Origin of the sequence: Solidesulfovibrio aerotolerans, from assembly GCF_009856865.1 — a bacterium.
GTDB classification, from domain to species: domain Bacteria; phylum Desulfobacterota; class Desulfovibrionia; order Desulfovibrionales; family Desulfovibrionaceae; genus Solidesulfovibrio; species Solidesulfovibrio aerotolerans.
The window spans coordinates 224,989-282,044 of record NZ_WVUD01000001.1 but is presented as its reverse complement, the minus strand read 5'-3'; the positions used below and the strand labels follow the sequence as shown (position 1 = coordinate 282,044).

49 protein-coding genes (2 of these 49 only partly in view) are annotated in these 57,056 nt (G+C 64.1%); 25 read left to right on the top strand and 24 right to left on the bottom strand.

The features are described from left to right. From GTA51_RS01285 to GTA51_RS20545, 8 genes are all read left to right on the top strand, one after another. Nucleotides 1–62, top strand: partial view of a B12-binding domain-containing radical SAM protein gene (locus tag GTA51_RS01285; RefSeq protein ID WP_160958000.1) — the final stretch only. Its footprint begins 1,450 nt before the window's first position; the window shows 62 of its 1,512 coding nt (coding positions 1,451–1,512); the start codon falls outside the window, past its left edge; the stop codon is at nt 60–62. Then, nucleotides 59–1,351, top strand: coding sequence for a B12-binding domain-containing radical SAM protein (locus tag GTA51_RS01280; protein WP_160957998.1), 1,293 nt, complete (start codon nt 59–61; stop codon nt 1,349–1,351). The genes GTA51_RS01285 and GTA51_RS01280 overlap by 4 nt, the downstream gene beginning before the upstream one ends. A gap of 1 nt (nt 1,352) precedes the next feature. Beyond that, the gene (locus tag GTA51_RS01275) at nt 1,353–2,300 is read left to right on the top strand and encodes an LpxL/LpxP family acyltransferase (protein WP_160957996.1); all 948 of its coding nucleotides are present in this window, start codon (nt 1,353–1,355) and stop codon (nt 2,298–2,300) included. Between the two features lie 187 nt (nt 2,301–2,487). Then, a complete protein-coding gene (locus tag GTA51_RS01270) occupies nt 2,488–3,960 on the top strand; it encodes a B12-binding domain-containing radical SAM protein (RefSeq protein ID WP_160957994.1) in 1,473 nt (490 codons plus the stop codon). A gap of 52 nt (nt 3,961–4,012) precedes the next feature. After that, a complete protein-coding gene (locus GTA51_RS01265) occupies nt 4,013–4,213 on the top strand; it encodes a type II toxin-antitoxin system HicA family toxin (RefSeq protein WP_160957992.1) in 201 nt (66 codons plus the stop codon). Nucleotides 4,214–4,228: 15 nt separating this feature from the next. Then, nucleotides 4,229–4,699: a type II toxin-antitoxin system HicB family antitoxin gene (locus GTA51_RS01260; protein ID WP_211922376.1), complete on the top strand. Its 471-nt coding sequence runs from the start codon at nt 4,229–4,231 to the stop codon at nt 4,697–4,699. After that, nucleotides 4,687–5,676, top strand: coding sequence for a glycosyltransferase family 2 protein (locus tag GTA51_RS20550; RefSeq protein ID WP_170300318.1), 990 nt, complete (start codon nt 4,687–4,689; stop codon nt 5,674–5,676). The genes GTA51_RS01260 and GTA51_RS20550 overlap by 13 nt, the downstream gene beginning before the upstream one ends. Then, nucleotides 5,667–6,854: a glycosyltransferase family 4 protein gene (locus GTA51_RS20545; protein WP_170300317.1), complete on the top strand. Its 1,188-nt coding sequence runs from the start codon at nt 5,667–5,669 to the stop codon at nt 6,852–6,854. Before GTA51_RS20550 ends, GTA51_RS20545 begins: the two co-directional genes overlap by 10 nt. A gap of 208 nt (nt 6,855–7,062) precedes the next feature. On the opposite strand, the gene GTA51_RS01250 is transcribed toward GTA51_RS20545, so the two are convergent. Further along, nucleotides 7,063–8,697 carry a PAS domain-containing hybrid sensor histidine kinase/response regulator gene (locus tag GTA51_RS01250; RefSeq protein WP_160957991.1) on the bottom strand — a complete coding sequence of 545 codons (1,635 nt, stop codon included), beginning with the start codon at nt 8,695–8,697 and terminating at the stop codon, nt 7,063–7,065. A 176-nt stretch (nt 8,698–8,873) separates the two neighbouring features. Here GTA51_RS01250 and GTA51_RS01245 point away from each other — a divergent pair, with 176 nt between their 5' ends. Continuing rightward, the gene (locus GTA51_RS01245) at nt 8,874–11,021 is read left to right on the top strand and encodes an ABC transporter substrate binding protein (RefSeq protein ID WP_160957989.1); all 2,148 of its coding nucleotides are present in this window, start codon (nt 8,874–8,876) and stop codon (nt 11,019–11,021) included. Nucleotides 11,022–11,250: 229 nt separating this feature from the next. Here GTA51_RS01245 and GTA51_RS01240 read toward each other — a convergent pair whose 3' ends face one another. The 3 genes from GTA51_RS01240 to GTA51_RS01230 form a co-directional block, all read right to left on the bottom strand. Further along, complete coding sequence (locus GTA51_RS01240; protein ID WP_343039426.1) at nt 11,251–13,983, bottom strand: glycosyltransferase family 39 protein; 2,733 nt, start codon at nt 13,981–13,983, stop codon at nt 11,251–11,253. A gap of 267 nt (nt 13,984–14,250) precedes the next feature. Beyond that, a complete protein-coding gene (locus GTA51_RS01235; protein ID WP_160957987.1) occupies nt 14,251–16,500 on the bottom strand; it encodes a GumC family protein in 2,250 nt (749 codons plus the stop codon). A gap of 1 nt (nt 16,501) precedes the next feature. After that, complete coding sequence (locus tag GTA51_RS01230; RefSeq protein WP_160957986.1) at nt 16,502–17,359, bottom strand: polysaccharide biosynthesis/export family protein; 858 nt, start codon at nt 17,357–17,359, stop codon at nt 16,502–16,504. 189 nt (nt 17,360–17,548) lie between these two features. Here GTA51_RS01230 and GTA51_RS01225 point away from each other — a divergent pair, with 189 nt between their 5' ends. The 7 genes from GTA51_RS01225 to GTA51_RS01195 all read left to right on the top strand — a co-directional run bounded on the left by GTA51_RS01225 (nt 17,549) and on the right by GTA51_RS01195 (nt 25,062). After that, a complete protein-coding gene (locus tag GTA51_RS01225) occupies nt 17,549–18,556 on the top strand; it encodes an efflux RND transporter periplasmic adaptor subunit (RefSeq protein WP_160957984.1) in 1,008 nt (335 codons plus the stop codon). A 23-nt stretch (nt 18,557–18,579) separates the two neighbouring features. After that, nucleotides 18,580–18,852 (top strand): hypothetical protein, encoded by a 273-nt coding sequence (locus GTA51_RS01220; protein ID WP_160957982.1) that lies wholly within the window; start codon nt 18,580–18,582, stop codon nt 18,850–18,852. After that, nucleotides 18,849–19,730, top strand: a complete 882-nt coding sequence (locus tag GTA51_RS01215; protein ID WP_160957981.1) for an NAD-dependent epimerase/dehydratase family protein — start codon at nt 18,849–18,851, stop codon at nt 19,728–19,730. The genes GTA51_RS01220 and GTA51_RS01215 overlap by 4 nt, the downstream gene beginning before the upstream one ends. Before the next feature lie 35 nt (nt 19,731–19,765). Further along, nucleotides 19,766–21,265, top strand: a complete 1,500-nt coding sequence (locus tag GTA51_RS01210; protein ID WP_160957979.1) for an oligosaccharide flippase family protein — start codon at nt 19,766–19,768, stop codon at nt 21,263–21,265. Further along, complete coding sequence (locus tag GTA51_RS01205; protein WP_160957977.1) at nt 21,256–22,884, top strand: alkaline phosphatase family protein; 1,629 nt, start codon at nt 21,256–21,258, stop codon at nt 22,882–22,884. Before GTA51_RS01210 ends, GTA51_RS01205 begins: the two co-directional genes overlap by 10 nt. Before the next feature lie 66 nt (nt 22,885–22,950). Continuing rightward, nucleotides 22,951–24,642, top strand: coding sequence for an adenylyl-sulfate kinase (gene cysC, locus GTA51_RS01200; protein ID WP_160957976.1), 1,692 nt, complete (start codon nt 22,951–22,953; stop codon nt 24,640–24,642). 132 nt (nt 24,643–24,774) lie between these two features. Then, on the top strand, nt 24,775–25,062 hold the full coding sequence (locus GTA51_RS01195) for an exonuclease V subunit alpha (RefSeq protein WP_160957974.1): 288 nt from the start codon (nt 24,775–24,777) through the stop codon (nt 25,060–25,062). 196 nt (nt 25,063–25,258) lie between these two features. On the opposite strand, the gene GTA51_RS01190 is transcribed toward GTA51_RS01195, so the two are convergent. The 4 genes from GTA51_RS01190 to GTA51_RS01175 all read right to left on the bottom strand — a co-directional run bounded on the left by GTA51_RS01190 (nt 25,259) and on the right by GTA51_RS01175 (nt 28,811). Continuing rightward, nucleotides 25,259–25,765: a hypothetical protein gene (locus GTA51_RS01190; RefSeq protein WP_160957973.1), complete on the bottom strand. Its 507-nt coding sequence runs from the start codon at nt 25,763–25,765 to the stop codon at nt 25,259–25,261. A 403-nt stretch (nt 25,766–26,168) separates the two neighbouring features. Further along, on the bottom strand, nt 26,169–26,672 hold the full coding sequence (locus GTA51_RS01185; RefSeq protein ID WP_160957971.1) for a chemotaxis protein CheD: 504 nt from the start codon (nt 26,670–26,672) through the stop codon (nt 26,169–26,171). Beyond that, complete coding sequence (locus GTA51_RS01180) at nt 26,657–27,118, bottom strand: response regulator (RefSeq protein ID WP_160957969.1); 462 nt, start codon at nt 27,116–27,118, stop codon at nt 26,657–26,659. Before GTA51_RS01180 ends, GTA51_RS01185 begins: the two co-directional genes overlap by 16 nt. Then, a complete protein-coding gene (locus GTA51_RS01175) occupies nt 27,096–28,811 on the bottom strand; it encodes a chemotaxis protein CheA (RefSeq protein WP_160957968.1) in 1,716 nt (571 codons plus the stop codon). The genes GTA51_RS01180 and GTA51_RS01175 overlap by 23 nt, the downstream gene beginning before the upstream one ends. Nucleotides 28,812–29,118: 307 nt before the next feature. Here GTA51_RS01175 and GTA51_RS01170 point away from each other — a divergent pair, with 307 nt between their 5' ends. Continuing rightward, nucleotides 29,119–31,269, top strand: a complete 2,151-nt coding sequence (locus tag GTA51_RS01170; RefSeq protein ID WP_160957966.1) for an EAL domain-containing protein — start codon at nt 29,119–29,121, stop codon at nt 31,267–31,269. Nucleotides 31,270–31,469: 200 nt separating this feature from the next. Here the strand turns inward: GTA51_RS01170 and GTA51_RS01165 are convergent, their stop codons facing one another. The 3 genes from GTA51_RS01165 to GTA51_RS01155 all read right to left on the bottom strand — a co-directional run bounded on the left by GTA51_RS01165 (nt 31,470) and on the right by GTA51_RS01155 (nt 34,836). Beyond that, the gene (locus tag GTA51_RS01165) at nt 31,470–33,068 is read right to left on the bottom strand and encodes a B12-binding domain-containing radical SAM protein (protein ID WP_160957965.1); all 1,599 of its coding nucleotides are present in this window, start codon (nt 33,066–33,068) and stop codon (nt 31,470–31,472) included. 2 nt (nt 33,069–33,070) lie between these two features. After that, a complete protein-coding gene (locus tag GTA51_RS01160; RefSeq protein ID WP_343039425.1) occupies nt 33,071–33,676 on the bottom strand; it encodes a chemotaxis protein CheC in 606 nt (201 codons plus the stop codon). A gap of 269 nt (nt 33,677–33,945) precedes the next feature. Further along, nucleotides 33,946–34,836: a LysR substrate-binding domain-containing protein gene (locus GTA51_RS01155; protein WP_160957962.1), complete on the bottom strand. Its 891-nt coding sequence runs from the start codon at nt 34,834–34,836 to the stop codon at nt 33,946–33,948. A 230-nt stretch (nt 34,837–35,066) separates the two neighbouring features. Here GTA51_RS01155 and GTA51_RS01150 point away from each other — a divergent pair, with 230 nt between their 5' ends. From GTA51_RS01150 to GTA51_RS01140, 3 genes are all read left to right on the top strand, one after another. Beyond that, nucleotides 35,067–35,288, top strand: a complete 222-nt coding sequence (locus GTA51_RS01150; RefSeq protein WP_160957960.1) for a hypothetical protein — start codon at nt 35,067–35,069, stop codon at nt 35,286–35,288. Nucleotides 35,289–35,479: 191 nt separating this feature from the next. Further along, nucleotides 35,480–35,779, top strand: coding sequence for an EF-hand domain-containing protein (locus GTA51_RS01145; protein WP_160957959.1), 300 nt, complete (start codon nt 35,480–35,482; stop codon nt 35,777–35,779). Nucleotides 35,780–36,061: 282 nt separating this feature from the next. Beyond that, on the top strand, nt 36,062–37,711 hold the full coding sequence (locus GTA51_RS01140; RefSeq protein WP_160957957.1) for a class I SAM-dependent methyltransferase: 1,650 nt from the start codon (nt 36,062–36,064) through the stop codon (nt 37,709–37,711). 133 nt (nt 37,712–37,844) lie between these two features. Here the strand turns inward: GTA51_RS01140 and GTA51_RS01135 are convergent, their stop codons facing one another. Genes GTA51_RS01135 through GTA51_RS01120 form a run of 4 tightly spaced genes read right to left on the bottom strand, consistent with a single transcriptional unit; the run spans nt 37,845 to nt 42,141 of the window. Next, the gene (locus GTA51_RS01135; RefSeq protein WP_160957956.1) at nt 37,845–39,863 is read right to left on the bottom strand and encodes an ATP-binding protein; all 2,019 of its coding nucleotides are present in this window, start codon (nt 39,861–39,863) and stop codon (nt 37,845–37,847) included. Nucleotides 39,864–39,907: 44 nt separating this feature from the next. Then, the gene (locus GTA51_RS01130) at nt 39,908–40,270 is read right to left on the bottom strand and encodes a response regulator (RefSeq protein ID WP_160957954.1); all 363 of its coding nucleotides are present in this window, start codon (nt 40,268–40,270) and stop codon (nt 39,908–39,910) included. 13 nt (nt 40,271–40,283) lie between these two features. Beyond that, nucleotides 40,284–41,186: a hypothetical protein gene (locus tag GTA51_RS01125; protein ID WP_160957953.1), complete on the bottom strand. Its 903-nt coding sequence runs from the start codon at nt 41,184–41,186 to the stop codon at nt 40,284–40,286. 46 nt (nt 41,187–41,232) lie between these two features. Next, the gene (locus GTA51_RS01120) at nt 41,233–42,141 is read right to left on the bottom strand and encodes a PilZ domain-containing protein (RefSeq protein WP_160957952.1); all 909 of its coding nucleotides are present in this window, start codon (nt 42,139–42,141) and stop codon (nt 41,233–41,235) included. Nucleotides 42,142–42,674: 533 nt separating this feature from the next. On the opposite strand from GTA51_RS01120, the gene GTA51_RS01115 reads away from it, so the two are divergent. From GTA51_RS01115 to GTA51_RS01095, 5 genes are all read left to right on the top strand, one after another. Next, a complete protein-coding gene (locus tag GTA51_RS01115) occupies nt 42,675–43,940 on the top strand; it encodes a [FeFe] hydrogenase, group A (RefSeq protein ID WP_160957951.1) in 1,266 nt (421 codons plus the stop codon). A gap of 11 nt (nt 43,941–43,951) precedes the next feature. Further along, complete coding sequence (locus tag GTA51_RS01110) at nt 43,952–44,326, top strand: iron hydrogenase small subunit (RefSeq protein ID WP_160957950.1); 375 nt, start codon at nt 43,952–43,954, stop codon at nt 44,324–44,326. A 271-nt stretch (nt 44,327–44,597) separates the two neighbouring features. Next, the gene (locus tag GTA51_RS01105; protein WP_160957949.1) at nt 44,598–46,367 is read left to right on the top strand and encodes an ABC transporter ATP-binding protein/permease; all 1,770 of its coding nucleotides are present in this window, start codon (nt 44,598–44,600) and stop codon (nt 46,365–46,367) included. Next, nucleotides 46,364–47,515 carry a permease gene (locus GTA51_RS01100; RefSeq protein WP_160957947.1) on the top strand — a complete coding sequence of 384 codons (1,152 nt, stop codon included), beginning with the start codon at nt 46,364–46,366 and terminating at the stop codon, nt 47,513–47,515. Before GTA51_RS01105 ends, GTA51_RS01100 begins: the two co-directional genes overlap by 4 nt. Next, complete coding sequence (locus GTA51_RS01095; RefSeq protein WP_160957946.1) at nt 47,512–48,312, top strand: TIGR03943 family putative permease subunit; 801 nt, start codon at nt 47,512–47,514, stop codon at nt 48,310–48,312. Before GTA51_RS01100 ends, GTA51_RS01095 begins: the two co-directional genes overlap by 4 nt. Before the next feature lie 118 nt (nt 48,313–48,430). Here GTA51_RS01095 and GTA51_RS01090 read toward each other — a convergent pair whose 3' ends face one another. From GTA51_RS01090 to hmcA, 9 genes are all read right to left on the bottom strand, one after another. Next, nucleotides 48,431–50,338, bottom strand: coding sequence for a hybrid sensor histidine kinase/response regulator (locus GTA51_RS01090; protein WP_160957944.1), 1,908 nt, complete (start codon nt 50,336–50,338; stop codon nt 48,431–48,433). 203 nt (nt 50,339–50,541) lie between these two features. Further along, nucleotides 50,542–50,898 carry a response regulator gene (locus GTA51_RS01085; RefSeq protein ID WP_043633237.1) on the bottom strand — a complete coding sequence of 119 codons (357 nt, stop codon included), beginning with the start codon at nt 50,896–50,898 and terminating at the stop codon, nt 50,542–50,544. Nucleotides 50,899–50,939: 41 nt separating this feature from the next. Further along, entirely contained in the window at nt 50,940–51,869 is a 930-nt protein-coding gene (locus tag GTA51_RS01080) for a universal stress protein (RefSeq protein ID WP_160957943.1), read from the bottom strand. A gap of 56 nt (nt 51,870–51,925) precedes the next feature. Further along, nucleotides 51,926–53,332 (bottom strand): sulfate respiration complex iron-sulfur protein HmcF, encoded by a 1,407-nt coding sequence (hmcF, locus tag GTA51_RS01075; protein WP_160957941.1) that lies wholly within the window; start codon nt 53,330–53,332, stop codon nt 51,926–51,928. Nucleotides 53,333–53,368: 36 nt separating this feature from the next. Next, a complete protein-coding gene (gene hmcE, locus GTA51_RS01070) occupies nt 53,369–54,046 on the bottom strand; it encodes a sulfate respiration complex protein HmcE (protein ID WP_160957940.1) in 678 nt (225 codons plus the stop codon). 33 nt (nt 54,047–54,079) lie between these two features. After that, complete coding sequence (hmcD, locus tag GTA51_RS21175; RefSeq protein WP_006921815.1) at nt 54,080–54,214, bottom strand: sulfate respiration complex protein HmcD; 135 nt, start codon at nt 54,212–54,214, stop codon at nt 54,080–54,082. A gap of 17 nt (nt 54,215–54,231) precedes the next feature. Next, on the bottom strand, nt 54,232–55,407 hold the full coding sequence (hmcC, locus tag GTA51_RS01065; RefSeq protein WP_160957939.1) for a sulfate respiration complex protein HmcC: 1,176 nt from the start codon (nt 55,405–55,407) through the stop codon (nt 54,232–54,234). Continuing rightward, nucleotides 55,407–56,462 carry a sulfate respiration complex iron-sulfur protein HmcB gene (gene hmcB / locus GTA51_RS01060; RefSeq protein WP_160957937.1) on the bottom strand — a complete coding sequence of 352 codons (1,056 nt, stop codon included), beginning with the start codon at nt 56,460–56,462 and terminating at the stop codon, nt 55,407–55,409. Before hmcB ends, hmcC begins: the two co-directional genes overlap by 1 nt. 28 nt (nt 56,463–56,490) lie before the next feature. Further along, nucleotides 56,491–57,056 carry the end of a sulfate respiration complex hexadecaheme cytochrome HmcA gene (gene hmcA / locus GTA51_RS01055; RefSeq protein ID WP_160957936.1) on the bottom strand. It continues 1,201 nt past the right edge of the window, so only the last 566 of its 1,767 coding nucleotides appear in the window; the start codon falls outside the window, past its right edge — the gene reads right to left on this strand; the stop codon is at nt 56,491–56,493.

Genomic DNA, 57,056 nt, shown 5'->3' with positions numbered 1-57,056 from the left:
GGCTTTTTGCCCTCATGGGACCGGCCAAACGGCTGCTGCGCCGGGTGTCGGGCCGGGCATGAGAATCGCGCTGGTCCAATCCTGGCTCGGCCAGGGAGCCGGAGAGCCGGTCTTTCCCATTGGTTTGGCCTCCCTGGCCGCCAGCCTGCCGGGGCACGAGGTCCGGGCCTTTGATCCCAACGTGGCCGGGGCTGATCCCATGGCCGGGCTGGCGCGCTTTCTGCGCGATTTTTCGCCAGAACTGACCGGCATTTCCCTGCGAAACATTGATTCCACCAACACCCGGGTCAACGTCTCCTATCTGCCGCCCTTTGCCGCCACCCTGGAGGCCGTGCGCCGGGAGACGGCCGGCCCCGTGGCTGTGGGCGGAGCCGGCTTTTCCATGTTCGCCCCGGCCATCATGGCTGCCTATCCGGCCATCGACTTTGGCGTTGCCCTGGAAGGGGAAATCGTTTTTGCCGGGCTGGCCGACGCCCTGGCCCGGGGGGTGTCGCCGGCGGCCGTGCCGTCGCTCTATGGCCGGGACGCCACCGGGGCGGCGTTTTATACCGGCGAAGCGGGAAAGATTGATTTGTCGGCGCTGCCGTCCCCGGATTTCGCCCTCCTGCCCCTGGCCCCCTATCTGGCCGTGCCGTGGGGCATTGGCGTCGAGACCAAACGCGGCTGCGCCCTTTCCTGCGTCTATTGCCCGTACGGGTTTTTAAACGGCCGGCGGTATCGCGCCAAGGCCCCGGAGCAGGTGGCGGCCGAGATCATCGCCTTGCGCGACGTCCACGGCGCCAAGCGGTTCACCTTTCTCGATTCGGTCTTTAATTTCCCGTCGGATCACGCCACGGCCGTCATGAAAGCCATGATCGCGGCCGAGGCCACCCTGCCCTGGTCGGCCTGGTTTGCCGAACGGGGACTGACCCGCGAGTTTTTGCAACTGGCCCGCCGGGCCGGCTGCGACACGGTCATTTTCTCCCCGGACGCCTTTGGCGACACAGCCTTAAAGCGCCTGGGCAAAGCCTCAAGCGTGGCCGAAATCAAGGCCGCCTACGCCCTGGTCCGTGATATGGGCTGCTTTGACGTCAGCTACAATTTTTTTAAAAACCCGCCCGGCCAGACGCTGGCAGCGGCCCTGTCTATGCTGCGGTTCATTTTCAAAGCCCGGCGCGAAATGGGAAAAAGAGCGCATTTCGAGCTTAACGCCATCCGGGTCGAACCGCACACCGCCCTGGCCGAAATCGCCCTGGAACAAGGCCTGATCACCCCGGACACCGATCTCCTGGAGCCGATCCTGTACAGCCAGACAAAGACCGCCTACATCGACAAATGCCTTGACCTGCTCCTGCGGGCGGCGGGGAAATAACGTGCGCGTCGGGGAGAATCCCGGGCGCGATCTGCTGCGCCTGCTCGTCTGGTATCCCCTGCGTCTGGTGGCCGAACGCCTGCCCTTTGGCGCGGCCCTGGCCCTCTATCGCGCCATGGGCCGGCTGCACCAACGCCTTTCCCGGGGCCGGACCGGGCGCATCGCCCAGGCCGTTCGCCGGGTGGCACCTGGGCTGACCCCGCCGGCCCAGGCCCAAGCCGTGGCCGACGCCTTTGCCACCCACTACGTCAACCAGCTGCTCGTCTTCAATTTACCCAGACTGACATGTGAAAACATAAATCAACTCATTGAAATAACCGGTCTCAGCCGCCTGGAAGCCGCCCGGGGCCACGGGCGCGGCGTGGTCCTGCCCCTGGGGCACTTCGGCCCCACCCAGCTTCCCCTGGCTGCCCTGGGAGCGCTGGGCTTTCCCATGCTCCAGATCGGCCATTTGTCCGACGCCGGACTTTCCTTTATAGGCAAACATGTCGCCTTCCGCCTGCGGGCGCGCTACGAAGGGCGTATCCCGGCCCGCATCGTGCCGCCCGGCCCCGGCACGCGGCAAGCTTTGGCCCATCTGCGGGCCGGCGGCATCGTCATGACCACTGCCGACGACGGGCCGGGGCAGCCACCCTTTGGCCGCCACGCCGTGGTTGATTTCCCGGGCGGCCCGTTGTCGGTGCCCCTGGGACCGGCCCGGCTGGCCCTGGCCACAGGGGCTGTCCTGCTGCCGGTCTTTCTGGAGGCCGGCACCGTTTCGCCCTACCGCCTCGTGATCGAGGGACCGATCAGCCCGCCCCCGTCCTCCGTTGGTGCCGGCGCAGCAGCCGAGCGCGGGCGCGATGCCGCCGCCCTGGCCATGACCGAAGCCTGGGCGGCCGCCTACGCCGCCCGGGTCGTGGCCGCGCCGGGCTGGTGGCACGGCCTGGAGGCCCATGTTTTTCCTTGAATCCGGGCCTCGTCTCGGCCACAATCCGTTTCCCAGACCCCAAGAAGCGTTGCCGGACGCAGGGTCGGGCTGGCTTTGTGCCAACCGCTCTGCTAACGCGTCCGGGCACCCTGAAACGTCGGCTGGCCGACCTGGAAGCCACGGCTTCCTGGGCCTTTCGCCCCTCTACCCTGCCCAAAGGAAGCCCATGGCCGCTATATTCGTTCTCAACGCGCCCTTTTTGCCCAAATTCTCCCGGCCCCAGCGTTCTCCGGCCGTGACCAAGAGCGGAACACTCTATTTCCCGCTGTTTCTGGCCCAGTTGACCGCCGTTTTGGAGGCCGACAACTACGACGTGACCTTCCTGGATGCCCCGGCCGCCGGCCTCGATCTGGCCGCCGTTGTGCAACGCGCCGTGGCCGAAAAGCCTTTCCTGGCCGTCCTTGACACCTCCACCCCCAGCATCGACGCGGACATACAGGCCGCCCTGGCCCTGACCCGGGCCGTGCCGGGCCTTTTTACCGTGCTGGTCGGTCCCCATGCCACGGCCCGGGCCGAAGAGGTCCTGACCGCCAAACCGGGAGCCGTTACTGCCGTGGCCCGGCGCGAATACGAGGCGACCGTCCTTGAACTGGCCCGGCTGCTGGAGTCGGGACCGGCCACGCCAGAGCGGCTGGCCACGGTTGCCGGCCTGTCCTTTGTGGACGCGGCCGGCACGGTCACCCACAACGCCGACCGGCCGTATATCGAAAACCTCGACGCCCTGCCGCCGGTGGCTCCGGTCTATAAGCGCCATCTGGACATCCGCCACTATTTCAACCCCAACGCCAAGCCGCCCATGGTGACCCTGGCCACCTCGCGCGGCTGTCCCTACCGCTGTTCGTTTTGCCTGCACCCGCAAACCCTCACCGGCCGGGCGGCGCGCTGCCGCTCCGTAGACCTCGTCCTCGATGAAGTGGCCTGGTGCCTGGACAACTTCCCGGGCCTGCGCACCATCTTTTTCGAGGATGACACACTCACAGCCGACAAGGCCCGATTGCGGGAATTTTGCGCCGCTATCGTGCGCCGGGGGCTGGTCTTTGAATGGTCGGCCAATGCCCGGGCCGATCTCGACGCCGACGCCCTGGCCAATATGCGCCGGGCCGGCTGCCGGCAAGTCTGCGTGGGGTTTGAGTCTGCCGATCCGGCTGCCCTGGCCAACATGAAGAAAGGCCTGGGTGCCGAGCGCATGGGCCGGTTTCGGGCCGATGCGGCCAAAGCCGGCATCAAGGTCCACGGCTGCTTTATTTTCGGCTTCCCGGACGATACCCGGGAATCGATCCTGGCCACCATCGACTTTGCGCTCAAGCTTAATCCCGACACGGCCCAGTTTTATCCGGTGATGGTCTATCCCGGCACCGAAGCGTATGCCGACTATAAAGAGCGCGGCTTTATCGCCGCCGGGCGCTGGCGCGACTGGCTGACCCCCGAGGGGCTGCACGGCTGCGTGGTGCGAAATGCCTCTCTGCGGCCCACCGAAATCGTGCAATTGTGCGATCTGGCCCGCAAACGCTTTTATCTGCGCCCCACATTCCTCCTGCGCCGGCTGGCGGCAGCCCTTATTAGTCCCGGCGAAATGGCCCGTACCGTGCGCGCGGGGCGCGTCTTCATCAAACATCTGCTGCGCGGGTCGCGGGTGTGAAAATGCGCCACCGGCCCGTTGACCAGAGGACATTTTTGTCCTATATTTACATATGAAGGGGCGCGAGTTCATCCGCCGCCTCAAACGCAACGGCGTCGAAATCATCGAGGGACGCGGCAAAGGCGGCCATGTCTGGGCCATCTGCGGCCAGCGCAAGACCACCATCCCCTGCCACGGCAGTGCCGACCTCGATCCGGCCTTTTTGCGGATGCTGTGCAAGCAACTCGGCCTGGACCCAAACGACGTGTTCTGATCCCGGAGGTCCGCCATGTATGACTATCCCGTCACGCTGACGCCCCTGGATAACGGCGACGTCATGGCCGCCTTTCCCGACCTGCCCGAGGCCATCACCTGTGGCGCATCGGCCGCCATTGCCCTCAAATGGGGGCAAGACGCCCTGCACGTGGCCCTGGCCGGCTACATGGACGAACGCCGTGACATCCCCGCACCCTCAAGCCCTGCGCCGGGACAGCTCGCCCTGGCCCCGTCACCGCTGGTCGCGGTCAAGCTCGGCCTCTATCAGGCCATGCGCGACCAGGGCATATCCCAACTCAGACTGGCCGAACTGCTCCACTGCGACGCCAGGCAAGTGCGCCGGCTGCTGGATCTCGACCACCAATCCACTGTGGCCCAGCTTATGGACGCCGCCGACGTCCTGGGATTTCGCCTGGATTTTGATCTGCATCCTAAAAATGACCCGGCCGTCGGGCTGGCACCTCCCCCCCCATGCCCCGCGTAACCGTCGTCATCCCGGCCTATAACGCCGCCGGCACCCTGGCCGACACCCTGACGGCGCTGGCCACCCAGACCATCGGTCGCGACCGGTTTGCCGTTATTGTGGTGGACGACGGGTCAACCGACGACACCGCCGCCCTGGCCGAGCGCCTGGGCGCGACGGTCATCCGGCAGGCCAACGCCGGGCCGGCCGCGGCCCGAAACGCCGGGGCGGCCGCCTCCGACTGCGATGTTGTCGTTTTCACCGACGCCGACTGTGCCCCGGCCCCAGAGTTTTTGGAGAACATCCTCGCCCCCCTGGCCGATCCCACCGTGGCCGGGGTCCAGGGAGCCTACCGCACCCGCCAGACCACGCTTGTCGCCCGCTTTGCCCAGCTCGAATTTGCCGACCGCTACGCCTTCGTGGCCCGCCGCCCGACCATCGATCTGGTGGCCACCTATGCCGCCGCCTACCGCAAAACCGTGTTCGACGCGGCCGGCGGGTTTGATACGTCCTTTTGCGTGGCTGACAACGAGGACACCGAACTGTCCTACCGCCTGGCCGCCGCCGGCCATCGGCTGGTTTTCGCCCCGGCCGCCATCGTCTACCACCGCCACCCGGCAACCCTCGCCCGCTATCTGCGCATCAAGCTGCGCCGGGCCTTCTGGCGCTTTCGGGCCTGCCGCGACCATCCCCAGAAACTGGTGTGCGACGGCTACACCCCGCCGGTCATCCGGGTCCAGACCGTCCTGGCCGGCGGCTTCGGCCTGGGGCTGGCCGCCCTGCCGCTGACCAGCCTCGGCGCAGCACTTTCCGGCCTGTCCCTGGCCGCCCTTTTCGCCACCACCATCCCTTTTGTCCGCTTCGCCGCCCCCCGCGACCGGCCCGTGGCCGTCCTGGCCCCGCTCTTCATTCTCGGCCGCTCCCTGGCCTTTGCCGCCGGGCTGGGGCTGGCCCTGGCCGCAACGGTGCAAACCCTGGTCGCCAAACGATGCGGGTAGGTCTTGATCTGCACACCCTGGGCGGCATCATGCAGGGCTCGCGCACCTACATCGCCGCCCTGGCCGCCCGCTTGCCGGCTGCCGCACCGGATATCCGGTTTGTCTTCTATGTGACCGAGCCCGGCCGCGCCGCTGCCCTGGCCCTGGCCGCCGGTGCTCCCAACGTGACGCTCGCCCCCATTCCCGCCGGCCGCACCGGCCGGCTGATCGCCCCCTTTCCCCAGCGGTTGGCCCGGGAAGTGGATGTCTTTCATTGCCAATACCTGGCGCCGCTGACCCCGACGGTCCCCTGCGTCATTACACTCCACGACATCCTGCACGAAACCATGCCCCAGTATTTTCCCCGGGGACTCTCCAGCCTGATGCGGCTGCTCTATCCCCGCAGCGCCCGCCGGGCGGCCATGGTGCTGACCGTTTCCGACTACTGCCGGAGCGAGATCATGGCCCGCTACGGCGTTGCCCCCGAGCGGGTGGCCTTTGTCCATTCCGGCCTGGACGCCGCCTTTGCCCCGGTCACCGACCCGCCCGTCCTGGCCGGTCTGCGTGAGCGCCTGGGCATCCCCGACAGCCCGTACATCCTGTCGCTGGGGCGTATCGAACCGCGCAAAAATCTGCCAGGGCTGGTTGCGGCCTATCGGCTGCTCCGGGCGCGACTGGGCGCGGCGGCACCGTTGCTCGTCATCGCCGGCCCCGACGACGGACTGTTTGCCGCCTTTGGCGCGCAGATACGGGGAAGCGGCGGCGGGGAAGGAATCATCTTTTGCGGCGGCGTGCCCCAGGCCGATCTGCCGGGGCTGTTATCCGGCGCGGCAGTGCTGGCCTATCCGAGCTTTGGCGAAGGCTTCGGCCTGCCGGTGATTGAGGCCATGGCCTGCGGCACGCCGGTGGTTGCCTCAACCGCCCCGGCCGTGGCCGAAGTGGCGGGGGGGGCCGCGCTGCTCGTTAATCCCCACGACACCGCCGGCCTTGCCGACGCGCTGTGCCGGGTGCTGACCGACCCGCCCCTCGCCCGGGACATGGCCGCCCGGGGCCTTCTGCGGGCAGCGGGCTTTGACTGGAACAACGCCGTCACCCTGGCCCTGACCGCCTACCGCCGGGCGGTAGACGGGCGCAAGAGGGGGGAAGGCAGAAGAGGCCTCCGGCGGCCGGGGGGGATAATCCCCCCCGGACCCCCTTGATAGGAAATTTTTCAAGGGGGTATCGGTGGAGTGGGTGGATGGATTCGGTTGTTGGAGTGACTGGTCTTATTAGAAACTCTTCTTCCCGTGCTTCGTTAACGCCCCGACTTCCAACCACCCGACGTTCCCCAGGTGGGATTCCAAAGGGCTCAGCCCTTTGGCCGCCGGAGGCTCTCTCTCCCCATACCCCTGGCCGCCGCAGGCGCTCTTATGCGACGTGCTCCCGGCCGTCGGCCAACAGCCGGGCCAGCAGCCGGCCCAGTTCGGCCATGTCCACGGGTTTGACCAGATAGGCATTGACCCCGGCGTCAAAGGCGGCCTGCTTGTCCTCGGCCAGGGCATGGGCGGTCAGGGCCACCACCGGCATTTGCCGCGCTGCCTCCCCGGCCTGCCCCTGGCGCAGCGCCTGCACCGCCGTCAGACCGTCCATCTCGGGCATGCGGATATCCATAAGCACACAGTCAAAGGCGTTTTGCGCCAAAGCGTCCAGGGCTTCCCGGCCGTTTTGGGTCAGATGCGGCCGGCAACCGAGCTTTTCCAGCATCTTCTGGATGGTGAGCCGGTTTATCGCCTCGTCCTCGGCCACCAGCACCCGCAGCCCTGTCAGGCTGGCGGCCGGGGCAAAGGAACGCACGGCCGGTTGTTCCGATAGGGCAAACGGCAATTCGACCTGCACGGTGGTTCCCTCCTGCTCGACACTGGTCAGGGTCAGGCTGCCGCCCATCTGTTCGGTCAGCCCCTTGGCGATGGACAGGCCAAGGCCTACGCCGCCAAAACGCCGGGTCAGGAGCGGCCCGACCTGGGTAAAAGCTTCCAGGACCGTTGCCTGGCGGTGTTCAGGAATGCCGATGCCGGTATCGGCCAAACTAAAAACCAGGCGGATGCGCCGGGGGTCGGGCTGGGGCACGGTCGCAACGGTCAACCGCACCCGGCCGGTCGAAGTGTATTTGATGGCGTTGGCGGCCAGATTGTACAGGATCTGACGCAGCCGGCCGACGTCGCCGCGCAGCCGGGGCGGCACATCGGGCGCGATGCCATGGGAAAAGACAAGGCCTTTGGCGTGCGCTTCCCGATCCAGGCTCGCCAGAACCGGGTCGATGGCCTCGTCGAGGTCAAACGCCTCGTCCGTCAGCCGGACCAACCCGTCATGAAGGGCCGACACCTCCAGGATGTCGGACAGGATGCGCAAAAGCCCCTGGGCGGAGGCCATGGCCGCGTTCAGATACTCGGCCGTTTCCGGCGAGTCGTTGGCCATCTGGGCCAACTGCAACATGCCCATGACGCCGTTTAACGGCGTGCGGAGTTCGTGGCTCATGTGGGCCAGAAAAACGGATTTGGTCTGGCTCGCGGCCTCGGCCTGGCTCAGGGCCAGGGCACGCTCGGCTTCGATGGCTTTTTGGGCGGAAATGTCCTGCACCATGACCTGATGCAGCCGGCTCTCGGGATCGAACAGCCCGAAGGACACGGACACGGGCAGATATGTCCCGTCGGCCCGGCGGTAGCGCCGTTCCACACCGGGCTGATTCCCGGCCGCGATGCCGGCGTGGACCACGTCGAGGGGCAAGGCGCGCTGATCGTCGGGATGGATCACCGTGCGCATGTCTGTTCCAAGAAAGGATTCCCGGTCGTACCCGAGCATGGCCAGGATGGCGGCATTGGCGTCGCGGACGATGCCCTGGCCGTTGGCGATGACAATGCCGACCACGGACTGGTCAAAGAGAAGCCGCAACCGGGCTTCACTCTGGCGCAGGCGCGCCATTTCAGCGGCCCGAGCGGCGCTATCCGGCGGCTCCTGGCCATCGCCTGGACCAGGCGGGCCGGGCGGATTCGCTATTGTGTCCATGCTGGTCCTGTCTGGCGTGCCCCTCGACTGCTGCAAGCGACGCCTTCTTAAATACCTGTAGTCGGTTTCAAGCGGGTTAGGCAAGCGTCGGGCGTGAAGACTCTGTCCCAATCCTGTCTCCCAACCCTGTCTCGCAACCCAAGACAAGGCGTTGTGTTTGCGCTACAGCAACAGCCATGAAGACATGGCCAGCAACACCTGCCCGCCGCGTCCTGACGCTTGTGGTTCTTTTGTGCCTGTTTGCCGCTGCGGCCCTGGCCGCCGCCCAGCCGCCGGGCGTGCTGCTGCTGTCGTCCTACCACCACGGCGACCCCTGGTCCGATGCGGAATTGGCCGGCTTTCTGGCCGAACTGGGGCCGGGCGAAGCCCGGGTCTACGTGGAGCACCTCGACGCGCGCAATGTTCACGGAGACGGCGACCAGACCGCCTTTACAGCCTATCTGGCGGCCAAATACCACAACGTGCCCCTTGCCGTCCTGGCCAGCACCGACGACGACGCCCTGAATTTCTGGCTGACCCGGCGCGACACGCTTTTCCCCGACCGCCCCATTGTCTTTTGCGGCGTCAACGACTTCACCCCGGCCCGCACCGCCGGCTATGCCGATGTCACCGGAGTGGGCGAAGACCCTGACGTGCTGGGCACGCTGGAGTTGGCCCTGGAGCTTGTGCCCAAGGCCCGCACCGTGCTGGCCTTCGGGTCGGCCGCGTCAGTGACCAGCCGGGCCAATCTGGACCGCTTTCGCCGGGCTGCGACCGCCTTGGGCCGGCGGGTGCGGCCGGTCGAAATCCTGGACGCCTCCCTGGAATCCGCCATCGCCGCTCTGGCCGTGGCCCCGTCCGACGCCGTCGTCCTGCGCCTGGCGCCCTTGCGCAATGCCGCGGGCCAGACTGTGGCCGTAGGATCGGATGTGAGCGGTCTGGCCGGCCAGACGACAACGCCGATATTTGCCCTGTGGGATTTCGACCTGGGTTCCGGGGCGATAGGCGGCCAGGTCTTGTGGGGGGAAAAGCAAGGCCGGGCCGCCGCCGGCATCGTCCGCGACATCCTGGCCGGTCGCCGTCCCGGCGACATCCCCGTGGCCAGCGTGCCGGCCGAGCCGGTCCTGGATTATGCCGTCCTGGAGCGCCTGAAGCTGCCCATGGACCATGTTCCCAAAAACACGACGTTTCTCAATGCCCCGGCCTCGCTCTACGAACGAAACAAGCCGCTGGTGTGGGGCGCAGCGGCGGCTTTGGCCGTGTCCGTGCCGGCCGCCTGCATCCTGGCTGTGCTGCTCGCGGCGCGACGGCGCACGGCGACCCGGCTGACGCAAAGCGAAGGACGGTACCGGGAACTGGTCGAAAACGCCAACTCCCTGATTCTGCGCTTTAATGCCGCGGGAAAACTGGTTTTTGTCAACGAATACGCCGAGCGCCTCCTGGGCTACAGCCGGGCCGAAATGCTGGCCGGCAAAGCGGTCTTCTGGCCGGCCGCACCGCCGGACCTGTCCAGTCTGCTGGCCCGGGCCATGGCTGCGCCCGACTCCCTGTCGCGTGACCAGTCGGAAAACGAAATAACGGCCAAAGACGGCCGGCGTGTCTACCTGCATTGGGACAATCGGCCACTGACCGATCCGGCGGGCCGGCCCGAAGGCTGGCTGGCCGTGGGTTCGGACATCACCGCCCGCCGGCTGGCCGAAGAAGCCCTGGCCGCCCGGGCCCTGGCTGAAGAGGAATTGTCCCTTTTCGGGCGCGCACTTCTGGGCGACGGGCCAAACGCCGTGGATCAGGCCCTGGTGCGGCTGTTGACGGCCTTTTCTCTGGGCCGGGCGGCCTGGTTCGACAATTTCGAGGATGCCGCCCACGGCCGCTGCTGTCGTCTGGCCGGCGAGGCCCAGGCCGCCGGACTGACACCACGCCGGGGCCAGCCCGGCATGGACAGGATTCCCTACAGCCTCGACGGTTACCAGTGGGCCGACAGTCTGGCCGCCGGAGAGATCCTCGCCGGCCCGGTGGAGGATTTCCCGCAGTCCATCCGCGAAAACCTTCTGGCCTTTGATCTGACGGCGGTGCTGGCCGCACCGCTGACCCGCAACGGAACCTGGAGCGGGTTTCTGGCCGTGGGCGAGGTCCGCCAGCCGCGCCGGTTCACGCGCCAGGAACGCTCGCTTTTGTCCACAGCCGCCAGCCTGCTTTCGGCCCACCTCTCCCGGGAACGCTGCCAGGGCTGCCCCTGCGACCGGAGACGCGCGAGAAGAGAAGACGAAGGCGAAAAAGAAAACGAAAAAGAAAACGAAGAGTGCCTCCGGCGGCCGGGGGGGATAATCCCCCCCGGACCCCCTTGATGGAAGCAGTATTTTAACAGGTGGGATTCCAAAGGGCTGTCACTCCCTTTGGCCGCCGGAGCAACCGTGCTCCCCGTCAATCACAAACGCTGTTTGTCCAGGCTGGCAGCCGACCAGTTTGCCAGCCAACGCCAGAACCCCTTGATAAACTTTTCCCGGTGGGGGGTCCGGGGGCCTCAGGCCCCCGGCCGCCGGAGGCCTCTTCTGTCTTCTCTTCCCACACGCCACGTCACGGCGTGTCAAAGCCTACGGTGATGCCCCACGGGCCGGGGGCGGCGGCGGTCATGGGCGTGGTCCCGGGCGCAATGGCCAGAGGCGGCAGACTGCCCGTATCTACGGCCAGGGTGAGCGCCATGGGCGTTTCCGGCGACGACCACAATTGCGCCCCGTCCCCGGCCAGCCGCAGGCGCAACCGAATCCGGCCCGTGGCCCCGCCAAGGGCTGTGGCCGCCCGGCGCGTCACTCCAAGCCCGTCCCAACGCCCGGATTGCAGGCTGGAAAAGCTGTCCAGACTCTGAAACGGCCCGTCGCCCACCGCAATTTCGGCCGTGGCGTTGTTGTGCCCGGCCGCATCGCCCAAAAGGCGCGGAAACCAGGTCAGCTCCAGGCGTTTGGCCGGATAGCCGGTGGTCAGTTCGTAGAGGATTTCGCAGGGTTTGGCATCGGGACAGGTGAGGACCGGCTCGCCGGCCCGCTTGACCGCCGTGGCCCCGGGCAACGCCGCGTCGGGATTAAAGCCGGCGTCGGTATACAGCGGGGCCAGCCGCACCGTGCCAGGGCCGCCCGGCACCAGGGCGGCGGTCAAAAGCTGCGGCCCGGCCAGGGGAAGCTGGAACTGTGTGGCCCCCAGGCTCACGGCCGCACCGCCGGGATTGCCGGTCAGGTCCAGGCGGGTGACGGCCAGGGGGGCAGCCGTGGCATTGGCCAGCGTCAGGGACGCGTCCGACGCCAGCCGGCCGACGGCGGGACAGACTGTGCCATCCGGCCCAAGTACATAGCGGTCGGGAAAAATGGTGCCGGCCGGACACGGCGCAATCTGGGTATTGGCAGCCAGCCGACGAGCCTGCTCGGCGGCCACGGCAGCGGGCGGGCCGGGATCGCCGGACACGGCAAAACGGGCATCGAGCCGGGTGAGCGCCAGCGGTCCACGGCTGTAGCCGGGCCGGAAATACAGGCGCAGCATCAACGACTCGGCCGGCGGCGGCGGACTGTCGGAATCATAGGGCGTCAGGTGCTCGGCGTCGGGACCGACCAGGGCAATGACCCGGCCCGACGGCGACTGGCCGGGATAGGAGGCCGTTTCGGTATCCCACTCCAGCCCGGTCAGGGCTACGCGTTGGCCGGGCTGGGGCGTGAACACATACACAGCCTCGCCGGCGCGCACGCTCTCGGCCAGAACCAGCGAGGAGCCGGTGGCCCGGACATTACGGCTGCTGGTCAGTTCGGCAAAGGCCACGTCCGGGGCAAACCGGGCCGTAAAACCATCCGACGGTACCAGGGGCGTGGCATTGGCCACGGGGCTGTGCCAGATTTCTGTCCCGGCCAGGGCCGTGACCAGTCTGGCCCCGGCGGGGGGCGGCGTTCCCGGCGTGGCCGGAACCAGCAGCAGCATATCCCGGGCCTGCCGGCCGGCCGGGCTAGCATCCGGCAGGGCCGTCAAAAACACACCCGGCAGATACCACCGGGCAAAGGTCTCAAAATACGGCCGCAGCCAGGGATCGGACTCGCGCCACAAGGCCAGGGACGTGGCCGGACCGGCGGCGGCGCGCAAGGCAGCGGCCAGGGTCTTTAAACGGCTGTCGTCGCGGCGGTAAAAAAACGGGGCAACCGGCAGACTCGGCGCGGCCAGGGCCAGCCCCAGCACCAGCGCCAGTCCCTGGCCCGCGGCCGCGCCCACTCCCCGCCGGCGCAGCCAGTCGGCGAGAGCTGCCAGCCCCAGCCCGGCCGCCAACAGCGTGGCAAACAGACACGGCAGCCCATAGCGCACCTGAAAAGGATGGGCCGCACTCGCCCGGCCCCAGGCCAGACCGAAAAAGACCACAAACAGGACGGCAACAAGGATCGCACTGCGCCGCTGCGCCGCACGGGCCAGCCCGAGCAGCAGCCCCGCGACCGCCGCACCGGCCATAAGCCAGGGCAGTTCCGGGCGACCGATAACGGTGGCGTAATGGCTGGAAAAGGCCGCGAAAACAGTGGTTAGTGCCTCATAAAGCGGCGGGCGAAGCGGCACGGCCGCGTCCAGCAGATAGCCCCGCACCCCGCTGGTGACCTCCAGCCACGGCCAAAAAGCGGCCACGGCCGCAGCCGACGCCCCGAGAAAGCCTAAGAGCGTGCGCCGTCGTGCCGGTGCGTCCCGGCCCGGCACGGCCAGCGCCCAGGCCGTTAGCAGCGCCGCCAAAACCAGCAGGCCCAGGGCCAGATACGACGTATAGAATCCGGCCGCCAAGGCCAGGGCGAAAACAGCCCAGTCCCGACGCCGCCCGCCGTTAAGCGCCCGCATGAGCGCCAGCAGCCCGGCCAAAGTCAATGCACCCCACAAGGCGTAGAGGCGCACCTGCTGGCTGACATCAATGTGGTACAAATTAACAGCCACGGCCGCGCCGGCAAACACGCCGCAAACCGGCCCGCCCAGACGCAGTCCCAGCCAATATAATAGCGGCGCGCAGACCGCACCGGCCAATGCCGCCGGCAGCCGCACCCAGAAATCGCCGTGCCCGCCCAAGGCCACAACACCATGGGTCACGAGATAATACAGCGGCGGCTGGAAATCGATAAACGGTGGGAATTGCTTGATGGCTGCGGCCAGCACCTCCGCAAACGACGGCTCCAGGCTGCGGGCCAGGGTGGTCAGTTCATCATGAAAGGCCATGGACGGCCCGCCCAGTTCGTACAGGCGCAGGGCCAGGGCGACCAGGAAGAGCAAAATGGGCCAAGGATTTATTTTTTTAAAGAGATTCTGCACGTTAAGAATGCCTCCGGCGGCCGGGGGGATGATCCCCCCGGACCCCCCGAATGGAAGAAATTTATAAAGGGGTTTCTTGGGGCTGGTTGACAATCCGGTCAGTCGAGGACCGGAAAAAACCAGAGCTTACACTTGACTGGAACCACCGTTGCTCCGGCGGCCAAAGCCCAGGGCACCCACAACATTCGCTCTATGCAAGGGGCCGGCCCCCCGCACCATCGTGCGGCAAAACCCCTTACCCCTTGGCAGGGAGGGTCCGGGAGGGGGCTACCCCCTCCCGGCCGCCGGAGGCATTCTTTCGTCTTTCGTATTCTTTTTCTTCTCCCCGCCCCACCACCATCGCCGGGCGCGCAGTTCGGTCCAGACTTCGCGGGGGGTGGGTTCGTCGTCGGGAACGCCGAGGACGACGGTCTGCGGGGTTTTGCCGGCGGCGGCGGCGAGATCGGCGATGGTGGCGGCCACGGTGGCGCACTGGTCGGCGTCCAGGCGCACGGTCAGCAGTATGGCATCGGCGTGGCGGGCCAGGGAGCCGGCGTCACCGCTTTGGCTGGCCGGGGCGACGGCGAGGAGCACCACGTCGAAGCGTCGGATCAGCCCGTCGAGCAACAGGGCCATGGCCGGGCTGTCCAGCAGCCTGTCGGCGGCGGCGGCGGTCAGGACGGCTTCGCCGGCCGGCAGGATAAAGAGACCCGGCTCCTCGCCAGGCAGGATCACGGCGTCGCGAAAGACTTTGCCGCCAATGGCTTCAGCCAGTCCCGGCCCCAGCGGCAGACCGGTGCGGGCGTGCAGGGTCGGGTGGGTTAAAACAGTGTCCACGGCGGCCACGGAGCGGCCGGACCGGGCCAGGGACATGCCAAGGCCCAGCACCACGGCCATGGCATCGGGGACGTCCCTGTCCAGGGGGGGCTTAGCGGCAACGTCGGCGACCAGCACCAGCCGGGGCGGGTTGCCGGCCAGGGGGAAAAGCGTGTCGCGCAGCCGGCGAAAGGCCTGCAACCGGTCCGTTGCCGACCGGCAGGGCACAGCGGCGATGACCGGCGCACCCAGGCCGGCCAGGGCGGCGGCGCTGCCCACGGATTCGTCGGCGTAGGCGGCCACAAGCGCCGCGCACACGGCCAGAAAACAGCCCAGCACAAGGCCGACCGCCAGCATGAGGGACAACTTGGGGCGCATGTAATCTTCAATCTTACCCGGCCGGCTTGCCTGTTCCACCACATGGGCAATGGACAGATCCAGTCTCTGGCCGGCCTGGGCGGCACTGGCGAGATTATTGAGGTTGGACAAAAACATTTCGGCCCCCGCCACGCGGAATTTGGCCAGGGCATCGGCGGCGGCCCGGTCCGGGAAGGCCTGTATTTTGTCTTCGAGGGCACCGAGCAGTGTGCCAAAGGCGGCGTCCTGGCTTTCATAGCCGGCGATCTGGGCGGCATATTCGGCCGAGCGGTCATTTAAATAGCTAAACGTCTGGTCGGTGGAGATGGTTTCCGACCCATAAACTTTCAAGGATTCACCCTTGATCAGCTTTTTGGCTTCTTCGATCTTGCTTTCAATTTCCTTGTACTGTGGGTGTTCCGGGGTCATGCGCGTTTTGGCCACGGCCAGATCCATATACAAATCGCGCAAGGTGAGCTTGATGGAATCGATCAGCGAGGAGCGCTGGAGGGATTCGCTGGTTTTGCGGAATTCCGGCCGCTTCGTTATCTGGGCTTTGACGTTGGCCAGCATGCCCTGGGCCTTGAGCAGCTCGAGCCGATTGGAATCCCGCGAGCCGGCCAGGCTGTAGTAACGGGTAAGGAGCTGTTCGGCCTCGGAATCGAGGCTGGCAATTTTCTCGCGCTGGCGCACCTGGCTCTGTTCGACCAGGGCCTGCTCGAAATCCGCCCTGGCTCTGGGCAGTTCCTTGTCCACTGTGGCGACCAATTCCCGGCACTCGTTCTGGCGCATGGCCGTGTCCTGGGCAACAAACGACTTGGCAGCGCCGTTGGCCAGGGCCATGGCCAATTCCAGGGATTCGGCGGAACTGGAGAATTCCAGGATATCGGCGTCTTCCATCATGGCCGCTTTGAGGGAGGGCCGGGGGAAGATCATATTGACCAGGGATTTGTTGGTCAGTTCTTCATAGGTCATGTCGCGGCGGCCGACGTTTGGCAGAAAACGGTCGGTCAAAAACCGCATGAAGGGGATGAACTCGAGGATCTGGAGCGACTTGCGTTTGCGTTTGAGGTTTAGTTCGGTGAGAAGCGGCCTGACGACCGGCACGGTAATGGCCAGATCCTCGTAGGTTGCCCGTTCAGCGTCGGTCAGGGAGGCAGCGCCCATGGAGGCGGTATCCAGCGTAATGCGCGAAAGAAGGGTGGCCTTGATGGAGGAATGGTAGAGATAGACTTTTGCCGAGGCAACATACTGGGTTTCGCACAAAAGCGTCAGCGCGGCCAGACCGATAAATACGACGGAAAAGACCAGAGTCATCAGCCGGCGGCGATGCCACAGCAGACGCAGGAGTTGGCGAACTTCCATGCTATTGCACCGCTATAACGCCGCCCTGATTGTTGCTGAGGTATTCCCCGGCAACTGGCGAGTTTTGTTCAATGGTCGTAACCGGCCCCTGGTACAGGTCTGTGATAGCGTCGCGCAGTTGGGGCATGAAGATAACCAACCTTTCAGCATTGATAAAGGCGTTGGCCACGGAGTTGAAGTGCGTCAGGAATTCTTCAAAACTGGCCCAATTGCTTTTGGGCACGTAGAGCACGTCGCCGGCCTCCAGGAACCGGTCGAAGCCGGCCGTGCTCTTGCCAAGCTTGGTTCCCAGTTGCATATCCAGAATGTAGACTTTGGGCGCGTCGGAATCGATGGCCCGCAACAGCACCACCGTGGACTTGCCGGCGGTGTCGGTGAAGCCACCCACCCGGGCGATAGCCTCAAACAGCGGCATGTCGTGATCCACCGTCACCACCCCCTGGGCCTTGACCTCGCCCAGAACCAGGGCCGTCTGGCTGCGTATGGACACGGCTACCACGGTGATCTGCGGGTCCACCAGATATTTGGTATAAGCCCGGGTCAGTTCGGTCCGCAGTTCGGAGACGGTGCGCCCGCCCGCCGCCACTTCGCCGACGAGCGGCAACTGGATGCGGCCGGCCTCGTCCACCTGAACCGTGGATTTGAGGTCATCCAGCCGCCAGACAGTCACATTGAGTTCGTCGCCGTAGCCAAAGACGGCACGTCTGGAAGCCAGATCGGCCGAGCGGGCTTCAGGCCGGGTTTTGGAAGCGGCCACAACCGGCGGCGGGGCTGTGGGACGGGCGCAGGCGGCGATGCCGCCAACTGCGGCCAGACAGAGCAGTACGGCGACGAGATGGGAAAACGCGCGGGCGGGCATGGCGGTCCTTGGTCCGTCGAATAACGATCTCGCTCCAAATAAGTGATTTCAGCCCTGATCGCAAGGCAACCCAACGCCGCGTTGTGATCCGATGCGAATTGGTGTAAAGGTTGGCCGCAAAACGCCGCTTGGTGCAACCTCTACACGTTGCGGTCGCAAGGCCGCCTCATATGCCACCCCCGACACATTATGACATACCGCACCCCCCTCCTCGCCCTGGTCGCAGCCGCCTTCCTCTGGACCGCTGCCCCGGCCCAGGCCGAGACACTGACGTTTCTTGGCAAATCCTACTGTCCTGTCCGCTATGACATCAAATGGCCGTTTCTCACCAAGGACAAAAAAGGTCCGAGCCAGGGTTCGGGCGTCCAGGCCAACATCACAGAACTGCCCAGGGAATCTTATGAAGAAAAATCCGCCGTGGCACTTGGCTCGGACATGCGCCGGCTGCGCATCCTGGCCACGGATTTAAAGGTCGGCCAGCATGTTGTAGACGGCCAGCCGCTGGTAACCTACGAACTGCCGCTGGAAACGCTTATTTCGGAAAAGCAATCCCTGTCACGGGCGCAACTCAACGCCCTTGAACGCGCCATGGCCCTGGTGCAGCACCAGCTGGCCTGGCAGCAAAGCCGTCAGACCGATCTGGAAAACATGGTCAGCAATCAGTCCGTGGCTCCCCGGACCGTGCGCACAAACGCCATGGACATTGACGCCCTGCTGCTGCAACGCGACTATCTGGCCCAGGAAATCGAACTGGCCCAACAGCGCTACGAGAATGCCCAGCTTATTGCCCATTCCAAATACGGCAAGGACAGAGACCTCAAAAACCTCCCCCGCGAAGGCACCATCCGTGCACCGTCCGACGGCTATATCCTGTGGTTCAATTCCAGCCTCGTGCCCGGCATGGACTTCACCAAAGCGGCCACGCTGCTCACCGTGGGCACGCTTGACCCCATGGTCATCCGGGCCTCGGTCCACGAAATCATCGTGCAAAAACTCAAGGTCGGCGACCCCGCCGTCCTCGCCTTTTATGCCTGGCCCGGCGAGGAGTTTCACACCACCATCTCCAAGATCGACTATGTGGCCCAGCCTGCCATGTTGCAACAACCGTCCTTTTACCAAATAGAACTCGCATTGCCCAATCCCGACCTGCGCATCAAAGAAGGCATGCGCTGCGACGTCAAGGTCACCGTCAACTAATGAATCCCTTTCATAGGAACTGCATGCGCCCAATCATACTGGCCATCGCGGCCCGCTGCGCCCGGGCCACCGGCCTGACCCCCATCGCGCCCACCCGGCGCGACAGCCCCCCAAAGGCCGTGGATCTGCCAGCAGGCCTGTTGCGCCCGGCGGTGTCGCTGGCCGTGTCCGCCGTGGCCGCCGCAACCGTCTTCCTGCAAGGCGACCGCAAATCCTTCGTGCGCCCCGACGCCGGGTTGGAATGCAGCCAAAGCCTCCTCGCCGCCCGGCTACGCGGGATTTTTATCCGACCATGAACATCTTCGTCACCGGTGCCGGCGGCGGCCTTGGCACGGCCCTTGTTCCGGCCCTCGTCGCCGCCGGCCACCGCCTCACCGCCCTGGCCCGAAATCCCGCCGCCCTGCCGGTCCTGCCCGGCCTGACCGGCCTTTGCGGCGATCTGCTTACCCCGGCAACCTATGCCACGGCCCTGGCCGGCCACGACGCCGTGCTGCATCTGGCCGCCCTCACCCACGCCCGCACCGCCAGCCTCTACCGCCGGGGCAACGTGGACGTCACCGCCGATCTGCTGGCCGCCTGCGCCGGCCACTGCCCCGACGCCCGGTTCCTGTGCGTCAGCACCCGGGCCGTGGGCCAGGCCTGCGGCGACTACGGCCAGTCCAAGGCCGAAGCCGAACAACTCGTGCGCACCTCGGGTCTGCCCTGGGTCATCCTGCGCCCGGCCGAAGTCTACGGTGTCGGGCGCGGCGAGGCCGTCCACGCCCTGGCCAGGGCCTGCGCCAAGGGGGGAGCGCTCCCCATGCCCGGACGCGGCCGCCACGTCCTGGCCCCGGTGCACATTGCCGACCTGATTCCGGCCTTTCTGGCCGCCCTGACCGCGCCGGCCGCCGTGGGGGGCACCTATGTCCTGGCCGGCGACCCCATCGCCTATGCCGAGCTGGCCGACGCCGTCGCCCGCCATTGCGGCCAACGGCTTTTTAAAATTCCCGTGCCGCTGGGGCTTGTCACCCTGGCCGCCCGCATCGCCTGCCGGGTGCTGCGCCACCCGCCCATCGTGCCCGATCAGGTGGCGCGGCTTCTCTGCGCCAAAGACACCGACAGCACCGCCGCCCGCCGGGATCTCGGCTTTGCGCCGCGGGCGCTGGACGTGGATGCGATGGTGAGGGGCAGTTGAAGACCAGCCGGGCGCTGCCCTGGCAAGGAACCACTATGCCGCACGCGACCGCCCCCCATCCCGCCGCGCCAGTCCGGCCGCCGCAGCCACCGCGTTCGTTGGCGCGCAATTTTATGGCCCTGGTCTTGTCGCGCGGGGTGCAGACGGCCAGCGGTTTTTTTGTGTTGCTGGCCGTGGCCAGGGTGCTGTCCGTCGATGATTTCGGCCGCTATGCCTCGGTTTCGGCCTTGGCCGGAGCGGTGGCCGCCCTGACCTATTTCGGCATTCAGCAGGTGATGATCCGCGAAATGGTCTGCGACCGGGCCAGGGCGGCGGGAATCGTTGGCCGGGCTGTCATCCTGCGGGCGGGACTGGCCGTGGTGGCCGGGCTTGGTCTGGCTGCAGCCGGGACGGCCTCGGGCTATGGCGGGGTCATGTATCTGGCTTTGGGGCTGGCCTTTGGCCTGGAAATCTGCCGCTCGTTTTCCATGTTGGGCTGTGCTGTATTTCAGGCCCATGAACGCATGGGCTATGAACCGCCGCTTTCGGTTGCGGCGGGCCTCCTGTCCATGGCCGGGGTTGGCCTGGCGCTTTGGGCAGGCTGGGGCGTGGCCGGCGTGTTGGGGGGGCTTTTGGCGGCGGGGCTGGTCCAGGCGCTTTTGACCTGGCGGGCAGCGGTCCGGTTGACGCGCCCGTCATTTACCCTGGACGCGCCGGCCCTGCGCGCGATGTTTTACGCCTCGTCGGTGGTGGGGCTGGGAGTTTTTTTCCAGCAAAACCTATTTCGGGCCGGGGCGTTATCGCTCACGTGGTGGGCAGGATTGGCGGCGGTTGCGGAGTTCCAGGCGCCGCACGAATTTCTGCTCAAACTGGAGATCCTGCCCCAGGCGCTCATGCTGGCGGCGTTTCCGGCCCTGGCCCGGCTGGCTCCCACGGACGGCGACGCGGCCGGGCGGCTCTACCGCCTGATTTTTCGCCACACCTTGCAGGCCATGGCCCTGCCGGCCCTGCTGCTGGCCTTTTATGCCGAACCGGCCTGTGTTCTCCTTTTCAGCGGCAAATATGCCGGGGCGGCAGCAATCCTGCGCATTTTGGCCCTGTCGCTGCCGCTTTTGGCCCTGGACATGCTGGTCAACAACCTTCTCGTGGCCATCGGCCGCCAGCGCTACGCTTTGTATTATTCGGCCGTGGCGCTGCTGCTGGCCTTTGGCATCAATGCCTTTGTTGTGCCGCGCTATGGCGCGTTGGGGGCGGCCTGGACGGCCTTGGGGTCGTATGGCTGGCTGCTGTTGTTTTCCTCGCGTTTTGCGGCGCGCCATGGTTTTATTTCCCTGGCGGCGCGGCCGCTTGGGCGCGTCGCCGTGGCCGGCGGGGCCTGCCTTGCGGTGTGCTATGCCTTGCATCATCTGCCATTTGTGGGCGCAACGCTTGGTGCGCTTGCCTATGCGGCGGTAATTGTCGCTTTAAAAGGTGTGACGCGGCTTGATCTGATCGAAATGCGCTCTCTACGACAGCCCCGTGCGCCGCAAGAGAAGGATACCAGAGCATGTCCATGACAGCCAAACGCGTTGTAGTGGTCGGTTGGGATGGGGCTACCTTTGATATTATACAGCCGCTGCTGGCCAAGGGCCGCATGCCGCATCTGGCCGCTTTGCTGGCCCGGGGCGTCCATGGGCCGCTGTGCTCCACCGTGCCGCCGGTAACGCCGGTGGCCTGGACGAGCTTTGCCACCGGGGCCAGTCCCGGCCGCCACGGCATCTTCGACGCCCTGACCCTCGATCCGGCCAGCCATGAAGTGCGGTTCGTGTCGGCGGCCCTGCGCCGGCTGCCGCCCATCTGGCGGGTGCTCTCGGACCGGGGCCGCCCGGCCGGGGCGCTCAACGTGCCCGTGACCTGGCCGCCGGACACGGTGGACGGATTTGTCATCCCGGGCATGTTCACCCCGACCCATATTGAGGATTTCACGTATCCACCCGAAATCCGTACCGAAATCGAAGCAAAATTCGGCATCTGCCGCGAATCGCCCATGCTCGACCCGGACCCGGTCAAATATCTGGACAATCTGCTGGCCGGGGTGGACACCCGCTGCGAGCTGACCTTATGGCTCATGGCCCGCCGGCCGCTGGACTATTTCTGCTCGGTTTTCATGGAATCCGACCGGGTGCAGCATTTTTTCTGGGGCTACCGCGACCCGGCCCACCCGCGCCACGCCGAACTCGGCCAGGCCATCGAAGCGGTCTATGAGCGCCTGGACGCCGCCCTGGGCCGCATCGTGGCGGCGGCTGGCGACGAGACGGCCGTGGCCATCGTCTCCGACCACGGAGCCGGACCGCTCACCCGTTCGATTTTCCTCAACAAATGGCTTATCGACAACGGTTTGCTCCTGTTAACGGGCGACCTTGGCGCGACTCTGGCCGGGCATCGACCGCCTTCGTTCCTGCGCCGGCTGGTTGCGGTAACGGCGCGGGCCGTGCTGCCCAAAGCAGTCCTTGAAGGGCGACGCCGGGCCAGATCAGTGGCCCATGCCCGCATCAACAACCTGTTTTCCACCATTGTCGATTGGCAGCACTCGGCCTGCGTCTCGGAAGGCATTGCCGGCGGGATTTTTTTCAATCCGGCGGTCGTCAGCCAGGCCGAGCGGCCAGCGCTTGTGGCCCGGCTCAAGGAAGGCTTGCTGGGCATTGTCGATCCCGACACCGGGGCGCATCCGTTTATGGCCGTTTTGAGCCGCGAGGAACTCTACCACGGCGAAGCGGTTGCCAGCGCGCCGGATGTGGTGACCTTGTGCGGGCCGGGCTATCAGGTGCTGGTGCCCCACGAGATCGCCCTCTATGAGCAGGGCGCGCCGACCGGCCTTTTCGCCGGCCACAAATGGAGCGGGCGCCATGAGCAATACGGCGTTTTTGCCCTGGCCGGGCCGGGCGTTGCCGCCGGCGTGACGCTTACGGACGCGCAGATGCCGGACGTGACGCCAACACTGCTCTACGCCCTGGGTGAGGCGGCCACCGAGCACATGGACGGCCGCGTGCTGGTGCAGGCGTTTACAGCCGACACCCTGGCCGCCCGACCCGTTGCCGGGCCGGTGGCGGCAACCGGTGGCTCCGGGCCGGGAGCCACCGACGACGCCGGTACCGCAGCCATGGCCGAAGAACTGTCGGATTTGGGATATATGTAAGAGGGAAAATCCACCCCGACATCGCCCCGCCTTTCCTGCCGCAACGGCCAACCAGGAGCCTTCCCCATGCACAATCACGCCCAATCCCTTTTGGTGCATTTTCATCGGGCCGAGGAAATCAAAGCCGCCTCCCTGGCCTATCCGTCCCACACGTTGCGCCCGGACCAACTCCTTATCCTCGAGTTGTTGCTCAACCGGGCGCTTTATCCCCTGACCGGCTATCTTGGCCGGGCCGACTTCGAAAGCGTTCTGGCTTCCATGCGCCTGACCGACGGCCGGATCATGCCCTGGCCCATCAGCCTCGACGTGCCGGCGCGGCTGGGCAACGCCCTGGCCCCGGGCGACTGTCTGGCCCTTCGCGACGCCGAAGGCTTCATGCTGGCAGTGCTGACCGTCAGCGAGACCTGGGCCGCCGAGCCCCACGTCGAGGCCCAGGCGCTTTTTGGCCTGGCCGATCCCGCGACCCATCCCGGTGCTTCGGCCTATCTGGCCACCACCCAGGCCGTGCGCGTGGCCGGAGAGGTGACCGGACTGGCTCTGCCCCCCCATGCCGATTTTGTCGAACTGCGCCTGGACCCGACCACGCTCCAGGCGCTTTTTGCCCAACGCGGCTGGCGCAGCGTCCTGGCCTGTCCCACCGCCGGCATCCCGCTTCTCGCCCACCAGGCCGCGATGCAGCAGGCGGCTGCGGCCGTTGGCGCACGGGTGCTCTTGGCGCACCCGGCGGGCGAGGCCATGACCGGCGGTGCAGCCCATTTCGCCGGCGTGCGCTGTGCCGAACACTTTGCCGCCTCGTTTCCCAAATCCTCGGCGCAACTTGCCCTGCTTCCCGTGCCGCAGCCCGGAGCCGGACCGCGCCAGGCCCTTTTTGAAGCCGTCATCCACGCCAATCTCGGGGCCAGCCATACCCTGGTGGCCCCGGATCAGCACGATCCCCGCGACGCAGCCGGCCAGTTGCTGTATCCCCTCGGCGCTGCCCAGGCGCTGGTAGCCGCCCACCAGAACGAAACCGGCGTGGTCATGGTCGCGGCAAAGCCTATGGTGTACGTGGAGGAAAAGGCCCAATTCGCCCCGCAAGACGCTGTTATCCCGGGCGAAACTGTGCGCCAGCTGGACGCGGGGGAATTGACCCGCCGCTTGCAATTCGATCTGGAGGTTCCGGCGTGGTACGCCCTGCCCGAGATCGTAGCGGAAATGCGGACGATCTTCCCGCCGCGGGCAAAACAAGGCTTCACCCTGTTTATGACCGGCCTGTCCGGGGCCGGCAAATCCACCCTGGCCAAGATTCTCTACGTCATCTTCATGGAACGCCGCTCCCGGCCGGTCACGCTCCTGGACGGCGACATCGTGCGCCGCCACCTGTCCAGCGAGTTGACCTTTTCCAAGGAACATCGCAATCTCAACATCGCCCGCATCGGGTTTGTGGCCAGCGAGATCACCAAAAACGGCGGCATCGCCATCTGCGCCCCCATCGCGCCCTATGCCTCGGCCCGGCGCGTGGCCCGGGGGCTGGTGTCGCCCCACGGCGGTTTCGTGGAAATCCATATGGCCACGCCCTTGGCCGTCTGCGAGCAGCGCGACCGCAAGGGGCTGTATGCCAAGGCCCGGGCCGGGCTGGTCAAAGACGTCACCGGCATCGACGATCCCTACGAAGTGCCCGAGCAGGCGGAATTGACCCTGGACACCACGGCGCTGTCGCCGGGCGAAGCGGCCCAGGAGGTGTTGCTCTACCTGGAGGCGCAGGGGTATCTGGGGTAACCCGGCCGGGCACGGTCCGGCAGCGAACACGCCAGACACCACCGCTTCAACGGCAAGGACCGAACGCAGCACGAGCACCGCACGCAGTCCGTTTGACAGCCCGTGCGCCACTGCCAACCACAGGAATCCGCCATGACCGAGACCACCGACTCCATGCTTGATACCGCCGCCTACCTCGAAGCGCTGGATTTCGTCCGGGGCCTGCGCGCGCCGGGAAAACCGCTGGGCTTCCCGGACTACGCCCAATACATCCGACTCGTGGCCGAACGCGTCGTTATTGACCTCGACGCCTACGAAGGCGAACTCAACGATTTCCAGGAACTGCCCGAACCCTACGAACTGGCCTACCTCACCGTGCGCCTGGAACGGCTGCAACAACGCATCAAAGCAGAAAAAGGCATTGATGTCAGCGTGTTGTAGAAAGGTAGAAGCGAAGGACCCAAGCAGGACGAAGAGCGAAGGCAGAAGCGTAAAACTTCTGCCTTCGCTCTTTTGGTTTCTGTCTTTTTCGCTTTTAGCTTTTAGCTTTTAGCTTGTGGCTTGTGGCTTGTGGCTTGTGGCTTTTAGCTTGTGGCTTGTGGCTTTTAGCTTGTGGCTTTTAGCACCCGCGCCAGACCTAGTACACCGGCCAGGCCGGGTAGCCGGGACCGTAGTAAGGCGGCTGGGGCGGATTGCCGGCTTCGGGGCCGGGAGAGGGGTGGGCGGCTTTGCCGGTGGCGCGGGTTTGCTTGGCAGTTGGGGCTTTGGTTTCCTGGGCGGTTTTGGCCTGTTGGGCGGATTTGGCGGCGGCAGCGGCCAGGGCAGCCTCGATGCGCGCGGCCAGGGCTTTGAGTTCCGCGGACTGGCGGCCGACATTTTTGGTCTGATCGGCGGCCAGGGCATCGATTTTGGCGGCCAGGGCGGCGACGTCGGCGCTCAGTTTGGCCAGGGTGTCCTGGAGGGCCGTCTCGGCCGGGCTGGCGACGGTCAGGCTGAGAGCGGCCAGGGACCGTTCCATCTCGGCCAGTTCGGTGCGGCTGCGTTCGACGACGACGCCAAGCCAGACGACGCCGGCCAGAATGAGCAGGGTCAGGGCGGCCACGGCGGCCAGGACACGGACGTTTTGCAGAGTCGGGGGCTGCATGCTTCTACTCCTTAGGGCGGGCGGCGGCATCTTGGCGCACCGACCCGACCGGGGAAGATATGCAAAAAACGGGCAAATTTTAAGAAAAAAGAGCCTCCGGCGGCCGGGGGGGATCATCCCCCCCGGACCCCCTTGATAGGAGAAGTATTTCAGGGGGGTGCGGGGCTGGCTGGTACTGTGGTCGGCTATAGACCGGGGCGGCCGGCAGAGGCGCTTGACGGGAACCACTGTTGCTGCGGCGGCCGGGGGATAATCCTCAGCCCCCTCGGCGGAAAAAGTATAATAAAAAAAAGCACTTTCAACTGAACCCCGCCGCCCCCCTTTAATAACTACTTTTATTCGGGGGGTCCGGGGGGATCATCCCCCCGGCCGCCGGAGGCACTCTTTTGCCTTTTCCTCTCTCCTATTTTTTCCGGCTATTCTTTAACATCCGCACAAATATTTCGCCGGTGGAGGTGGAGAAGACGATTTTGCGGCCGGCGTCGCCGCCGACGTTGGAGGCGGCCACGCGCAGCCCCAGATCGGACAGGGTGGCGAAAGCGATTTCGACATTTTTACGGCCCACCGACATTTCTTCGGCAAATAGCGCGCTGGCACCGCCGAACACTTTGCATTCGATGTCGTGCAGGGGCACTCCGCGCCGCACGAACCGGGCCACGAGGAGTTCGATAGCGGTATCGACAAATTTATACGGCGTTTGATCCGGGGCGTGCAGGCGGTATTCCGACGCCTTGGGGAGCAGGGCGTGGAAAATGGCCCCCAAACCGGCCCGGGGGGCGAAAAAGGTGACGGATACGCAGGAACCGAGCACCGTATGGGCCACGGTGGGTTTGTCCACCAGGATGCCCTGGGCCACATTTAAAAAAGCGATTTTGTGATTTGGAAAGCGATCTAGAAGGCCTTGCATGGGGCGTTGCTCTCCAGCTCGTCGTCCAGGGAGTCGCCCAGGGCGTTATGGGTGAGGCCTAGGGTGGCCAGGGTTTCGAGCAGGGTCTGGACCTGGAAGGGTTTGGTCACATAGGCCTGGGCACCGGAATCGAACTGGGCGCGCAGCATATTGGCCGGGTCGTCGAGGCTGGAGAGCATGATGGCCAGGGTGCGGCCGTCTTCGGCCACACCGGCTTGGCTTTCCAGGCGGCGGATGCCGGCCAGGGCCTCGTGGCCGTCGAGAACCGGCATGAGGATGTCCATGACCACCAGATCAAAGGGGCGTCCGGCGTCGCGGGCGGCAGTGAACAGGTCGATGGCTTGCTGTCCGTCTTCGGCTTCTTCGGTTTCGAAAAGATCGGCGAGCGCTTGCAGGATCAGGTGCCGCTGGTAGCGGCTGTCGTCAACGATGAGCGCGCGGGGCATGGTACTTCTCCGACGTTTTTTTGGCCTGGGCCGTTAGGAGGGCGCACTGGAGCAATCCCGGTACATCAAGGACCAGCGCCATGTCGCCGGCTTCGGTGACGGTGCCGCCGAGCACGCCGTCCACTTTGCCAAGGGCCCGGCCGAGGTGTTTGAGCACGGCTTGTTTGCGGCCGATGACGGCATCGACCACGATACCGGCCCGGCCGTTTTCGCGGCGCACGGTGACCACATGGGGACAGGCTGCCTCGTCTGTTTCAAGCTCGAAAAAGTGGCGCAGGGAAAGCAGCGGCATGGCCACGTTGCGGTGTTCCATGACGCCCCGGCCGTTTGTAAGGACAACGGCCGGCGGCAGCTCCAGGCATTCTTCCACGTAGTCGAGGTGTAGGTAATAAGCTTCGCCGGCGCAGTGCACTTCCAGGCAGTCGATGATGGCCAGGGACACGGGCAGGCGCAGGGTGAAGGTGGAGCCGACGCCTGGGGCGCTTTGCACCTCGATGCGGCCGCGAAGGGCGCTAATGCCTTCGCGCACGGCGTCCATGCCCACGCCCCGGCCCGACACCGCGCCCACGGTTTCGGCCGTGGACAGGCCCGGCAGAAAAATAAGGTCCAGGGCGGCGGCCGGATCAAAGGGCGCATCGGCGGTGACGCGGCCCTCGGCCAGGGCTTTTTGCCAGAGCTTGGCGGCGTCGATGCCGCCCCCGTCGTCAGCCACGGCAATGACCACATCGGAACCTTCCTGTCGGGCGGACAGGGTGATGGTCCCCCGGCGGGGCTTGCCCAGGTGTTCGCGCACGTCAGGCGGTTCGATGCCGTGATCCACCGCGTTTCGCAAAAGATGGATGCAGGGCGTGTTGAGCTGTTCGATGACGGCCTTGTCGAGTTCGGTGTTTTCCCCGGCCATGACCAGTTCGGCGTCTTTGCCAAGGCTATGGCAGGCGTCGCGCACCAGCCGTCGGTATTTGGGAAAGCTCACCTTGATGGGCAGCATGCGAAGCCCGAGCACCTGATCGCGCAGCAGGGCGGACAGGCGTTCGACCTCCTCAGCCACGTTGCGCAGTTCCGCGTCGTTGCGGCGCAGGGCCAGCCCGGCCAGCCGCGCCTGGGCGATGCCCAGTTCGCCCACCCTATCCACCAGGATATCGAGTTCCCGGGCCGGGATGGCCAGTTTGCGGATGCGGTCGTCGTCACCGGGGCTGTTTTTTTTGGGGGCCAAGGGATCGTCGCTGTCTTCGGGTGCGGCGAGGCTGTCCGGGGGGGCGTCGTCTGGCGGGCTGGTCCGGGACGAGGCGTCTGATGAAGCTGACGAAACCGACGGGGCGAGCAAGGCCTCAATGCGGGCGATGTGGGGGCTGATGTCGCGCTGGGCGTCGTTTCTGACATCCTCAGCCATGGCTTTTATGACATCGAACACGCCCAGCAGTTCGCCGATCATGGCCGGGGCCACGCCGAGGCGGCCCTGGCGCACGGCGTCCAGGGCGGATTCGACACTGTGGGCCAGGGAGGCGAGTCTGGTTGCTCCGATGGCACCGGCGTCGCCCTTGATGGTATGGGCAGCGCGAAAAATGGAGGCGACCTTGGGACCGAGTTCGTCCGGGCGGGCGGATTCAAGGTCGAGAATGGCCGATTCGATGCCGCGCAGCTGATCCAGGCAGCTTTCGGCGAAAAGTTCAAAAAGGGTGTCGTCGTCGGCCATAAGGTGTTGTCTGGTTCCTTAGGCCTTCCCATACGACGCAACCGCCCTGGAAGCAAGGCACAAAGCGCAGGCGTGGGCAGCACAAGGGGAAGCATGGGGCCGTATTTCAGGCCACCGGGCCATTGCTCTGGAACAAGAAATGTTCTATGCGGTTGCGCAGTAGGACACGCTACTGCGCTGCGGGAAAGGCAATATTGGCTGTTTATCGGGACGTTTGGAACGCATATCTCGGAGACTGTCGTATTGCGGCCGCTGTAATCAGGCCGACAGGCTGCAATACTTTGACGCAAGGCCTTTGATGTTCCATATGCCTCCCAACGCCGTCCTGAAGCTGCATCTTTATGAGCTTGCAGACCGCCTCGCCAGCCGTCCTTTTTTTCTTTCGGTGCAGCGTGGACTGGCCTTGACCCTGCCGCTGATCATGATCGGGGCCATGGCCTTGCTGGTGAAAGATTTTCCCTTGCTGGCGCTGCATGACGCGCTGGATGCAGCCTTTGGCCCTCATTGGCGGCTTTTTTGCGACGATCTGGTCGCCGGCACGTTTGGCATTGCCTCGCTGGCGGTACTGTGCGCCTTTAGCGGCGTCATGACCTCCCTGGACAACCAGCGCAACGCCGACCGGATGGTCAGCCCGACCATGGCCACGGTAATCGTGCTGGCCAGCTATTTTGTGGTCTGCGCCCCGTCGGAAACCGTGTCCTGGCAGCACTTTTTTTCTTTGGACCAGGGGATGCTGCCGGCGCTGCTCGTCGGGGTCAGCGCCACCTCGCTGTATTTACGCCTGTGCCGCATCCGCCGCCTGCAACTGCCATTTGGGGCAGTGGGCCACGATCCGGTGATGCGCGACGTGCTGACGGCGATGCCGGCCGGGGTGCTGACCATCCTGGCGTTTGCCCTGATCCGCCTGGGTTTTACCGCCGCTGTCGCGGCCGATCTGCATGCCGCCCTGCACCAGTTGCTTGCCATTCCCTTTCGCGGCAGCGGCGACAGCCTGGGCTTTGGCCTGGCCTATGCCGGCCTGTCCCAGGTGTTTTGGTTTTTCGGGCTGCACGGCCCCAACATGCTTTTTTCGATCGAGGAACACATTCTCGTCCCGGCCGGGGCGGCCAATGCCGTGGCCTGCGCCCTGGGGTATGCCCCGCCCCACATCTGCACCAAGGCCTTTTTCGACGCCTTTGCCCGCATGGGCGGCTCAGGCTCGACCTTGTGCCTGATTCTGGCCGTGCTCCTGGGCAGCCGGGACAACGGCAACCGCAAACTCTGCCTCTTCGCCCTGCTGCCGGCCCTGTGCAACGTCAACGAGCCGCTGCTGCTCGGCATCCCGCTAGTGCTCAACCCCGTGTATGCACTCCCGTTTGTGCTCACACCGCTGGTGCAGACCGTGACGGCCTATCTGGCCACGGCTTGCGATTTCGTGCCCCGGACCATTGCCGCGCCCGGCTGGACCAGCCCGGCCCTGCTCAGCGGCGCCCTCGCCACCGGCTCCCTGGCCGGCCCGGCCATGCAGCTGGTCAATCTGGCGCTTGGTGCTGCCGTCTATTTTCCGTTTGTCAAACTCTCCGACCAATTGCGCTCGCAGCAAGGCAAACGGGTTCTGGACGCCCTGCTGCGCACCGTGACCAGCGGCAGTCCAGGCCCTTACGGCCGGCGTTGCCTGGACCGGCCCGGCGAAGAGGGGCGCATTGCCAAAATCCTGGCCAACGATCTGGAACGCGCCCTGAGCCGGGACGACCAACTCTATCTCGTCTACCAGCCCCAGATCAACGCCATCCACGATCAGGTGCACGGCGTCGAGGCGCTTTTGCGCTGGAATCATCCGGTCTTCGGCTTCATCCCGCCGCCCCTGGTCATTGCCCTGGCCGAAGACACCGCCCAGATCGCCCGGTTGGGCCATTTCATTCTTGTCGAGGCCTGTACCCAACGGGCCGCCTGGAAAGAGCAGGTGGGCAACGACCTCGTTATGTCGGTCAACGTCACGCCGCGCCAGATTCTCGATCCCCATTTCGACCGTCGGGTGGAAGCGATTCTGACCGAGGCCGGTCTGGCCTCGAAGCTGCTGGAGGTGGAGATCACCGAAGCGACCCTGCTCGAACCCGACGCCGCCACCCTGGCCAGCCTGGGCCAGTTGCGCCGCATCGGCGTGCGCGTGGCCATCGACGATTTCGGCATGGGGCACACGTCGCTGCGCTATCTGCGCGAGTTTCCAGTGGATACGGTCAAGATCGACCGTTCCCTGACCCAGGGCGGCCGGCGGGGTGTAAACGATCATATCGTGCGCACCATCGTCGCCCTCAGCCAGACCATGGGCTTTATGACGGTGGTGGAAGGCGTGGAAGAAGCCGGCCAGTTGGCCCGTTTTCTGAGTCTGGGCTGCGCCACCTTTCAGGGCTATCTGTTCAGCCGGCCGGTGTCCGGGGAAGACTGCCTGCGCTTTATCCGCAACAACGCCAGACCCTGAGCCTGGGCCCTGCGGCGGCCAAAAAAATGCCCCTGTGGAATCCCACCAACAAGACAAAGGTTGAGCGGCGGCCTACACAACCCCTTATTCATTTGTTCCATTCGGGGGGTCCGGGGGGATCATCCCCCCGGCCGCCGGAGGCCTCTTCTGCCTCCTCTCCTCTCTATTCCCCTCCGCTCATCTCCGACCTCCCCCCTTCGTTACCCCTTGCGACCGGCGACGGTGGGGTCGTGAAGCAGGGTGCGGCGCACAAAGGCACTGATGCGGCCCAGGTTGCCGTGGCGCAGGGCGGAGAAGCCCTTGGCGGCCAGCCGCAGGGTTTCGCCCAGGGCGTAGGCGAGTTTGTAGAGCGGCACGGGATTGTGGTGCGAGAAAAACCGCACGAGCCCCGGGGAGAGCAAGGCGGCGTAGACGCTTTTGGGGATATGCTGGAAGGTCAGCAGATAGAGCAGGAACCCCGGGTAACTGCGTCGGGGGGCGATGTAGAATGGGCGGCGATAGATTTCGGTTTCTTCATGGACAATGCGCCCTTCGGCCTTGGCCCGGCGGTAGAGTTCGGTTTCGGGGAAATAGACCAGACTGGCGATGGCCAGCCCAAAGGGTTTGGGCAGGCGGGCCAAAAGGCGCACGGTGGCCAGCAGATCTTCGGGTTCCTCCCAGGGCGCGTCGATGATGACGTGGTAATCCGGGGTGAGCAGTCTGCCCCGGCGCTCGGCCAGGAGCCTGGCTCCGGCCAGGACGGTGGCGTCGTCTTCGGGACGGCCGAAAATTTCGCGCATTTTGGGGCTGCCGGTCTGGATGCCCATTTCAACATAACACAACCCGGCCTCCAGCAGCACGTCGAGCTTGTCGGCGGCCAGGGTCGTTGGCGAAGCCTGACAGTACAGCGGCAGGCCAATGTCTCTTTTATAGGCCACGGCAAAGTCTTTGAGCCAGTCCAGGCGGCGGGAAAAAAAGGTGTCGTCAAAAAGCTGCACCGCTTCAATGAACGGATAGCGGGCGGTCACCTCGCGCAATTCGGCCATGACGTGCTCGACACTGCGGTGCCTAAAGTACGGCACGCCGCTGCCGCGAAAAAGGGCCTTGACGGTGGGCACGTTGCAGTAGGAACAGGCGTGGGGGCAGCCCCGGTCGGTCATGGTGCGGTAGGCCGTCAGGAGCTTGCCGTTAAAATACGGCAGTTTGGGCAACGCCTGGGCCAGAAAGGCGGCGTCCAGCGGCACGATGCGGCCCAGTTCCGGGGCCAGGGCGTACTGATTCACACCTGAAAAATCGAAAAAGGGCAAGGCGTTCAGATCAGGCACCAGGGGCGCCAGACCGTTGTCGATGGGGCCGTCCTCACCCATGGTCCACACGCCCGGGATGGCGTCCACCGGCGCACCGGCGACGATGGCCCCGGCCAGGGCGGCCAGGGCGGCCTCGCCTTCGCCGCGACAGACAAAATCGGCGTGCTCCAGGGCTTCCACCGGCCGCACCGTGGCGTGGACGCCACCCCAGACCACCGGGATGCCGAGGCGTTCGCGCACGGCGGCCGTCAACTGCACGGCCCGGTCAAAGTAGTTGGTGAAAAACGACACGCCGATCAGATCCGCCCCGGCAGCCAGCGCCAGCGTCTGTTCCACCACAGCCTCGGGATAGCGGTAGACAAAGGAACCGTCTTCCTGGGACAGGCCGATGCTGCCCGGAAAAAGGATCAGGCGCACGTCGTGGCCGGCGGCCTTGAGGCTGGCTTGCAGGCTGCGCACCCCAAAGGCGGAACAATCCGGCGGCGTGGGGGATAAGAGAACGATTGCAGCCAAGGCTAGCCTGCCGATTCCATAATTTTGGCGTCAATGGCGGCCATCAGCGCATCAAAGCCCTCCTGGGCCAGCACCACCAGAATATCGCCGGTGACCATGAAACGCGCCAGCCTGAAATGGGCGCGCACATACAGGCTCACCGTGCGGCAGGAATCGGCCACGGACAGCAGCGGATCGAGGTTCTGGGCCGTGGACAGGGGCTGATAGACGACGTGCAGGCCGAGCATGGTGCCCATGGCCCCGAGCACGCCGACCAGGATGACATTGCCGACCTCGCGCAAGGTGTCGGCGCGCATGGCTTCGGAGGCGTCTTCGATGCCCATGGCGGCGGTGAGGCCGGAGACGAGCTGGTTGGCATCGCCGTAGGCAAAGGCCAGGGCGGTCATGCCCATCATCGGGCCGGTAAACGGCAAGAACACGCCTTCGCACACGGCCGGACAACGGCCGCTGGCGGCAGCGGTGAGGCTGGGGCGGCTCATGATCCGGATTTCCGGCGCGGCCAACTGCACATGGCTGTCGCACATGCGGTTGAGCGCCTCGGCCGCCCGGCCAAGGCCGATATTGACGCATTCGCACAGTAAATCCATGCGGGCTTCAAGACTGATCACTAGGGACAACCTCCGGGCGCTTCCGCGTGTTTGACGTAGGCGGAATCGCTCTTCATGGCCCCAAAGTAAAGAAATCCGTGTCTGCTGGGAACCGTTTTCCTTTGATTCCCTGCCTGTATTTCCTGCCCGGCACATCCAGGCGCGCCGGGAAAGGACCGGGCTGACAGCTTTGGACAGGAAAACGGAGGCGTTCCTGGCGCACCGGGAGTCGGCGACAAAAGGCAGAACAGGCCAGCGACCGCAGATGTGCGGCCGTGCCGAGGGGACGCTTACGGCCGGGACTGGATCAGGTCGATCAAGTCTTTGGCATACGCGGGCAGGTCCGCATACGTGCGCAGGCAGATGGTCAACTGGCGCGAGGCCCAGGCATCCGTGAGGTGCACCAGGCGCAGGTCCATGGTTTTGGCAGCGTGTTCGGCCGCAGTCTCCGGGATGATGGCCACGCCGACGCCGCCCGCCACCATGGCGCAGACGGCCTCGAAACTGCGCAGGCGCACCCTGAGATGTATCCACTTGCCGGCTCTGGCGGCATGGGCGGCCAGATATTTTTGGATGGAACTGGTGCCCTCCAGCCCGACGAATTCGTATTCCAGGGTCTGCTCAAAGCAAACGCCGCCCTGTTGCTGCGCCAAGGGATGTCCCGGCGGGGTGACCAGCACGATACGCAGCCGGCGAAAGGGCAGGGTTTCCAGGCCGCCCACATCGGTGGCCTGGGCCACGATACCCACATCCGCCCGATATTCCGTCACCGCTTTCACGATATCGGCGCTTAACCCTTCTGCGATGTCGATGTCCACGTTGGGGTGGGCCAGGAGGTAGGCGCGCATGTTTTCAAGGAGGAACTCGGTCAGGGTGGCGGTGTTGCATAAAAGGCGCACCCTGCCCGTGCGCCCCTGGGCGAAGTCGGCAAGCTCGCCCTGCATCTGTTCCCACTGCCGGGTGATCAGGCGGGCGTGGCGCAACAGGACCGTTCCGGCCTGGGTGAGGCTGACACCCCGGGGACCACGGGTGAGCAGCGGCGCACCCAGATGGTCTTCCATGCTTCTGATCCGCGCGCTGGCCGAAGCAAGCGCCAAATGCGCCCGCACGGCCCCGGCGGTGATGGACCCCTCTTCGGCCACCTGCACGAACAAGTGCATATCCGTCAGATCGAAGGGCACGCCTTTCCCCTCCCAAGGCCGCAAGCCTACGTCTCAAACGAAGGCTTACTCAAAATAATCCACATTTACAAGCCAACCAGACAGGACAAAATAGTGCCCCATAGACCGTATCATCTCGTCTTCACTTTATGGACTTGGTTGTTCCCACGAGCGAGCGACTGACAACCCTCTGGTACAGGCGAATGCTCGACCGCTGGGCGCGACGAACCGCAACGAAAAGGAGAACGGTTATGAAAATGTCCTGGATGCTGGCGTCGGCGTTGTTCTTCTGCCCAGCCACAGCCCTGGCGCAAGACCGGGAAGTCCCGGCAAAGGCCAACACGGAATGCGCTCCCGAAACCGCGTTCCAAGAACTCCAAAGCAGGGTGCTGACCCTGGAGATGGCACTCGCCGCACTGGCCCGCGAACCCCAGACCGGGCTGCACCTTCCAGAAGGCCTGCCGACAGACTAGCGGCGCGGCTCGCTGTGCCTCTTCTTCCTGTCTGCGAGTCCGGCTCAGGCAGAGAAAAGCGCGCCTGGGGGATTGTGTTCTAGGCGGCCGGTAGTTTACCAAATGGTAAGGATATCCTGGCTGACGTGCGCGGCCCTGTGGCCCTTGCCGGGCAAGCCAGCTTTCACCGAAACTTTCACCAGGGAGTCGCCATGTTGCCCAAGGCTTCAGTTATTCTCGTCGCGCTGACATTCCTTATTGCCCTGGGCGGTTGCGCCAGCAAAAAGCAGAAGTACGCCACGACGGACGATGTGTTCGCGGTCTATGACGTCAACAAAGACGGCAAGATCACCCAGGATGAGTTTGTGGCGCATTTTAAGGACAAGCAGAAAGCGGCCACGGCCTGGAAAAAGATCGACACCGACAACAACGGCTTTGTGGAGCGTACGTTGCAGGGTGATGCCCCGGTTAACATCTGGAACGCCGTGGAAGATACGAGTATCGCCGACTAACGCGGCCTGGGCCGGTTTTGGACAACGGTCCGCAAACGCCAGACGCTTGCGGACCGGTGCCGTGTGCACCGCTTGGCCGGACCGTTACCGCGTCCACCGCGCTGGCGGATCGTTGCCGCGTACAACGCTTTGGCAGACCCAAGCTGCGTTCACCGCGTTGCCAGACCATTGCCGCGTAGAACGTTTTGCCGGATCGGCCGGAACAGTCAGGCGTAAGGCACAACCGCCCAGCGCCCCGGGTCGATACTCTTTTTACTTTTGCGCCGGAAAGGACGACTGAACATGGCCGACGACGACGGCGACATCGGCTACAGTGACGGCTCGGAAGCGTATCTGCTGCGTTTTTTTGAGGAACACGCGGTCAATGAATACGAGCTTTTCCCCAAGGACGCCCCCTGGGCCGTGCGCTACCATCTGTCGCCGCGCCGCAAGACGCTGCTTTCCTGGCTCGATTTCGGCCCCGGCGGCGGCCGCATCCTGGAACTCGGGGCCGGCTGCGGTGCCCTGACCGCCCATCTCGCCAGCCTGCCCCATCAGGTCACGGCGGTTGAGGGGGCGGCGGATCGGGCCGCTGTCATCCGGGCCCGCCTGCCAAACGCCGAAAATCTCGAAGTCGTCACGGCCAACGCCGTGGGCCTGCCCTATGACGGCCTGTTTGATGTGGTGACCCTGGTCGGCGTACTCGAATACGCCGGGGCTTTTGTGCCAGGGGCGCAGCCCTATGTCCGGCTGTTGGCCGAGGCCCGGCGCTACTTAACCGATGACGGCTGCCTGATCCTGGCCATTGAAAACCGCATGGGACACAAATATCTGGCCGGGCTGCCCGAAGACCACACCGGCCGCCCTTTTGACGGCATAAACGGCTATCCCGACCGCCCGGGCGTACGCACCTTCGACCGCCCGACCCTGGACGCCCTGCTCAAGCAGGCCGGCTTCGCCGCCACCCGCTGGTTTTATCCGTCCCCTGACTACAAAATGCCGGACAGCATTGTGGCCGAGACGGCCTTGTCACGACAGGGCTTTGCCGTCCTGCCGCTGCTGGAGCTGCCAAGCGCCACCCCGGACGGCCGGGTCTGTCCGAACTTTGGCGAGCGGCAATTCCTGCGTTCGGCCCTGGCCGGCGGCGTGGCCGGGCATTTCATGAATTCCTTTCTGGTGCTGGCCGCTCCCAGCCCCGAGGCCCCCCTGCTGGCCGCAAACGACAACGTGCTGGCCGTGGCGGTCAATGCCGATTCCTGTCCGCCGCTCTTCCAGACGATGACCCGGTTTGAGGAGCGGGGAGAGGGCGGGGTGGCTGTTGTGCGGCGCAATCTCCACCATCTGCCGCCGGCTCAATTTGCCGCCGGCCGCCAGCATATCAAAGCGGTGGAGCCCTACCACCTGGGCTCCGTAAGTTTCCTGGAAATGGCGCTTGATGCGGTGGAAGACGGCGACCCGGTAGGGGCCGCCCGGCTGGTCACGGACTGGATGGAACTGATTGCTTCCCGGGCCAGACCGGCCACGGTTGGCGGGATGGCAGGCTTTGCCGCCTTTTGCCGCGACCAGCTCGGGGCCGGGATCTACGACGGCCATGCAAACGAACGCTGGCTGCCCGGGAGCCTGCTCGACGCCCATCCCGGCAACGTGCTGCGCCATCCCGCCACCGGCGATGTGCGCTTTATCGATCTGGAATGGCAACTCGCCTGCGACATCCCGCTGCAACTGCTGCTCGACCGGGGGGTCAATCTGGTCGGCCAAAAGCTGGGCGCTCAGGCCCGGTATCTGGGCCTTGGCGAGTCGGGCGGCCTGCCCCCGGCCATGGAGCGCGTCCTGGCCCGCCATCCGCTGTCGCGCCGCACCGACACCACCTCGCTGGCCCGATTCACCCACTGGCTTTTCGCCGCCGTGACCAACGGCAGCCTGGATCATCGCCTGCCGCCGGCCAGCCGCTGAGGAGCAAACCCAGCACTGGCGCTGGCTTTGCTCCTCTGCTTTCTCGATTCCCCAGCATCCGCACAGTATTTTGTGAACGCTCCACTGGGGTGCAGGGGGGTGTGGCACCGCCCGGGTGGCAGCCTGCCCTGCCCTACGCGCCCAGGGGGAGCAGGAAGGTAAACGTTGTGCCAAAGCCAGGCTGGGAGCTGACCCGGATGCTGCCGCCCAGACGTTCCACCTCGGCCTTGACCGCAGACAGGCCCACCCCGCGCCCGGACAGGACGCTGACCGCGTCCTTGGTGGAAAACGAATCTGCAAAGAGCAAACCGTAGACCTCGTCCCGGGGCATGTCCTGGGCCTGTTGCGGGGTCACCAGCCCCTTGGCCACGGCCAGTTGCAACACCTTGCCAACGTCTATGCCCTTGCCGTCATCGGCCATGCTCAAGCTGACACACCCATCGACGCGCGCGATCTGGCAGGCGATGCGGCCTTCTTCGCCCTTGCCGGATTCCAGGCGTTCCTCGGGGGTTTCGATGCCATGGTCAATCATGTTTCGGATGACGTGCACCAGGGATTTGACGAACTTCTGAACAGTTTCCTTTTCCACGAACACGTCGTCGCCGCTAACGCCCAGAGGGGCAACGGACTTGCCCAACCGGGCGGCCAGGGCTTGCAGGTAGTCCTGGTATTCGGCCACGAGGCCAGCAAGGGAGCACAGCCGCAGCCGGCGCAGGGCAGAAAGGATGCCTTGGCGCTCAGGGCCATCCGGCAAATCGCCGGCCTTTGCCTCGACAGCCAGCAGCATCTCCGCACTGATCTGAAACCGCTCGTCTTTCTCGAAAAAGCCCTTGCCCAGGATGTCGGTTAAAATGGTCACATCCTCCTGGACAATGTCGCGGCCATCCCAGGCCCCGATGACACCGAGAAGCTCTTCCAGGTCCGGCCGAATCGGCCGGGCGGCCAGGGCAGCCAGCCCATCCTCCAGCGTGTGGAGCTTGGCCGCCGTATTGTGCAGGCCAAGCTGGGCGAAATCGCCCTTGTAGGTGTGCACCAGCCGAAAGATTTCGGCCAGGGCCGCCTTGGGCTCGGCAATCTCGCGCACCATGGCCAGGGCCTCGGCCGGGGCAAAGCGCTCAAATTCCTCAAGGGCCAGATTGAGGTCGGATTGTTTGGTCAGCGCCTTGGCCACCATCTTGACGTTGTTGCGCTCCTCGGTCATGCGCGCTTCGAGCTTTCGCTGCTCGGTGACGTCCGTCAAAATGAGCATCATCTTTTTGTGGCCGCCGTGCCGGATGATCTTGTAGGCAACGCTCACCGTCTTGCCGTAGATATGCAGTTCCGGGGGCAAAAGCGAAAGATAGACTTTTTCCCGCAAGGACTTGCCGGCCGCAAAGACGCTGGCAAACACCCGGGCCATGGCCTGGGTTACTTCCGGGGAAACATGCTTGGCCATAAGTTCCAGGAAATTGCGGCCCTCCATGGGCACCCGAAACATATGCACGCATTCCAGGCTGTGCTCGCCAGATACTGCCAAGTCTTGACCAAAAGACAAAAACCCCTGCCCGGCGTTGTCCATGAGGTTTTTGATGGACTCATTTTTCTCGCGCAGTTCCAGGCTCTTTTCCTCGATCTGCTTGCGGTTGCGGATCTCGGTTTCGTTAGCCTCGTTTAAGATCTCTTTTTGCCGCTTTAAAAGCGTGATCTCCACTTCCCTGTTTTTGGACAGCTCGATCATGAAGCGCTTGACGCTGACCACGCCGGCGTAGGTTTCATTTTCTGTGATGACCACCAGATCGTAGAGCTGATCGTGGGGGCGGTTCATGGCGATCAGGCCGATGGTGGCGATGTCCACGGAGACGTCCACCACCAGCGCCTGGGGGTTCATGATGAGCTTTATGGGGCGGCTTAAAAAGAGATCCCGGCCGTAGAGCGAGCCGATTTTCTGGTAGAAGTCGTTGCGCATGATCAAGCCGACCGGGGTCTGCTTGGCCAGGATGACGACCCCTTCGGCGCTTGGATGCCCGGTAAAAAACGCATGCACCGCCTGGCCTGGCTCCGAGGCCGTAAAGGTCTGGGTCTGCTCCACCAGATTGCCGATGGATTGGTCCTCGGCCGCGTACGCCTCCTGGTCCAGGTCCAGATCCAGATCTTTTAAGGCAGTCGTTTCCATAAGCCCTCCGTGGCGTCAGGTGTCGCCGTACACGCGGCGCGGGGTTATTCGCTGAGCAGTTCCGCCACCGCCTCCAAGACCTTGTCCGGCTCGTAGGGTTTGGTGATGTAGTGCCGCGCCCCGCTGTTGACGGCCTCTAATATCTTGGCCCCCTGGCCCAGGGCGCTGATCATCATCACCCGGGCCTCGGGATCGTGGCCCAGGATATCTTTGAGACACTCGATGCCGTTGCGCTTGGGCATGGTGATGTCCATGGTCACCATGTCCGGGCGCAGGGCCAAAAACTTCTCCAGACCGTCTTCGCCGTTGACACCCTCGCCCACCACTTCATGCTGGGCGCTTTGCAGAATGGTTTTCAAATTGGTGCGGGAAACGATGGAATCGTCCACAATAAGTATGCGGGCCATGGCTGGTTCCTTTTTAGCGATGCGTAAAAACTGGTGCTCCGACGCCGATATAGAAATCGAACTGTCCAAAGGACAGGGCAAAGGGGATTTTATAGGCCACGCCCACGGACTTGAGGCTGCCGCTCTGTTTGTATTCCGGGGGCAGCAGCTCCAGTTCGACCCATTCGTTGGAGAGCTTGGAGAGATAGAGTCCGTTGTGGACGTTCATGAATTCGCCCAGGGAATCCCGGGCCACTTCGTCCATGCCGGATACGGCCATTTTGGCAAAACGGGAGGCGAATTCGGCCATGGCCGGCTCGGGTCCGGCCACACCCGTAAAAAACTTGAAGCGCCCCTCAATCTCCTGATAAATCAGGCAGTCAAACGTCTCCAACTCGACCTTCGCGGCCTGCTCCAGCAGGATATGGTCATCCACGAAGCGCACCAGATTGCGTACGAACAAGGAAAAGTAATCCACATACATCTTGGCATCGCCCAGTTCGGGCAGATGCACCAGGGCCTGGGTGACCACATCGATGTCATTGGCTTTGAGCGCCTCAAACGCCTTCTCGGAAAGCCCGGAATCTTTTTTATAATCCTCAAGGCAGCTCGCGAAGGTCTCAAACGTCATGATGCCTTTGTCGATCAGCGCCTGGCTGATGAAAAGATGGCGTTTGTTTTGCTGGCCAAGCAGAGCTGACAGCTTGTCCTGGTCGAGGATGCCCAGATCGATGGCAATCTCACCGAAGCGCTTGTCGATCTTGGATTGCAGATTGTGGACTTCTTCAACCTGCCCCGCACTCATGTACCCGGCGTCGATGGCCAGAACGCCAAGTTTGACCCGCACGGAATCCTGCAAGGCCAGGACTTCCCGCATTTGCGCCAGGGTGATGAACCCGCGTTTGCGCAGATAGTTTCCAAAAAACTGACTGAACATGATCACGACTCCTTAGGGGCATGGGCCAGGACGCGGCCGCAGGCGGTCAAGCCGATTCCTCGCGCATGATGAGGTTCTTTTTCAGATCCCAATAGTATTGCAGTTGGTAGGATTGCAGGAGCTTGAGCAGTTCCAGGCAGCCATCGGCCCGCACATCCCGCCAGTGGCCTTGCAGCCCTTGGCCCCGGGCGGAAAGGAACTGCACGCCGATCTCGGGGCGCGCCTCGATGTCGTCGGGGATAAAGGCGTTGTTGATCTTGGCGACAAATTCGTAGGCCTGTTCCTGATCCGGCTCCTGACCGGGAAAGGTCAGTTTCGCCAGCAGACGGCTGCCTTGTTCCAGCCAGGGCTCGCGCTGCGCATACAGGGATCTGGGCAGGACCAGGCGCATGCCGCCGGCCGAGATGTTTTTTAAAAAGGCGAGCATCGCGTCCGACTGGCCCGGCAGATCGGCCAGCAGACACTGCTCAAGGGCCTGGGGCTGGCTTTCACTTCTGGGCTTGGCCAGCCCCCAGACGGTCAGACTGGGCAGATGGTGCCGGTGCAGCTTCAGGCGGATATTGCGGCGCTGCTCCAGGATGGCAATATTTTCTGGAATGGCCACCGTGATGGTCGTGAGGTCTTGGTGGATTTGCGTGATCCGCCCCTGGAATTTGTGGAGCCGGGGGAAGGCGTCCGTCTCGGTCTGAAGCAAAAAGCGAAAGGGAAATTCCTGTTTTTCCCAGACTTTGCTGAATTTGCGATTCGGTCCCCGGCAGGCCAGGACCACCCCTTTCCCGTGAACGCCCCGGCACACCATATACCGAAAGGGTTCTTTGACCTTGTCCGGATCAACCGTCAGTTGGAAGATTGCCTGCTGCTCCGCTGCCAACCCCAAAAGGTTCACCGCTTTGGGGTCGGGCCGGTTCTGTCGCAGCCGAAAAAGCGAAAGCACACGTCTCATGGCATCGTACATCACCATCGCCTCCGCACCTCTCGTCGCTGGGATGTATAGGCGGGAATTATTGCGGATTGGTGAAAAGCACGTGACCAATCGACATGATTGAAAAGTTTGCTGCCTGCCGCCGGGCCGGTCCAGCCGCTCCTGATCCGCCTCGCCAAACCGGGGCCGTCGCTGGTTTCCGTCCCTGCGCCACCGCACGCCGGCACGAGAACAAGCTCGCCTGCCGGCTGTCTGGTACGGCAATTGTCCAACTGCGCACCGCACGGCCGCACGCCAACATGCCGCCCGGTTTGCCCGCCGCGCATTCTGCCGCAGCAGCACAAGCAACCGCCCCAAGCGCGTTTCGCACTTGTCATGCTCACGAATTAAAGATAAGACCTCTTTTCGTGTCACGTAATTATTTTTAATATACTATTGCTGCCTTAATTTCTTATTTTGTGACGAACCACGCCAGACCGCCGGCCCCGGCCGCACGGCCCGGAAAGCAGTGGTTGCAACGCCCTGGCCTAAGCCCGGGCAACCCTTCAAACCGTGGGAGGTTGCCGATGAGTCGTGTCGAGATGGAAAAAATCTTTTATGAAACCGCTGTGCCGCCCCCAGGCTCGAACCTGGATTCGACGCTTATCGTCCAGGTCGATGCAACCAAGTGCATCGGCTGCGACACCTGCATGGGCTACTGTCCGACCGGGGCGATCTTTGGCGAGAGCGGCGAACCGCACAAGATCATCGACGCCGCCGCCTGTATCAACTGCGGCCAGTGCCTGACCCACTGTCCCACCGCCGCCATCTACGAAACCGTCTCCTTTGTCCCGGAGATCATGGCCAAGCTCAAAGACAAAAACGTCAAGGTCATCGCCATGCCTGCCCCGGCCGTGCGCTATGCCCTTGGCGACGCCTTCGGCCTGCCGCTTGGCGCTGTGACCACCGAACACATGCTTTCTGCCCTGACCCAGCTTGGCTGCAGCAACGTCTGGGACAACGAGTTCACCGCCGATGTCACCATCTGGGAAGAGGGGTCCGAGCTTTTGGCCCGGATCACCAAAAAGCAGGACAAGCCCCTGCCCCAGTTCACTTCCTGCTGCCCCGGCTGGCAGAAATACGCCGAAACCTTCTACCCCGAACTGCTGCCGCATTTCTCCAGCTGCAAATCCCCCATCGGCATGATGGGACCGCTGGCCAAGACCTACGGCGCCAAGGAACTCAGCTACGATCCCAAATCCGTCTACACGGTGTCCATCATGCCGTGTACGGCCAAGAAGTTCGAGGGCATGCGCCCGGAAATGCATGCCAGCGGCTTCCGCGACATCGACGCCACCATCAACACCCGGGAACTGGCCTATATGCTCAAAAAGGCCGGCATCGACCTGGCCAAGTCGGCCGACGGCAAGCGCGATGCGCTCATGGGCGAATCCACCGGCGGGGCCACCATCTTCGGCGTCTCCGGCGGCGTCATGGAAGCGGCCCTGCGCTTTGCCTATCAGGCGCTGACCAAAAAGGCCCCGGAAAGCTGGGATTTCAAAGTGGTGCGCGGCCTTGGCGGCATAAAAGAGGCCACGGTCAATATTGCCGGCACCGATGTCAAAGTGGCGGTGGTCAACGGCGGCAAGAACTTTGCCACGGTGTGCGAGCAGGTCAAGGCCGGCAAGTCGCCCTACCACTTTATCGAGTTCATGGCCTGCCCGGGCGGCTGCGTCATGGGCGGCGGCCAGCCCATCATGCCCACTGTCTTGCAGTCCATGGACCAGCGCACCAGCAAGTTTTACGCTTCGCTCAAAAAGCGCCTGGCCTTGTACAACGACCAAAAGGCCTAAGGAGAACGCCCATGTCCATTCTCACCCAGACCCGCCGCGGCTTCCTCAAAGCCGCCTGTATCATGACCGGCGGCGCACTGGTCAGCCTGCGCCTGACCGGCCGGGCCGTGGCCGCTGCCAAGCAGCTCAAAGAATACATGCTGGACCGCATTGACAGCGTCTACGGTGCAGATGCCAAATTCAAGGTCCGGGCCTCCCAGGACAACGCCCAAGTAATCACGCTGTACAAGAAATTCCTCAAGGAACCGCTGTCCCATGAGTCCGAACATCTGCTGCGCACCACCTGGACGGACCGCTCCGCCTCGCTGGCGGCCTTAAAAACCAAGGGGCTTTATCCCAACCCCCGGGCCAAGGAATTCGCCGGCACCACCTACCCCTACGAATAACCCCCGCCCCTCATGCGTCGGCGGACCTGCGGCAAGGGTGTCACACCTGCCCCAAGGGTCCGGCGGCCTGCCACCTGTCTCAAATTTCATGGACTTTTGCGGCCGCAGCGGTTGCTTCCCGCCGCGCCAGTGACTAGAGGGAGACGGTCCGCGAGGCGTTCCCGGCCACCGCGACGTCAGCCCCGCCGTGCCATCACGGCTGGGCACGGCGCGCCGTCACAGACGGCCGCCCGGCCGGCCTCGGACCACCGACCTCAACCAGGAGCATCCCATGCCCGCATCCCGGCGGCAATTTCTCTCCGATCTCTGGGCCCTGACCAAGCCCTATTGGAAAAGCGAAGAACGCCTGAAATCCGGCCTGCTCCTTGCCGTCATCGTCGGCATGAGCCTGGGTATCGTCTATCTCAATGTGCTGTTTAACGAATGGAACAACCTCTTTTACAACTCGCTCCAGGAAAAAAACGTCAGCGAATTTTACCGCCTGTTCGGCCGCTTCACCATCCTGGCCGTCATGTTCATCATTGTCGCCGTCTATCAGATCTATCTGCGCCAGATGCTGCAAATCCGCTGGCGGCGCTGGCTCACCGAGCGCTACGCCCAGACATGGCTTAGCGACCACAATTACTACCGGCTGCGCTTTGAAAAAGACGGCACCGACAACCCGGATCAGCGCATCAGCGAAGACATCGGCGGTTTTGTCGAGCAGACCCTGGCCCTGACACTCGGGCTGCTGGAATCCGTGGTGACTCTGGTCTCGTTTTCCATCATCCTGTGGAATCTGTCCGGCGACATCCATATTTTGGACATCCAGGTTCCCGGCTCCATGCTCTGGGCCGCCGTGCTCTATGCCGGCTTCGGCTCATTTTTCACCCACCTGATCGGCCGCCCACTGATTCGGCTCAACTTCATGCAGCAGCGCTACGAGGCCGATTTCCGGTACCAGCTCGTGCGCGTGCGCGAAAACGCCGAACCCATTGCCCTTTACGGCGGCGAAACCCAGGAAGCCCGGGGTCTGGCCAGCCGCTTTACCCACGTCGTTGGCAACTGGTGGGCGATCATGCGCCAGCAAAAACGCCTCACCTGGTTTTCCGCCGGCTATTCCCAGGCAGCAGTCATCTTTCCCTTCCTGGTGGCCGCGCCGCGCTATTTCTCCGGGGCCATCCAGCTTGGCGGGCTTATGCAGACCGCCTCGGCCTTCGGCCACGTGCAGTCCTCGCTGTCCTGGTTCATCGACGCCTACACGCGTCTGGCCCAGTGGCGGGCCACCGTCGATCGTCTGACCGGCTTTGCCGCTGCCCTGGCCGATCTCGAAACCCGCAAGGGCGAAGGCTTTTCCCGTATTGCCGCCCCGGCCGAAGCGGGCCTGTCCCTGACCGAGGCCCGGGTGTCCCTGCCTGACGGACGCACGCTCCTGGCCGATGCCGCCCTGACCGTGGCCCCGGGCGAGCGGGTCATGGTGGCCGGGCCAGCCGGCTGCGGCAAATCAACGCTCTTTCGGGCCATCGGCGGTCTGTGGCCCTTTGCCGCCGGAACGCTGGCCATGCCGACCAGCCCGCGCAGGCTCTTTTTGCCCCAGCGGCCCTATCTGCCCATCGCCAGTCTGGCCGCCGCAGTGGCCTATCCCGACGCCCCGGAAATCTACGGCAACGAACGCATCGCCCAGGCGCTTATCGACTGCGGCCTGCCCCACCTGGCAGCGCTGCTTGGCGAGGAGCGCCACTGGACCCAGGAACTCTCGGCCGGCGAGCAGCAACGTCTGGCCTTTGCCCGGGCCATCCTGCTGGCCCCGGACTGGCTTTTTTGCGACGAGGCAACGTCTGCCCTGGACGAAGCCTCGCAGATAGAACTCTACGCCCTGCTGACCGCCCGCCTGCCACAGGCCGCCATCGTCAGCATCGCCCACCGCCCCTCCCTGGCCGTCTTTCACCACCGTATTGTGCGGTTCGTGCCGACGCACGACAACCTGAGCGCCAGCGGTCCGGACGCCGGGTTCCGGCTGGAAGCCGCCCCGGTTGCCGAGGCTGACCCCCTCCCCGCATGAACGCCCTGCACAACCTCGATCTCTTTGCCCAGGCCACGCTGTCCATCGTCCTGGAAGCCATCCCCTTCCTGCTGCTGGGGTCGGTGGCCTCGGGACTGGTGGAAGCCTTTGTCCCCAAAGACCGCCTGGAGCGCTTGCTGCCCAAGGGCCGGCTGGCCTCGACCCTGGTCGGCCTTGGCCTGGGCGCGGTCACGCCCTGCTGCGAATGCGGCGTGGTCTATCTGGCCCGGCGGCTGATCGGCAAAGGCGTGCCGCCCGGTGCCGCCGTGGCCTTCATGCTGGCCGCGCCGGTCATAAACCCGGTCTCCATCCTGGCCACCCTGGTCGCCTTCCGGGGTGATCCAACCATGGCCGTATGGCGTTGCGCCCTGGTCATTCTCGCCGGGTTGGTGGTCGGCTACTGGGCCGGCGGCCAAAAGGCCGCGTCCCTCCTTGTGCCGCTGCTGACCCCGGCCCCGGCCTGCGGCTGCGGCCATGACCACGGCCCGCAGCACGACCACCCCACCCCGGCCGGCGGCTGCAGCCACGATCATGGCCCCAAACCTGTCTCGAGTCCGGGGGGCAGTCCTGAGGGCAGCCCGGGGGCCACCCCGGCCTGCGGCCATGACCATGGCCCCAGGCCTGTCGCCGCCCCATCGGGTGTCGCCCCGGCCGCCGCCGCAGCCACCATGCCGGGCGCGCTTTTCGGATCGCTGGCCGACGCCGTGCCCCTGGCTGCTGTCCTGCCCACCCCCCGGGCCAAAATCGCTTCGGCCATGCACCACGCCCTGGCCGATTTCCTCGATATGGCCAAGGTGCTTATCCTGGGCTCCATGGTGGCGGCGGCCTTTAAGGCCTATGTGCCCGTCTCCGTGGTCATGGCCATGGAAAACGATCTGGTTCTGGCCATCCCGGGCATGATGGCCCTGGCCGTCATTTTATCCCTGTGCTCCCAGGCCGACGCGTTCGTGGCCGCTTCGTTCTCCACCTTCCCCCAGGCGGCCAAACTGGCCTTTTTGGCCCTTGGCCCCATGCTCGACCTCAAACTCATGCTCATGTGGCGGCAGGTCTTTACCCCGCGCCTGGTGCGCGTGCTGACCTTTGTCCCGGCCGCGCTCGTCTTTCTCGCCTGCTGCCTGCTCGGCATCGCTACCGGAGGCGCGCCATGATTCAGACGACCTTTCGCCGCCTCGCCAGCCGCACCGACGGACTGGCCATGCTGCTCCTGGCCGGTTTTATGGGCTGGCTGGCCACTGCCGGCAACTACTGGATGTATCTCAATCCCAAATTCAAACCCGTCACCCTGACCGCCGCCCTGGTCCTGGCCGTGCTCGGCGGCTACGCCGCCATACGGCCCGTCACCCGGCCCAACCTGGGCCGCAGCCTGTGCTATCTGGTGCTGTTGGCCATGGCCGGCCTCGCCGAAGGCGGCTTCCAGGCCCTCTCCGCCAACATTGACAGCGACCCGTTTGACGTGGCCGCCACGCTGCCTACGCCCGAGAAAGCGCCCACCCCGGCGCGCCTTACGCAAAACGGCAAGGACTATATCCCCATCAATACCGGCGAACTCCACGACATCGCAGCCAAAGGCCCGTCCCCGTCCTTTGACCGTCCCTTTGCCGTGCGCGGCTTTGTCCACCGCAGCCCCGAGCTGGACGCCGCCGGCCAGTTCGTCCTCTACCGGCTGGCCGTGTGGTGCTGCTTTGCCGACGGCACGGCCGTGGGGTTACGCGTCGCGTTCCCCCCGGACCAAGCGCCGCCGGACGACAAAGCCTGGGTCACCGCCTACGGGACGCTTCGCCCAATCCCCGAAGCCGCCCGCAAGGACGTCGCCATACCGGGCATCAGCTTCTCCTCCGTTGCCCCGGCTGCGCTCCTGGCAGCGGATACCGTGGAAACCAAGGAGCTTAACCCGGAAGAAGCCTATATGTTTGAATGGCGGCAGGAAGAGCCGTATGCGTTTTGAATGCGGCGAACGCCCTTATTCGGGAGGGCCAGGGATGGCCCTCCCCCGCCGGGGGGTCCGGGGGGATCATCCCCCCGGCCGCCGGAGACATCTTCGCCTTTTATTTCTTGCACTTAAATCATTGACGCGGAATCACGATATGAAACTGCGTGCCCACGCCCGGCTCGGATGACAGATCGATCACGCCGCCGTGCTTTTTCACCACATCGTGGGCAATAAAAAGGCCCAGGCCGGTGCCTTTGAGGCCTTTTGACGAAAAAAACAGCGTAAAAGCCTTTTCCCGGGTTTCCTGGGACATGCCCATGCCGTTGTCGGTGATGTCGAAGATGACGGCATCGGCCGTTGTGGCGGCTCTAAAGGTGATGGCGTGGGCGTCCTTGCCGGTGTCGGCCGCGCAGGCGTCGATGGCGTTTTCCAGGATGTTGACCAGGGCGGCGGAGATATTGGCGGTATCGAGAGGAACCGCACCGAGACCGGCCGGGATATCCCAGGTAAAGGCAATGCGCTCCCGGGCGGCCTTGGGTTCAACGATCTGGGCCACATTGGTGGCCAGATGGGTGATATCCACGGGTTCGCCGGCCATGTCCCGGGACTTGGCGTAATACAGGACATTGAGCACGAGATTGCGCACCCGGCCGACCAGGGATTTGATGGTGTCGCCGGCGTCGGCAATGCGCGCCGCATCATTGCGCTTGATGCCGGACTCCAGGCGATAGACGCCGCCCTCCAGGGCCGTCAACATGCCTTTGACGCCGTGGGAAATGGACCCGAGCATAAGGCCGAGCGATGTGAGATGGTCTTGCAGTTGGCGTATCTGGGTGATGTCGGTGGATAAGGCCATGACTTCGGTAATCTCGCCCTTGCCGTTGCGGATGGGTGCGGAAAACGTCAGGACGTTTTTAGTGCGTCCGTCCAGGCAGGTGACCACGGCTTCCAGGGTATGAGGCGCGCCATCGGCAAAGGTGACGTCCACCGGGCAATCCGGGCAGGGTTCGTCGCGGTGGCGAAAGATCTGGTGGCACAGCTTGCCCACACCTTCGCCGAAATCTTCTTTAAAAAGCGTGTTGTTGGCCACAATGCGATAGTCGCGGTCGCGCAGGGCGATATGACACGGCGTGGCCTCAAAAAGATCCATGTACTTTTGCTGGGTGACCCGCAGTTCTTCCTGGAGCCGTTTGATTTCGCTGACGTCCACAGCCAGTTCCAGGACCAGTTCGACCTTGCCGTTGCGCTGCCCCAAGGGCGAGGTATGGACCATGACCGGCAGTTCACGGCCGTTTTTGCAGAGCATGGTCTCGCGGGAGCGCTGGCCCTTGCCGGTCTCAAAGGTCTTCCAGACCGGGCCGTCGAAGCCGCGAAGGGCCTGGCCGACGTAGGCTTCCCAACTGTGGTGGCCGACCATGTCGCCCAAACGCTCTTTGTAGAGCTGGTTGGTGGCCACGACTTCCAGCGAGCGGTTGTGTACGGCCACAAAGCAGGGCATTTCGTTGAAATAACCGGCCTTGTCGCCAAAATCGGCCGAGAGCCCGGAGATGGCCTGGCACATGGTTTCCACCATTTCGCCGGCCGCAAGCTGCCGTTCGAGTTCGACGACGCGGTGGGATTTTTCCGAAACGAGCTTTTCGAGATTTTCGGTGTACTGGCGCAGTTGGCGGCGCAAAGCGAGCTTTTCGTCGATGCGCTTTAAGGCCGCGTCGAGGATGTCGTGATTGATGGGCTTGGTGACAAAATCGGCGGCTTCGTACTGGAGACAGCCAATGGCCAGGTCCATGTCGCCGTGGCCCGAAATCATGACGACTTCGGTTTCAGGGGAACGGGCTTTTATCCGTTTGAGCAGTTCCAGGCCGTCCATGCCCGGCATCTTGATGTCGGTGAGGACTATGGCCGGTTTAAAGGTTTCAAAGAGTTCCAGGGCGTTGGTACCGTTTGAAGCGGCCTGGACCTCATAGCCGAGGTCTGCCAGGAACATCCCGAGAAACCGACGGATATCATCCTCGTCGTCAACGAGCAAAAGGCGTTCGCTCATGGCCGAGGGTCCTGTGTCGCCTTGGCCGCACGCCGGGTTCGGTCGCGGGGACCGAAAAGCCGGCAGGCGTCCGGCGTCCCGGGCATCCTGGGACGATCCGGCGTCGCCTGGACCGCGCAAGCGGTCAGGACGGGCCAAGCCGCGTGTTGGACTCGTGGCCGTTTCCCGGGACGCAGCGTTCGCCGCGTCCCGGGAAACGGGGATTACGAGCCTATGGTTTCGCGCACAAGATCGAGCAATTCCTTTTGTTCAAAGGGTTTGCCGAGCGACCCAACGGCATTGGGGATGACGTATTTAAGCCCCGTATGGCCGGTGATGACAATGATCGGGATGTTGGCGTAGGTCTTGCCCCGCTGCAGCGCCCGGTTAAACCACGGACCGGTTTTATCCGGCATCTCGATGTCGAGCGTGATCAGGTCAGGCGTTTGGGCGGCCAACACTTCCAGAGCCTTTTCCCCGTTTTCGGCAACGATGGTCTCGTAGCCGTTGTCGGTGAGCAGGGTTTCCAGGTATTCCCGGATATTGGGATCGTCGTCCACGATAAGGATGGTCTTGGGCATGGTTCCCTTTCTCCTTTTGCGTCCCCGGGAGGTGTGGGGGCTTACGCCTCGGCCGCCTGGGGCAGCTTGTCGGGACGGTTAACACTCACCACCGGGCAGGAAGCCCGCACGATGACCTGTTCCAGGGTGCTGCCAAAGGGGCGCTCGTCGGGATCGACGTCGCGGGCGTGGTGGGCCAGCACGATAAGGTCGGCTTGGCGTTCACGAGCGAACTTAACGATTTCGACGTAGGGCGTGCCCTCCCATACCTCGGAAGTAAACCGTTTGAAATCCCCGAGTTGGGTCGCATATTCGTGGTGCAACCGGCGACGGGCCTCGGCCAGTTTGGCTTCGATGCCATCCTGGGTCAGCGCAATGGGGGACTGGAAACGGCTCAAATCCACGCAGTGGAACAGGTGCAGTTCGCCGTCCACGGCCTGGACCACGGTCTTGGCGAACTGGAAGGCCGACTCGGACGCCTTGGAGAAGTCCGTGGCGAACACGATGTTGGAGAACCCGCCCCAAAACGAGGCCGAGGGCCGGCTGACGGTCAGCACCGGACAACGGGCGGCCTTGGCCACCTTGCGCAGGGTGTCGCCGACCACGCCGCGCTTGTAAAAGCCGGCCTGCTGCCCTTCGGCCGGGCCGCACAGGACGATCATATCGACGTCCTTGGTCCGGGCCATGCGCAACACTTCGCGCGACGGCACGCCGACACCCACTTCGATGGTGACGCCGGGCAGCGCTTCAAGCTGCTTGGCATAGGTGGTGCGCAGTTCTTCGGCCACGCCTTCGATGTATTCGGCATCAACATCCACTTCTTCGCCGCTGCGGATGTCGATGACCACATTGCTGTCGCCCTTGCCCGGGATGCCGAGCACGTGAAACAGCGTCAGTTGCGAGCCGTATTGGCGGGCCATATCAAAGGCCACGCGGGCGGCGCTGTCGCACTCCGGCGATCCTGTGGTCGCAAAGAGTATCTTTTCAAACATTCCAAACCCCTATTTCATGTTAGAGGTGGAGGTTGCGTGCAGTGGCGCACCTCGTCCTATTCCTCATCGCCCTCTTCGTCCTGGGGCTTGAGATGATCCGGTATGATGACCATTTTGAGCAGCAAGGGCTTGAGGAAAGACCAGTCGATGTGGATGTGGTACTCTTCCTCAAGGTCGCGGATGGCGTCCCAGCAGTTGTGGCAGGGAGCGATGACCAGCTTGGCCCCGGTGGCCAGGATCTGGTCGCGCTTGGTCAAAAGCGCCTTGTTGCGCTGGGGCCGGAACTTGCCGATGCCGTTAAAGCCACCGCCACCGCCGCAGCAGTAGTTGTGCTCTTTGTTGGGCGTCATTTCAACGAGATAGCCCGGCTCCACGAGATAGGTGAGGATCTCGCGGGCAGTTTCGGCCAGGCCCCAGTTGCGGATGTAGTTGCAGGAGTCCTGGTAGGTGACGGTCTGCTTGATCCGCTTGGCCGGGTCAATCTTGAGCTTGCCGGTGCGCAGGGCCTCGGCCACCCACTGCACGTAGTGGATATAGGGCGCTGGCGGCTGGCCGTCGGGACGACCGGCCCAGTACGGGCCTTCGATGACCGTGGCCCGGTGGGCGTGGCCGCATTCGGTGCCGATGACCCGTTTGGGCTTTAAGCGGTCGATGGCGGCGTAGACGTTTTCCACCTGCAGCTTGCAGGCTTCCCAGTCGCCGGCGAACATGGACAGGCTGGTCTGTTCCCAACCTTCGCTGGGCACGGTCCAATTTTCCCCGGCAATGTGGAACAGGATGGCCGCTTCGGCCAGATCCTCGGGATAGTGCTTGGGCTCGCGGGCGTTGCAGGTGTACATGATATCCGCGTCTTCCTTGTCGACGGGGATCTCAAGACCCGGCCAATCGTCCTGCTGTTCCTCGGCCATCCACTCGCACGTCTCGACCCAATCCTCGGTGGTGACGTCCATCTGGGCGCGGTAAACCCGGTGCATGCCGGCCCCGATCTTTAACTCCCAGGGAACGAAGCCCTGGGAATAGAGCAGACCGCGGGTGTAGCCCATCATGACGCCCATATCGATGCCGTGGGGGCAATACATGGCGCAGCGGTTGCAGCAGGTGCACTGGGACCAGGCCACTTCCATGGCATGGCGCATGAAGGCATTGTCCACATCACCCTTGCGGCGCACCATTTCGCCCAGGGTGGACTGGATCTTATACGACGGCACCTGTTCGGGCTTGCAGTCGTTGACCAGATACAGGAAGCAGGAGTCGGCGCACAGCCCGCAGCGGGCGCAGACGTCGAGCCAGGTCTGGGTGCGCGATTTGCAGGTTTTCTGGATGGTGGCCCACAGCTTTTCGCGGTCCACCTCCAGCGACAGCATTTCCTCGTAGTATTTCGTGCCGCGCGTATCGGAAAGCAGGGCTTTAAGCTCTGCCTCCGTATTGATCGGCTTCTTATTACAAAAAATCCCTTCAGGCATGACGATTCACTCCTTGGCGATGTCCCGCCGGCCGATTTACCAGACGATGCCGCTGCCGCGCTGCCCGCCGCGCTTGACGCCGAAATCGATCCCGATCTGAGCCCGGGAGCAGAAAAACAGCACCGCGTGGGACAGCTTGGTAAACGGCACGGCAATCAGCCAGATTTCGCCGGTGATGATATGGGCCAAAAGCCAGCCATTGCCGTCGCCGGACTGGTGGGCGGCCACGAAGCCGGTGACCAGGGGGGCGAGGCTTATAGCCATGATCATGATATCCTGGCGCGTGGTGATGATGCGCACTTCGCTTAAGGCAAAGCGGCGCAGCAAAATGAACACGCCGGCCAGGATGGACAGGATGGTCAGGATGTCGGCCAACCCATCGGGCATGGCGGGCCAGGAGACGCCAAAGCGCTCAGCCACAATCATGATATGGGCGTAGAGGAACAAGGGCACGATGACCAGACCGATGTGCAGCAGGAAAAAGGCTGCGGCAAAGACCGGCTTGGCCCGCCAACTGCACGAGGCAAACGGGATGAGCCAATGGAAGATGGACTTCATCGCGCCCTTAAAGGCCAGGTCCGGGTACTTGCCGTAGGCCACCCGGTCAAGCTGCCAATTGAGTCCCTTGACGTATTTGTAGACGCGCCAGGCGCAGCCGAGGATGCATATGGCAAAGGACAGCCACAGCATCGGACCCGTCAGGAATGCATACATGGTGTTCTCCTTGGTGATCGCGGTCCGATCAGCCTAGTAGCGGCGTTTACGCTCTTCCTTGTCCGTGAGGAAGTGCCAGAACCCGACAAAGCAGATCAGCACGACGCCCATGAGCACATAGGTGATGCTCTTGTTATGCAGCATCAGATCTTGCAGCGTATTAAACATGGCGTAACCTCTCTCGCCTAGTGGGACGAGTCTTTGTAAGCCGGGTGCACGTAAAAGATCGGCATCCGCGTCACGATGAAGCGGAAGATGAGGACGCCGATGGTGACCACGAAGAGCGAGATGACGATCTCGCCGAAGCTCGGAAAGTAGCGATCGACGCTGGGCAACTGCCAGTTAAAGGCCACCAGACTGATGTTGAAGCGGTTGAGCACAATGCCAAGCACCGTCCAGGGCGCGGCGATGCGGGCCAGCTTCAGGTTGCGGTCGCGGTAGGCCACGGCGTAGCAGTAACACGGCATGGCCACGAAGCCGAAGACCTCGACCAGCCACCACACGCCGTACCCGGTGCCCAGGTACTGCCAACGGTTGTCCATGGACAGGCCGAAGATCTTCATGGCCAGATAGCCGGCCATGATCCAGGCAGCCGCCTTGGCGAAGGCCAACTGGAGATCTTCGTAGCCGCCGTTGTATTCCGCGTCCATCTTGTGATGGAAGTGCTTATGCGAGATGGTGCCTTCAAAGATCACCATGGACAGGCCGGCAAACATGCTCGACATGAAAAACATCACCGGCAGATACGCAGTGTACCACAGGGGATGCAGCTTGGAGGGGGCGATAAGATACAGCGCGCCCAGCGAGCTCTGGTGCAGCGTCGAGAGAATGACGCCAAGGATGGTCAGGCCCATGGTCATCTTGACGAGGATGCCCCGATACTTGTCAAAGCCCCGCTTCCATTCAAGCGCGGCCGGCAGGTATTCGAGAAAGAGCACCGTCAGATAGATAAACACGCACAGACCGACTTCAAACAGGATTGACGTGGTGCCCTGCTGGTAGAAGATCGGGTACACCAGCCGCCAGGGCCGGCCCACGTCGTAGTTCAGGGCAAAAACCACCATGGCATAGCCCAGAAAGGCGGTCAGGATGGCCGGGCGCACCGCGCCGTGAAAGCGCTTGAACCCGAAGATGTAGCAGGCGGCCGAGGTGGTGTAGCCACCGGCGGCCAAAGCGACGCCGCACAACAGGTCAAAGCCGATCCAGATGCCCCAGGGATTGTTGTCCGTGAGGTTGGTGACCGAGCCCAGGCCCATGGTGAAGCGCATGATGGTGACCACAATGCCGGCAGCCAGAATGAGGCCGGCCACAATGTTCCACGGCGTAAAAAGCGAACCGCTTTTGGCGTTTTCCGTCGACATTAGGAATCCTCCCCTTCTGCAGCAGCGGCCGTGGCAGCGGCTTCAAGGGCCTTTTGGACCTCGACCTCGATGCGCCGTTTGTTGGCGACCTCGGCCTTGGCCAGCTCTTCGGAGAGTTTGGCCTGGGCATCGGCGCTGGCCTTGGCAATGGCAGCGGCCACTGCCTGCTGCTTCTCGGTCTCGGCGATCTTGTCCTTGCGCTTGGTGATGGCATACAACCCGGTCAACAGCACCGGCCAGATGCCGGCCACGGCCGGCACGGCGGCTAACGCCCCGGAGGTCAGCTCCGGCGCGCTGGCCGTGCCCAGACCTTCGTTCATGTCGAGCGCAGCCAGGGACGGCTTGGGCGCGATGGTCAGCCAGCTCGTGCCGCCCATCTCGCGTTCGCCGTAGACGTGCTCGACATACAGGCCCGGATTGGCGCCGATGCGATCCCAGGCGAGATTGAGCAGTTCGCGGCGCTTGCCGTACGTCAGGGCTTCCTTGGGGCAGGCCTCGACGCAACCGGGCAGCTTGCCTTCCAGAATACGCGGGTGGCACAGGGTGCACTTCATCACGCGCGGCGTAAACGCCTTGTCGTATTCGTAGGCCGGGATGTTAAACGGACAGGCCACCATGCAGTAGCGGCAGCCGACACAAACGCTTTCGTCATAGACGACGGCGCCGGTTTCCATTTTCTTAAATGCCGCCACGAAGCAGGCCGAGGCGCAGGCCGGATCAATGCAGTGGTTGCACTGGATCTTGCGAAAGACCGGCGGTTTGCTCGCCTGCGGCACGTACTTGTTGACGATGGTATAGGTTTTGGCGTCAGTGCGGCGCTTGGTGTCAAGCACCGTGAGATCGTCAAACGGCTTGGCCGGTGCGGGCAGCGAATTGACCTGATTACAGGCCGATTCACACTTGCGGCAACCAATGCAGCGCGTGGCGTCAAAGAGCACGCCGCCCGCATTGGGCAGGCCCTTGATGTCGGCGCTGGAGGCGGCTGTGGCGACTGCGCCAGAGCCCAAGGTAACCCCGGCCGCGCCCAGCAAGCCCAGAAAGTGTCTTCGTTTCATCGTAGCGAGACCTCTGCTGGTTTGGGTCCTATTTCTTCTTTTCCTTGTGGCAGCCGGCACAATCCGTCGCCGCAGGCACGGGCTTGGCGTCCGCACCCTTGTCCACCACCTTGCCTTCGATGCCCATGGCCGTGTGACAGCCCATGCACTGGGTGTGATAGGCGGCCTTGAGCGCCGGACGGGCCGAAGCGGTCGTGGATTCGACGGCCTGATGGCAGCTGCCGCAACGCGGCGGGGTCGTGGAGCCCGGGCTGTTGTGGTGGCAGCCCTGGCAGACGGCAACATCCGTGGCGTGGAAGGCCCCGGCCAGTTTGCTGTCCTTCATGCCTTCGAGCATGGCCAGCACAATCTTGCGGTGGGGCAGGACCGAGGGCTCGTAATCCTTGGAGAGCGATCCGATCTTCACGGTCTCGGGAATGTCGTTGGCGGCGATGGTGGTGGTCACATCGCGCTTGCCGGCCAGCAGTTTTTTGGCCAGATCGGCCTCGGCCGCAGCGGTTTCCTTGCCAGCCGTCTTGGTCATCATGGCAGCGGCAGCGTCTTTGAGATCGCCCTCAGGCGTCACGTGGCAGGAGCCGCACTGGCTCACATCGC

What these genes read in the sequence shown, in the direction of transcription:
- GTA51_RS01280 (WP_160957998.1), top strand. Translation starts at nt 59, where the DNA reads ATGAGAATCGCGCTGGTCCAATCCTGGCTCGGCCAGGGAGCCGGAGAG.
- GTA51_RS01270 (WP_160957994.1), top strand. Translation starts at nt 2,488, where the DNA reads ATGGCCGCTATATTCGTTCTCAACGCGCCCTTTTTGCCCAAATTCTCC.
- GTA51_RS01265 (WP_160957992.1), top strand. Translation starts at nt 4,013, where the DNA reads ATGAAGGGGCGCGAGTTCATCCGCCGCCTCAAACGCAACGGCGTCGAA.
- GTA51_RS01260 (WP_211922376.1), top strand. Translation starts at nt 4,229, where the DNA reads ATGTATGACTATCCCGTCACGCTGACGCCCCTGGATAACGGCGACGTC.
- GTA51_RS20550 (WP_170300318.1), top strand. Translation starts at nt 4,687, where the DNA reads ATGCCCCGCGTAACCGTCGTCATCCCGGCCTATAACGCCGCCGGCACC.
- GTA51_RS20545 (WP_170300317.1), top strand. Translation starts at nt 5,667, where the DNA reads ATGCGGGTAGGTCTTGATCTGCACACCCTGGGCGGCATCATGCAGGGC.
- GTA51_RS01250 (WP_160957991.1), bottom strand. Translation starts at nt 8,697, where the DNA reads ATGGACACAATAGCGAATCCGCCCGGCCCGCCTGGTCCAGGCGATGGC.
- GTA51_RS01245 (WP_160957989.1), top strand. Translation starts at nt 8,874, where the DNA reads ATGAAGACATGGCCAGCAACACCTGCCCGCCGCGTCCTGACGCTTGTG.
- GTA51_RS01235 (WP_160957987.1), bottom strand. Translation starts at nt 16,500, where the DNA reads ATGGAAGTTCGCCAACTCCTGCGTCTGCTGTGGCATCGCCGCCGGCTG.
- GTA51_RS01230 (WP_160957986.1), bottom strand. Translation starts at nt 17,359, where the DNA reads ATGCCCGCCCGCGCGTTTTCCCATCTCGTCGCCGTACTGCTCTGTCTG.
- GTA51_RS01225 (WP_160957984.1), top strand. Translation starts at nt 17,549, where the DNA reads ATGACATACCGCACCCCCCTCCTCGCCCTGGTCGCAGCCGCCTTCCTC.
- GTA51_RS01220 (WP_160957982.1), top strand. Translation starts at nt 18,580, where the DNA reads ATGCGCCCAATCATACTGGCCATCGCGGCCCGCTGCGCCCGGGCCACC.
- GTA51_RS01215 (WP_160957981.1), top strand. Translation starts at nt 18,849, where the DNA reads ATGAACATCTTCGTCACCGGTGCCGGCGGCGGCCTTGGCACGGCCCTT.
- GTA51_RS01210 (WP_160957979.1), top strand. Translation starts at nt 19,766, where the DNA reads ATGCCGCACGCGACCGCCCCCCATCCCGCCGCGCCAGTCCGGCCGCCG.
- GTA51_RS01205 (WP_160957977.1), top strand. Translation starts at nt 21,256, where the DNA reads ATGTCCATGACAGCCAAACGCGTTGTAGTGGTCGGTTGGGATGGGGCT.
- cysC (WP_160957976.1), top strand. Translation starts at nt 22,951, where the DNA reads ATGCACAATCACGCCCAATCCCTTTTGGTGCATTTTCATCGGGCCGAG.
- GTA51_RS01195 (WP_160957974.1), top strand. Translation starts at nt 24,775, where the DNA reads ATGACCGAGACCACCGACTCCATGCTTGATACCGCCGCCTACCTCGAA.
- GTA51_RS01190 (WP_160957973.1), bottom strand. Translation starts at nt 25,765, where the DNA reads ATGCAGCCCCCGACTCTGCAAAACGTCCGTGTCCTGGCCGCCGTGGCC.
- GTA51_RS01185 (WP_160957971.1), bottom strand. Translation starts at nt 26,672, where the DNA reads ATGCAAGGCCTTCTAGATCGCTTTCCAAATCACAAAATCGCTTTTTTA.
- GTA51_RS01180 (WP_160957969.1), bottom strand. Translation starts at nt 27,118, where the DNA reads ATGCCCCGCGCGCTCATCGTTGACGACAGCCGCTACCAGCGGCACCTG.
- GTA51_RS01175 (WP_160957968.1), bottom strand. Translation starts at nt 28,811, where the DNA reads ATGGCCGACGACGACACCCTTTTTGAACTTTTCGCCGAAAGCTGCCTG.
- GTA51_RS01170 (WP_160957966.1), top strand. Translation starts at nt 29,119, where the DNA reads ATGCCTCCCAACGCCGTCCTGAAGCTGCATCTTTATGAGCTTGCAGAC.
- GTA51_RS01150 (WP_160957960.1), top strand. Translation starts at nt 35,067, where the DNA reads ATGAAAATGTCCTGGATGCTGGCGTCGGCGTTGTTCTTCTGCCCAGCC.
- GTA51_RS01145 (WP_160957959.1), top strand. Translation starts at nt 35,480, where the DNA reads ATGTTGCCCAAGGCTTCAGTTATTCTCGTCGCGCTGACATTCCTTATT.
- GTA51_RS01140 (WP_160957957.1), top strand. Translation starts at nt 36,062, where the DNA reads ATGGCCGACGACGACGGCGACATCGGCTACAGTGACGGCTCGGAAGCG.
- GTA51_RS01135 (WP_160957956.1), bottom strand. Translation starts at nt 39,863, where the DNA reads ATGGAAACGACTGCCTTAAAAGATCTGGATCTGGACCTGGACCAGGAG.
- GTA51_RS01130 (WP_160957954.1), bottom strand. Translation starts at nt 40,270, where the DNA reads ATGGCCCGCATACTTATTGTGGACGATTCCATCGTTTCCCGCACCAAT.
- GTA51_RS01125 (WP_160957953.1), bottom strand. Translation starts at nt 41,186, where the DNA reads ATGTTCAGTCAGTTTTTTGGAAACTATCTGCGCAAACGCGGGTTCATC.
- GTA51_RS01120 (WP_160957952.1), bottom strand. Translation starts at nt 42,141, where the DNA reads ATGTACGATGCCATGAGACGTGTGCTTTCGCTTTTTCGGCTGCGACAG.
- GTA51_RS01115 (WP_160957951.1), top strand. Translation starts at nt 42,675, where the DNA reads ATGAGTCGTGTCGAGATGGAAAAAATCTTTTATGAAACCGCTGTGCCG.
- GTA51_RS01110 (WP_160957950.1), top strand. Translation starts at nt 43,952, where the DNA reads ATGTCCATTCTCACCCAGACCCGCCGCGGCTTCCTCAAAGCCGCCTGT.
- GTA51_RS01105 (WP_160957949.1), top strand. Translation starts at nt 44,598, where the DNA reads ATGCCCGCATCCCGGCGGCAATTTCTCTCCGATCTCTGGGCCCTGACC.
- GTA51_RS01100 (WP_160957947.1), top strand. Translation starts at nt 46,364, where the DNA reads ATGAACGCCCTGCACAACCTCGATCTCTTTGCCCAGGCCACGCTGTCC.
- GTA51_RS01095 (WP_160957946.1), top strand. Translation starts at nt 47,512, where the DNA reads ATGATTCAGACGACCTTTCGCCGCCTCGCCAGCCGCACCGACGGACTG.
- GTA51_RS01090 (WP_160957944.1), bottom strand. Translation starts at nt 50,338, where the DNA reads ATGAGCGAACGCCTTTTGCTCGTTGACGACGAGGATGATATCCGTCGG.
- GTA51_RS01085 (WP_043633237.1), bottom strand. Translation starts at nt 50,898, where the DNA reads ATGCCCAAGACCATCCTTATCGTGGACGACGATCCCAATATCCGGGAA.
- GTA51_RS01080 (WP_160957943.1), bottom strand. Translation starts at nt 51,869, where the DNA reads ATGTTTGAAAAGATACTCTTTGCGACCACAGGATCGCCGGAGTGCGAC.
- hmcF (WP_160957941.1), bottom strand. Translation starts at nt 53,332, where the DNA reads ATGCCTGAAGGGATTTTTTGTAATAAGAAGCCGATCAATACGGAGGCA.
- hmcE (WP_160957940.1), bottom strand. Translation starts at nt 54,046, where the DNA reads ATGTATGCATTCCTGACGGGTCCGATGCTGTGGCTGTCCTTTGCCATA.
- hmcD (WP_006921815.1), bottom strand. Translation starts at nt 54,214, where the DNA reads ATGTTTAATACGCTGCAAGATCTGATGCTGCATAACAAGAGCATCACC.
- hmcC (WP_160957939.1), bottom strand. Translation starts at nt 55,407, where the DNA reads ATGTCGACGGAAAACGCCAAAAGCGGTTCGCTTTTTACGCCGTGGAAC.
- hmcB (WP_160957937.1), bottom strand. Translation starts at nt 56,462, where the DNA reads ATGAAACGAAGACACTTTCTGGGCTTGCTGGGCGCGGCCGGGGTTACC.